This window comes from Acidobacteriota bacterium (assembly GCA_034211275.1).
In the GTDB taxonomy this organism is placed as follows: domain Bacteria; phylum Acidobacteriota; class Thermoanaerobaculia; order Multivoradales; family JAHZIX01; genus JAGQSE01.
On the sequence record JAXHTF010000013.1, the window covers coordinates 1 to 57,671 of the forward strand.

At 66.4% G+C, this 57,671-nt stretch carries 49 protein-coding genes (1 of these 49 running past the window's edge); 18 read left to right on the plus strand and 31 right to left on the minus strand.

The genetic code is table 11. The annotated features are described in order from the left end of the window. The 3 genes from SX243_04255 to SX243_04265 all read left to right on the plus strand — a co-directional run. Window positions 1-492, plus strand: a 492-nt coding sequence (locus tag SX243_04255) for an alanine dehydrogenase (GenBank protein ID MDY7092166.1), incomplete at its 5' end; no start/stop codon positions are given. Beyond that, complete coding sequence (locus tag SX243_04260; GenBank protein MDY7092167.1) at window positions 489-1,787, plus strand: acetyl-CoA hydrolase/transferase C-terminal domain-containing protein; 1,299 nt, start codon at window positions 489-491, stop codon at window positions 1,785-1,787. The genes SX243_04255 and SX243_04260, both read left to right, overlap by 4 nt. A gap of 43 nt (window positions 1,788-1,830) precedes the next feature. Next, complete coding sequence (locus SX243_04265) at window positions 1,831-2,793, plus strand: cation diffusion facilitator family transporter (protein ID MDY7092168.1); 963 nt, start codon at window positions 1,831-1,833, stop codon at window positions 2,791-2,793. Here the strand turns inward: SX243_04265 and SX243_04270 are convergent. Next, entirely contained in the window at window positions 2,776-4,725 is a 1,950-nt protein-coding gene (locus tag SX243_04270) for a heavy metal translocating P-type ATPase (protein MDY7092169.1), read from the minus strand. The genes SX243_04265 and SX243_04270 overlap by 18 nt on opposite strands. 198 nt (window positions 4,726-4,923) lie before the next feature. Here SX243_04270 and SX243_04275 point away from each other — a divergent pair, with 198 nt between their 5' ends. The 6 genes from SX243_04275 to SX243_04300 all read left to right on the plus strand — a co-directional run bounded on the left by SX243_04275 (window position 4,924) and on the right by SX243_04300 (window position 11,371). After that, the gene (locus SX243_04275) at window positions 4,924-5,313 is read left to right on the plus strand and encodes a hypothetical protein (protein ID MDY7092170.1); all 390 of its coding nucleotides are present in this window, start codon (window positions 4,924-4,926) and stop codon (window positions 5,311-5,313) included. 229 nt (window positions 5,314-5,542) lie between these two features. Next, window positions 5,543-6,106 (plus strand): matrixin family metalloprotease, encoded by a 564-nt coding sequence (locus SX243_04280; GenBank protein ID MDY7092171.1) that lies wholly within the window; start codon window positions 5,543-5,545, stop codon window positions 6,104-6,106. Window positions 6,107-6,178: 72 nt separating this feature from the next. Beyond that, on the plus strand, window positions 6,179-6,847 hold the full coding sequence (locus SX243_04285) for a hypothetical protein (protein MDY7092172.1): 669 nt from the start codon (window positions 6,179-6,181) through the stop codon (window positions 6,845-6,847). A gap of 228 nt (window positions 6,848-7,075) precedes the next feature. Then, window positions 7,076-9,988 (plus strand): hypothetical protein, encoded by a 2,913-nt coding sequence (locus SX243_04290; GenBank protein ID MDY7092173.1) that lies wholly within the window; start codon window positions 7,076-7,078, stop codon window positions 9,986-9,988. A 25-nt stretch (window positions 9,989-10,013) separates the two neighbouring features. Then, window positions 10,014-10,712 (plus strand): DUF6794 domain-containing protein, encoded by a 699-nt coding sequence (locus SX243_04295; protein MDY7092174.1) that lies wholly within the window; start codon window positions 10,014-10,016, stop codon window positions 10,710-10,712. Window positions 10,713-11,041: 329 nt separating this feature from the next. Continuing rightward, entirely contained in the window at window positions 11,042-11,371 is a 330-nt protein-coding gene (locus SX243_04300; protein MDY7092175.1) for a toxin-antitoxin system HicB family antitoxin, read from the plus strand. Window positions 11,372-11,484: 113 nt separating this feature from the next. Here SX243_04300 and SX243_04305 read toward each other — a convergent pair whose 3' ends face one another. Next, the gene (locus SX243_04305) at window positions 11,485-14,328 is read right to left on the minus strand and encodes an HAD-IC family P-type ATPase (GenBank protein ID MDY7092176.1); all 2,844 of its coding nucleotides are present in this window, start codon (window positions 14,326-14,328) and stop codon (window positions 11,485-11,487) included. A 193-nt stretch (window positions 14,329-14,521) separates the two neighbouring features. Further along, a complete protein-coding gene (locus SX243_04310) occupies window positions 14,522-14,800 on the minus strand; it encodes a hypothetical protein (GenBank protein MDY7092177.1) in 279 nt (92 codons plus the stop codon). Window positions 14,801-15,151: 351 nt separating this feature from the next. Here SX243_04310 and SX243_04315 point away from each other — a divergent pair, with 351 nt between their 5' ends. Continuing rightward, window positions 15,152-17,158, plus strand: a complete 2,007-nt coding sequence (locus SX243_04315) for a protein-L-isoaspartate(D-aspartate) O-methyltransferase (protein MDY7092178.1) — start codon at window positions 15,152-15,154, stop codon at window positions 17,156-17,158. 60 nt (window positions 17,159-17,218) lie between these two features. On the opposite strand, the gene SX243_04320 is transcribed toward SX243_04315, so the two are convergent. After that, a complete protein-coding gene (locus SX243_04320; protein ID MDY7092179.1) occupies window positions 17,219-19,180 on the minus strand; it encodes a M36 family metallopeptidase in 1,962 nt (653 codons plus the stop codon). A gap of 419 nt (window positions 19,181-19,599) precedes the next feature. Next, complete coding sequence (locus SX243_04325; GenBank protein ID MDY7092180.1) at window positions 19,600-20,085, minus strand: hypothetical protein; 486 nt, start codon at window positions 20,083-20,085, stop codon at window positions 19,600-19,602. A 132-nt stretch (window positions 20,086-20,217) separates the two neighbouring features. On the opposite strand from SX243_04325, the gene SX243_04330 reads away from it, so the two are divergent. Beyond that, the gene (locus SX243_04330) at window positions 20,218-21,708 is read left to right on the plus strand and encodes an aminotransferase class I/II-fold pyridoxal phosphate-dependent enzyme (GenBank protein ID MDY7092181.1); all 1,491 of its coding nucleotides are present in this window, start codon (window positions 20,218-20,220) and stop codon (window positions 21,706-21,708) included. 178 nt (window positions 21,709-21,886) lie between these two features. Next, window positions 21,887-22,072, plus strand: a complete 186-nt coding sequence (locus tag SX243_04335) for a twin-arginine translocase TatA/TatE family subunit (GenBank protein ID MDY7092182.1) — start codon at window positions 21,887-21,889, stop codon at window positions 22,070-22,072. Window positions 22,073-22,393: 321 nt separating this feature from the next. Here SX243_04335 and SX243_04340 read toward each other — a convergent pair whose 3' ends face one another. From SX243_04340 to SX243_04395, 12 genes are all read right to left on the minus strand, one after another. Beyond that, window positions 22,394-23,116, minus strand: a complete 723-nt coding sequence (locus tag SX243_04340) for a lytic transglycosylase domain-containing protein (GenBank protein MDY7092183.1) — start codon at window positions 23,114-23,116, stop codon at window positions 22,394-22,396. A 334-nt stretch (window positions 23,117-23,450) separates the two neighbouring features. Further along, entirely contained in the window at window positions 23,451-23,705 is a 255-nt protein-coding gene (locus tag SX243_04345; GenBank protein MDY7092184.1) for a helix-turn-helix domain-containing protein, read from the minus strand. A 119-nt stretch (window positions 23,706-23,824) separates the two neighbouring features. Further along, window positions 23,825-25,063, minus strand: coding sequence for a LysM peptidoglycan-binding domain-containing protein (locus SX243_04350; GenBank protein ID MDY7092185.1), 1,239 nt, complete (start codon window positions 25,061-25,063; stop codon window positions 23,825-23,827). A 221-nt stretch (window positions 25,064-25,284) separates the two neighbouring features. Next, window positions 25,285-26,187, minus strand: a complete 903-nt coding sequence (gene ybgF / locus SX243_04355) for a tol-pal system protein YbgF (GenBank protein MDY7092186.1) — start codon at window positions 26,185-26,187, stop codon at window positions 25,285-25,287. Next, complete coding sequence (gene bamD, locus SX243_04360) at window positions 26,184-27,062, minus strand: outer membrane protein assembly factor BamD (protein ID MDY7092187.1); 879 nt, start codon at window positions 27,060-27,062, stop codon at window positions 26,184-26,186. Before bamD ends, ybgF begins: the two co-directional genes overlap by 4 nt. A gap of 34 nt (window positions 27,063-27,096) precedes the next feature. Further along, the gene (rpe, locus tag SX243_04365; protein ID MDY7092188.1) at window positions 27,097-27,747 is read right to left on the minus strand and encodes a ribulose-phosphate 3-epimerase; all 651 of its coding nucleotides are present in this window, start codon (window positions 27,745-27,747) and stop codon (window positions 27,097-27,099) included. A gap of 10 nt (window positions 27,748-27,757) precedes the next feature. Next, window positions 27,758-28,588, minus strand: a complete 831-nt coding sequence (locus tag SX243_04370) for a PASTA domain-containing protein (protein ID MDY7092189.1) — start codon at window positions 28,586-28,588, stop codon at window positions 27,758-27,760. A 113-nt stretch (window positions 28,589-28,701) separates the two neighbouring features. Then, a complete protein-coding gene (rseP, locus tag SX243_04375; GenBank protein ID MDY7092190.1) occupies window positions 28,702-30,033 on the minus strand; it encodes an RIP metalloprotease RseP in 1,332 nt (443 codons plus the stop codon). A gap of 246 nt (window positions 30,034-30,279) precedes the next feature. After that, window positions 30,280-31,098, minus strand: a complete 819-nt coding sequence (locus tag SX243_04380) for a phosphatidate cytidylyltransferase (protein ID MDY7092191.1) — start codon at window positions 31,096-31,098, stop codon at window positions 30,280-30,282. Between the two features lie 5 nt (window positions 31,099-31,103). Then, window positions 31,104-31,853 (minus strand): isoprenyl transferase, encoded by a 750-nt coding sequence (locus SX243_04385; GenBank protein ID MDY7092192.1) that lies wholly within the window; start codon window positions 31,851-31,853, stop codon window positions 31,104-31,106. Window positions 31,854-32,014: 161 nt separating this feature from the next. Continuing rightward, window positions 32,015-32,767 carry a tRNA pseudouridine(38-40) synthase TruA gene (gene truA / locus SX243_04390; protein ID MDY7092193.1) on the minus strand — a complete coding sequence of 251 codons (753 nt, stop codon included), beginning with the start codon at window positions 32,765-32,767 and terminating at the stop codon, window positions 32,015-32,017. Further along, entirely contained in the window at window positions 32,752-34,143 is a 1,392-nt protein-coding gene (locus SX243_04395) for a hypothetical protein (GenBank protein MDY7092194.1), read from the minus strand. Before SX243_04395 ends, truA begins: the two co-directional genes overlap by 16 nt. Window positions 34,144-34,166: 23 nt before the next feature. Here SX243_04395 and SX243_04400 point away from each other — a divergent pair, with 23 nt between their 5' ends. Next, window positions 34,167-35,669: a cellulose synthase family protein gene (locus tag SX243_04400; GenBank protein ID MDY7092195.1), complete on the plus strand. Its 1,503-nt coding sequence runs from the start codon at window positions 34,167-34,169 to the stop codon at window positions 35,667-35,669. 397 nt (window positions 35,670-36,066) lie between these two features. Here the strand turns inward: SX243_04400 and SX243_04405 are convergent, their stop codons facing one another. Continuing rightward, on the minus strand, window positions 36,067-36,210 hold the full coding sequence (locus SX243_04405; protein MDY7092196.1) for a hypothetical protein: 144 nt from the start codon (window positions 36,208-36,210) through the stop codon (window positions 36,067-36,069). An 84-nt stretch (window positions 36,211-36,294) separates the two neighbouring features. Next, window positions 36,295-37,350: a hypothetical protein gene (locus SX243_04410; GenBank protein MDY7092197.1), complete on the minus strand. Its 1,056-nt coding sequence runs from the start codon at window positions 37,348-37,350 to the stop codon at window positions 36,295-36,297. Between the two features lie 222 nt (window positions 37,351-37,572). On the opposite strand from SX243_04410, the gene SX243_04415 reads away from it, so the two are divergent. After that, window positions 37,573-39,957, plus strand: a complete 2,385-nt coding sequence (locus SX243_04415) for a DNA polymerase II (GenBank protein MDY7092198.1) — start codon at window positions 37,573-37,575, stop codon at window positions 39,955-39,957. Between the two features lie 36 nt (window positions 39,958-39,993). Here the strand turns inward: SX243_04415 and SX243_04420 are convergent, their stop codons facing one another. From SX243_04420 to SX243_04450, 7 genes are all read right to left on the minus strand, one after another. After that, complete coding sequence (locus tag SX243_04420; GenBank protein MDY7092199.1) at window positions 39,994-40,992, minus strand: carbamate kinase; 999 nt, start codon at window positions 40,990-40,992, stop codon at window positions 39,994-39,996. A gap of 91 nt (window positions 40,993-41,083) precedes the next feature. Further along, window positions 41,084-42,487: an AbgT family transporter gene (locus tag SX243_04425; protein ID MDY7092200.1), complete on the minus strand. Its 1,404-nt coding sequence runs from the start codon at window positions 42,485-42,487 to the stop codon at window positions 41,084-41,086. A gap of 82 nt (window positions 42,488-42,569) precedes the next feature. Next, window positions 42,570-43,685, minus strand: coding sequence for a Gfo/Idh/MocA family oxidoreductase (locus SX243_04430; GenBank protein MDY7092201.1), 1,116 nt, complete (start codon window positions 43,683-43,685; stop codon window positions 42,570-42,572). Window positions 43,686-43,731: 46 nt separating this feature from the next. Further along, a complete protein-coding gene (locus SX243_04435; GenBank protein ID MDY7092202.1) occupies window positions 43,732-44,247 on the minus strand; it encodes a hypothetical protein in 516 nt (171 codons plus the stop codon). Further along, window positions 44,204-44,869, minus strand: a complete 666-nt coding sequence (locus SX243_04440) for a DUF433 domain-containing protein (protein ID MDY7092203.1) — start codon at window positions 44,867-44,869, stop codon at window positions 44,204-44,206. The genes SX243_04435 and SX243_04440 overlap by 44 nt, the downstream gene beginning before the upstream one ends. A 105-nt stretch (window positions 44,870-44,974) precedes the next feature. Beyond that, on the minus strand, window positions 44,975-45,151 hold the full coding sequence (locus tag SX243_04445; GenBank protein MDY7092204.1) for a hypothetical protein: 177 nt from the start codon (window positions 45,149-45,151) through the stop codon (window positions 44,975-44,977). 3 nt (window positions 45,152-45,154) lie between these two features. Then, window positions 45,155-45,580, minus strand: a complete 426-nt coding sequence (locus SX243_04450) for an HIT family protein (GenBank protein MDY7092205.1) — start codon at window positions 45,578-45,580, stop codon at window positions 45,155-45,157. Window positions 45,581-46,058: 478 nt separating this feature from the next. Here SX243_04450 and SX243_04455 point away from each other — a divergent pair, with 478 nt between their 5' ends. Beyond that, on the plus strand, window positions 46,059-47,324 hold the full coding sequence (locus SX243_04455) for a hypothetical protein (GenBank protein MDY7092206.1): 1,266 nt from the start codon (window positions 46,059-46,061) through the stop codon (window positions 47,322-47,324). A gap of 54 nt (window positions 47,325-47,378) precedes the next feature. Here the strand turns inward: SX243_04455 and SX243_04460 are convergent, their stop codons facing one another. The 5 genes from SX243_04460 to SX243_04480 all read right to left on the minus strand — a co-directional run bounded on the left by SX243_04460 (window position 47,379) and on the right by SX243_04480 (window position 55,224). Continuing rightward, window positions 47,379-47,969 carry a PDZ domain-containing protein gene (locus tag SX243_04460; GenBank protein ID MDY7092207.1) on the minus strand — a complete coding sequence of 197 codons (591 nt, stop codon included), beginning with the start codon at window positions 47,967-47,969 and terminating at the stop codon, window positions 47,379-47,381. Beyond that, window positions 47,966-49,747, minus strand: coding sequence for a carboxypeptidase-like regulatory domain-containing protein (locus SX243_04465; protein MDY7092208.1), 1,782 nt, complete (start codon window positions 49,745-49,747; stop codon window positions 47,966-47,968). Before SX243_04465 ends, SX243_04460 begins: the two co-directional genes overlap by 4 nt. A gap of 804 nt (window positions 49,748-50,551) precedes the next feature. Further along, the gene (locus SX243_04470; GenBank protein MDY7092209.1) at window positions 50,552-52,180 is read right to left on the minus strand and encodes a transglutaminase-like domain-containing protein; all 1,629 of its coding nucleotides are present in this window, start codon (window positions 52,178-52,180) and stop codon (window positions 50,552-50,554) included. Between the two features lie 66 nt (window positions 52,181-52,246). Then, window positions 52,247-54,328 (minus strand): hypothetical protein, encoded by a 2,082-nt coding sequence (locus SX243_04475; protein MDY7092210.1) that lies wholly within the window; start codon window positions 54,326-54,328, stop codon window positions 52,247-52,249. Between the two features lie 26 nt (window positions 54,329-54,354). Then, window positions 54,355-55,224 (minus strand): AAA family ATPase, encoded by an 870-nt coding sequence (locus SX243_04480; GenBank protein ID MDY7092211.1) that lies wholly within the window; start codon window positions 55,222-55,224, stop codon window positions 54,355-54,357. 343 nt (window positions 55,225-55,567) lie between these two features. On the opposite strand from SX243_04480, the gene SX243_04485 reads away from it, so the two are divergent. The 3 genes from SX243_04485 to SX243_04495 form a co-directional block, all read left to right on the plus strand. After that, a complete protein-coding gene (locus tag SX243_04485) occupies window positions 55,568-56,293 on the plus strand; it encodes a sigma-70 family RNA polymerase sigma factor (GenBank protein MDY7092212.1) in 726 nt (241 codons plus the stop codon). Further along, the gene (locus SX243_04490; protein MDY7092213.1) at window positions 56,290-56,982 is read left to right on the plus strand and encodes a hypothetical protein; all 693 of its coding nucleotides are present in this window, start codon (window positions 56,290-56,292) and stop codon (window positions 56,980-56,982) included. Before SX243_04485 ends, SX243_04490 begins: the two co-directional genes overlap by 4 nt. 98 nt (window positions 56,983-57,080) lie before the next feature. After that, window positions 57,081-57,671: the 5' portion of a PDZ domain-containing protein gene (locus SX243_04495; GenBank protein MDY7092214.1), read on the plus strand. It continues 318 nt past the right edge of the window; the window shows 591 of its 909 coding nt (coding positions 1-591); its start codon is at window positions 57,081-57,083; the stop codon falls past the right edge of the window.

Below are 57,671 nucleotides of genomic sequence, written 5' to 3' on the forward strand. Positions count from 1 at the left end.
CGGGTGGTGACCAAGCTAGCGGGCATGGGGCGTCTGGAGCGCTACACTGCCTTCGCCGATTTGGTGGTGGGGGCGGTGCTCAATCCCGGCGGCCGCACCGAGGTGGTGGTCACCGAGGATATGGTGCGCACCATGAAGGCCGGCACGGTGATCGTCGACCTCTCCATCGACCAGGGCGGCTGCGTCGCTACCAGCCGGCCCACCACTCTGGCAGATCCCACTTTCGAGCTCTACGACGTGATCCACTACTGCGTTCCCAACATGACCTCCACCGTCGCCCGCACCGCCTCCCGGGCGTTGGGCAACGCCTGCCTGCCCTACCTGCTGGCTCTGGCCCAAAAGGGGGTTCCCGAGGCTCTGAGCGCTGACTCGGGCTTGGCTCAGGGGGTTTACGTCTACCGCGGGCAGCTGGTGCATCGGCTGGTAGCGGAAATTCAGGGACTGGTGGCGGCGGATCTCGACGCCCTCCTCGCCGCGGAGGCCGCAGGATGAGCTGGCTCGATGATTACCGCGCGCGGTTGGAGACCCCGGAGCAGGCGGTGCACCGCATCAAGAGCGGGGACCGGGTGTATTACGGCGGCAACGCCGCCATTCCCCAGGCGCTGGTGCGCGCCCTCGCCGGCCGCCGGGAGGAGCTCGAGGACGTGCAGCTCAACCACGTCCTGCTGCTCGGCGACGACCCCCTCTCGGTGCCCGGTACCGAAGGGCATTTCCGCCACAATTCCCTCTTCGTCGGCCCTTCGGACCGCAAGGCGGTGAACGAGGGGCGGGCGGATTATGTGCCCATCTTTCTCCATCTCATTCCCCGGCTCTTTCGTAGCGGCACCGTGCCCCTGGACGTCGCCATGGTGCAGGTTTCGCCGCCGGATCAGCACGGCTTCATGAGTCTCGGAGTGGAGGTGCTGGCTTCGAAGGCCGCGTGCGAGACGGCGCGCACGGTGATCGTGCAGGTGAACGAGAAGATGCCGCGGGTGCTGGGGGATTCCTTCCTCCACGTCAGCCGCGTCGATTCGGTGGTGGAGGTCACGGAGCCGCTGCCGGAGCTCGTTCCCAAGCCGCCGTCGGAGCTGGAGCGGGCCATCGGTGCCCACGTGGTGGCCCTCATCGAGCCCGGCTCGACGGTTCAGATGGGCATCGGCGGCATCCCCGACTCGGTCTACGCCACGGTGGAGGGGAACCTGGACCTGGGCATCCACACCGAGATGCTCTCCGACGGCGCCATGCGCGCCATCGAGCGCGGGGTGGTCACCGGCAATCGCAAGAATCTCCATCCGGGCAAGGCGGTGGTCACCTTCGCCCTGGGCAGTGCCGAGCTCTACGACTACCTCAACAACAACCCGTTCATCGAAGGCCATCCGGTGGATTACGTCAACGATCCGGTGGTGGCGAGCCAGAACGAGAAGCTGGTGGCGGTGAATTCGGCGTTGGAGGTGGATCTCACCGGGCAGGTGTGCTCGGACTCCATCGGCTCCTACATCTACTCGGGCTTCGGCGGCCAGGTGGATTTCATCCGCGCCGCCGCCCGTTCCAAGGGCGGCAAGCCCATCATCGCCCTGCCGTCCACCGCCCGCCGCGGGGAGATGTCGCGCATCGTGCCGATGCTCAAGCCGGGAGCGGGAGTGGTCACCAGCCGCGCCGACGTCCACTATGTGGTCACCGAGCACGGGGTGGCCAATCTCTTCGGCCTCAATCTCCGCCAGCGGGCCGAGGCCCTCATCGCCATCGCCCATCCGGACTTCCGGGACGAGTTGGAGCGCGCCGCCAAAGAGCGCAAGCTTCTTCCCTGAACTCCATCGCGGTTCTCCACGCCCCCCAACCACCAAGCAAGGCATGAGCCGAGACTCCTCTTCCAGCCTGCGTTCCATTCGCGTCATCCTGGCGGTGGTGTTGGTGCTCAACTTGGGGGTGGCCCTGGCCAAGCTCGTGGTGGGGGCGCTGATCCAAAGCATCAGCATGGTGGCGGACGGATTCCACTCCCTGACCGACGGTGCGTCCAACGTGGTCGGGCTCATCGGCATCTCTCTGGCCGCCCGGCCTCCCGACGAGGACCATCCCTACGGTCATTGGAAGTTCGAGACTCTGGCGGCGCTGCTCATCGGCGGTCTGCTGGCGATGACCGCTTGGGAGGTGTTGCGCAGCTGTTTCGAGCGTCTGCGGGACGACTCCGTGCCGGAGGTGTCGGCATTGGCGTTGGTGGTGATGGTGGTGACCATGGTGGTCAACCTCGGCGTCTCCTACTACGAGCGTCGCCGCGGGGAGGAGTTGCGTAGCGATCTGCTCACCGCCGACGCGGCCCACACCCGCAGCGATTTCTTCGTCTCCCTGGCGGTGCTGGCGAGCCTGGGGGCGGCCCACTTCGGCTATCCCCAGGTCGACGTGGTGGTCGCCTTGGTGATCACCGGTGCCATCGCCCACGCAGCCCTGTCCATCGTTCGGCGGAGCGCCGAGCGCCTGACCGACACAGCGGTGCTGCCGCCCCACGAGGTGCGGGAAGTGGCGTTGCGGGTACCGGGGGTCGAGGGAGTGCACAAGGTGCGCACCCGAACCGGCGCGGGGGGCAACCACGCCGACCTTCACGTCCAGGTGCGGGCCGACCTACGGCTGGACGAAGCCCACGTCATCGGCCACATGGTGGCGGACAAGCTCAAGGACGAGCTGGACCTCGATGACATCGTGACCCACGTGGAGCCCCCGGTAGGGCACGAAACGGACTGGCGCCCGTGGCATGAAGAAGATTCGGAGGAGTCTGCCGCCAGCGGCGAAGCCGATCCTCGTTCACCGCAGCGGCCGTAGCACCCGCAATCCGTTGAGCACCACCAGCAGGGTGCTGCCTTCGTGCCCCACCACTCCCAGCGGCAGGGGGACGCCATGGACCAGCGTCACCACCACCAGGATGGCGATGACGCCGCAGGCGAAGGCCAGATTCTGGCGCACGATGCGCAGCGACCGCCGCGCCAGCCGTGAGGCGTAGGCGAGGAGCTGGAGCTCGTCCCGCACCAACACCAGATCGGCAGTTTCGAGGGCGGCGTCGGTGCCGGCGATGCCCATGGCGATGCCGACGGTGGCGGTGGCCAGGGCCGGCGCGTCGTTGACCCCGTCCCCCACCATGGCCACCCGGGTGCCGGCTTCGGTGAGCTCGCGCAACGCCGCCACCTTGTCTTCCGGCATCAGGCCGGCCCGCCACTCGTCCACCCCCAGCTCCTTGGCGACCCGCTCGGCCACTTGCTCGTTGTCGCCGGTGAGCAGCAGGGTGCGGCGCACGCCCTGGCGCTTGAGCTCCGCCAGCGCCGCGGCGGCTTCCGGGCGTACTTGATCCTCGATGGCGATGGCTCCGGCGATGGTGGCGGTGGCGGCGCCGGGATGGGTTGAATCAGTGCCGGCGACGAAGACCACCGTCTTGCCGCCGGCTTCGAGCTCCTCGATCTTCTGCAGGTCTTCCGCCGAGGGGCGGAATCCGGCGGTGTCGAAGGCGAAGTCCTGGCGGCCCACCGCCACGTGCCGCCCCTCGACCTCCGCCACCGCTCCCTGGCCGCGGTGGTTGCGCAGGTTGCGGGCCGCCGGGGTGGCGATCTGCCGAGCCGCCGCGTGCTCCACGATGGCCTGTGCCAGGTGGTGCTCGGAAAGGTGCTCTACCGCCGCCGCCAGGGCCAGCACGCGCTGCTCGTCGCCGCCCGCCAGCGGTACCACCGAGGTCACCGCCGGCCGGCCGCGGGTGAGGGTGCCGGTCTTGTCGAAGGCCACCACCTCCAGATGGGCGAATTCCTCCATGGGTGCTCCGCCCTTGAAGAGCAGGCCGCGGCGGGCGGCGTGGGCGAGGGCGGCGAGGATCGTGGCGGGGGTGGAGATCACCACAGCACAGGGAGAGGCCACCACCAGCAGGGTCATGGCGCGATAGAAGGTGGGCTCGAAGGCCTGACCGAAGGCCAGCGGCGCCAGCACCGCCACCGTCGCGGCGAAGAGCACCGTGGCGGTGTAGCCTTGCTCGAAGCGGTCGATGAAGCGCTGGGTCGGAGCCTTGGCTTCCCGTGCTTCCTGCACCAAGTGGATCATTCGCGACAGGGCCGACTCCGACTCCAGCTTTTCGACCGTCACAGACACCGTGCCGCCGACGTTGATGGAGCCGGCGAGGACTGGCTCACCGGCGGACCGGCTCACCGGCATGGACTCGCCGGTCAGAGCGGCCTGGTCGACGGCGGTGTGGCCGGCCTCGACGCTGCCGTCCACCGGGATCCGTTCGCCGGGGCGCACCCGGACCCTCTCCCCGAGGCTCAGCTCGGCCACCGGGACTCGTTCTTCCTCGTCGCTCTCGGTGAGCCGAATCGCCTCCTCCGGGCGCAGATCCATCAGCGCCTCGATGGCTCGGGCGGTGCGCTGCAGGGCTCTGGATTCGAGAGCGTTGGAGAGGGAGAAGAGGAAGAGCAGCATGGCGCCCTCCGCCAGTTCGCCGATGGCGGCGGCGCCCGCTGCTGAAACCAGCATCAGTAGGTCGACGTCGAGCTTGCGCTGGGCCAGGCTACGCACGGTCCGCACCAGGCTGTAGGCGCCGCCGGCGGCGTAGGAGCCGGCCCAGGCCAGGGCCTGGAGAGGCCAGCCCCAGCCGGCTTGAGCACCGAACCACGCGGTCAGGCCCAGACCCAGACAGACCACCGGAGTCCAGCGTGGCTCGCGGCCTTCCAGGAGGTCGTGGACCCAGGTGGGGAGGGAGTTGCGGAACTCTTGGCTCATCGAGGGATTCTCCCGGAGGCGGTGCGGTTCGACGGTTACCCGCGGAGTCTCTCTGCGCAGCTTATCGAAGATCGAGAGCGGGATCGGGGACGGGCCGGAAGCTTCGAGGAGTCTCTTGACAGCCTTCCGGCGCGATTCGACAATGTTGAAAAGAAGACCTGAATATCATTGACGTCCAATGACGAGAAGGAGGTTTCCATGAACCCTCGTGCAACTCTTGGCCTGGTCGCCGGGGCGCTGTCGGTGGTCACCAGTGCTGCCCATGCTTGGGCCGGCTGGCCCCCCTTCCACCACGCTCTCCACGATAGCGGTGTTGCCGGTGACGTCATCGCCGGCCTGCGGGTCGCCTGGTATCTTGGCTCGGTGGCGATGCTCACCTTCGGGATCCTGACCCTGCTGGCGGCGATCCGGGTTCTCCGGGATCAGCCGATCACCTTCGAAGCCGTGCAGGTCGTGGGCGTAGCCTACTTCCTCTTCGGCATGGTGGCTCTCCTCACCCAAACCCTCAACATCCACTTCCTGCTCTTCATCGTCACCGGTCTGCTGACCGGGGCCTTCGGCTTCTGGCACTTTCTGCTCGGGCGCTGAGGGAGTCGCGCTGCCTCCAACGGTGTGGGCCACGGATCCCTAAACAAGATGTTGACCAATTTAGGGACTGCCGGTATTATTCGCGCGTCTTGCCGATGAATTGTTGATTCCAGGGGTCTTGCCGGCTGCAGCCGGAGCGCTCTGCTTTGGCTCCCGGTACCGTTGGAGGCCGCCGCTCCCTTCCGGAGCTGGCGACACGTTTCATTCTTTTTGTGAGGAGCCTTCCATTATGCATCGGACCACTCTCGTCACCTCCCGCCGGCTGTTCGCCGTCGCCCTGATCTGCGCCGTCGGCTTTGCCACCGGTGTGGCCGCCAACTACTTGGGCAGCGGTACGCATCCCTCCAGCACCTTGGGCTGGGCCTACTCCGGCTACACCTCCGGTGGCGGTGGCAGCTACACCACCCCGGCCGTCAACGCAATGTCCACCTGGTCCAACCAGACCGATCTGTATCTCTACTACACCACCAGCAGCTGGGACGTCGTCTTCATCACCGACTTCTTCTCCGGTGGCTGGGCCGGCCTGGCGGTTTGCTACAACAACTCCGGTCAGAGCTGGCTGAGCAATCCGGCGGTGTTCAATCAGTCCCTCGCCTACTGCTACGCCTACAACGACCGCAACGACATGGACGGTGCCAGCCAGAGCCGGCGCCAGAACCTCTTCACGCACGAAGCGGGACATTGCTTCTCCCTCGCTCACCGGAGCAGCACCTCGAGCATCATGTACCCCTACGTGCAGTCCAAGACCACCCTCGATACGCAGGACCGGAACAACATCAACGCGCGGTACTGATCCCCGCGTCCTGATGGAAGAACTGTGGTTTAAGACATTCGAATGACTTTTCGAGAAAGAGGTTCATCAACCATGCGTCATGTCAAAGTACTCCTCGGTATCGCCTTGCTCTTCGCCGCTTCCGCGGCTCTCGGCTACTTCACCCAGCTCGGAACCCCTGATGCGGTCCTTCAGGGGGCCGGCGTGCACTCTCCGGCCATCTGGAATTCCGACGCCCTGACCCCGGCGGAGCTGGTGGATGAGGCGGACATCGTGGTTCGTGCCCAGGTGCTGGAGCAGACCGACACCTTCCTCTACACCCCGCAGCCGTACCAGAGTCCGGAAGCCGCCGCCCGCCTGACCTCCCAGGGCTATCAGGTTCCCCAGTTGCCCTTCACCGCGTCCCTGATCGAGGTTCTGGAGGTCTACTCCGGTGACGTCTCCGTCGGCGACCGCATCAAGGTCGGTCAGACTGCTGGCTTCATCGACGGTCAGAAGGCCGAGCTCCTCGACGATCCGCTCTACGAGATCGGCACCGAGCACGTGCTCTTCCTGCGCGACGTCAGCTCTGAGAAGAACAACTCCGGCTTCGCCACCGTCAACCCCGCGGGCCGTTACCGCGTGCTCGGCGACCAGCTGGAGATCCAGACCTCCTTCTTCGAGGTCGATCCCACCGCCGCTCCTCTCGATCTGCCGAGCCTCGAGGCCGCCATCCGCGCCGCCGTCGACGCGCCGAGCGGGCCGAGCCTGAGCCGCCACTAAGGCCTTCCGAGGCTGTTGGTCAAGGGCCGAGAGTCCTCTCCGCGAGGGCTTTCGGCCCTTTTCTCGTTCTGCCCGACTTCTTCCCTGCCAGCTTCTCCCCTGTCTCCTCCTGTGGATCCAGCCAGGCTTTCAACGATGCGATAAACTGGCCGGTACGACCATTCATGTTGCATCGCCCTGGCGAGCTACACCCCCAGCTGCAAGGGAGCACGAGGAGGCTGTTGGACTATGTATCGATCCGTTTTTCGCCCTGCCCTGTTTCTCTTGCTTATCCTCTTCGGCGCCGAGCTCGCTTCGCAAGCTCAAGCCCAGGGCATCGTCCGGGTTCCCCAGGACATCCCGACGCTGCAACAGGCGCTGGACCAACGGCGAACTGTGGGCGGCATCATCGAGTTGGCGCAGGGGACCTACGCGGCGCCGGGCAACGGTTTCCGGCTGCGCAATCCCCAGGCTGAGCTGACGGTGCGGGCGGCGGCCGGGGCGACGGTGGTGCTTGACGGCGGGGGTAGCTCCATCATCTTCGACCTGGAGGTCACCAACCTCTCCAACCGGCCGCGGATCTTCTTTCAGGATCTGATCTTCCGCAACGGTTTCTCCGATCGGGAGAAGAAGGGCGGGGCGGTGAGCGTGGTGGCGGGGCGGGCCTCCTTCGTCTCCTGCCGTTTCGAAGACAGCCGCTCCGAGGCGCCGTCCACCGGCGGCGGTGCGGTGCTCATCTTCGACGATGCCGACGTCGTCTTCATCGATTCTGAATTCTCCGGAAATTCCGCCCAAAACCGTGGCGGCGCGGTGTCGGTGGTGTTCTCCACCGCGGAGATCCACGACAGTGTCTTCACCGGCAACCGCACCAATTTGGCGGGCCATGCCAATACCGCTCCGGGCGGCGCTCTCTACATCCTCGACTCCAAGGTGCGGGTGGCGACCACTCATTTCGAGAACAACCAGGCCGGTTGGGTCGGCGGCGCCATCTACGTCTTCGGTGATTGGCGAGAGCCGTTGGCGAACCCGGCGGCGGAGGTGCAAATCTTCGATTCCAACTTCGTCGGAAATCGCGCTGCCAACCACCCCTGCTGCGTGCCCCCGGGGGCCACCGCCGGCGGTGCCGTGCACGTGGAAGACCATGCTACGGTGCGCATCTACCGCTCCGAGCTGATGGGCAATCGTGCCGAATCCGGTGGCGCTTTGGACGCTTACCGGGCAGAAGTGGAGATCTTTGACTCGGTGCTCGAGGGCAACTTCACCGAACCGCAGAATCGGCCCCAGACCTTCGGTGGAGCGATCTTCCTGGCTTCCTCCGATTTCAACGACGCGAGCACTCAATTCGGCCTGTTCAATCGGCGGCCGGCGAGTCTGCGGCTGGACGGCTCGCTGGTGGATGGCTCGCTCGCCAGCGGCGAGGCGGCGTCCCAGAACGGTGGCTGCATTGCCGCTGTGGGCGACCTCAACCGCCGCTTCGGTACCACCGCTGTCGATCCGGACGGCACTGTCGAGGAGAATCGCGCCCGGATCACCGCCCGGGGGACGATCTTTTCCAACTGCGAGAGCGAGGGCTTGAACCAGGGCGGCGACGGCCTGGGTGGCGCCGTCAATCTGCGCCTCACCGCTTTCACCGCGCGGGACTCTCTTTTCCTAGACTCCCAGTGCCGTACCGACAATTGCGGCGGCGGTGCGATGGCCGCCTCCAACGAGTCGCTGGTGGATATCGCCGGTAGCTCCTTTGCCGGCAACGCGGCTCATCGCGGGGGCGCCATCTTTCTCGGCGGCTCAACCATCCAGCTGCGCGATACCTTGTTCTCGGACAATCGCATTCTCACTCCCGGCGGCACCTCCGACATCCGCGACAGCCGGGGAGCGGCGCTCTTTGCCATCCCGGGCTTTTCGCCGACCCTGCCGGAGCGGGAGTCCGACGCCGACGGCGTGGTCCAGGATTGCACCTTCGCCAACAATCAGGGGGTGCCCCTCTTCGACGTCGATGTGGACGACGGACCCCACAACAACGTGCGCTACAACAACAACCGCTTCGGCCCAACGGGCTTCGGTAACAAGGTCTATGTCAATCGGTTGATCCGCGCTTCCGGCGAGTCGGTGGCGGAGCTCAACGCCCTGGTGGTGAACCGCACCGACGGCACTTCCGTGGACAAGAGCTCGGGAGGGAATCAAAGTCTTGGCAGTGCTCCTGTGGAAGGGCAGCTGGTGGCGGCGCCGCCGGCCCTCAGCCCGGAAGTCCCCGGCGGTACCATCGGCCGCACTCATCTCGGCTTCGCCTGGAGCGGCTCCAATGCTCGTCTGGGCAGCCAGAACCTGGCGCAGCGTAGTGGCGTGCAAGCGAGTACCGTTGCCGGCCGCACCGAGCTGCGCTCCGGCGCGACCCTTCTCGACGCCGCCACCCTGGCCGCCGCCCCGTGCTCCGTCGGGCCGCTGCTCTGCCTCAACCAGGACCGCTTCAAGCTCGGGGTCGACTGGCAGACTCCGAGGAATGAGTTCGGCCCGGGCTTGGCGGTGCCGTTGACCAACGACACGGGCTATTTCTTCTTCTTCAACGAGAGCAATGTGGAGCTGGTGGTGAAGATGCTCCGCGGCTGCGGCGTCAACCAGCATTTCTGGGCCTTCGCCGGCGGTTTGACCAACGTCAAGACCCAGCTGCGGGTCGTCGACTCCTTCTCCGGCCGGGTGCAGATCTACGACAACCCCCAGCGTACGGCCTTCCAGCCGATCCAGGACACCGGCGCCTTCCGCTCCTGCACCGCCAACGACCCCACCGCCCTCCTGGCGCTAGCCGAGCTCCTGCCCCTGCCGGAGCCCATGGGCACCTCCTTGACCCTCAACGAGGATCGCTTCGAGGTCCAGGTCTCCTTCCGCACGCCCCAGGGCCAGGAGGGGAACGGCCAGGCCATCAAGCTCACCTCCGACACCGGCTATTTCTTTTTCTTCGAGGAGGACAACGTGGAGCTGGTGGTCAAGGTGCTCCGTGGCTGCGGCGTCAACAATCACTATTGGGTCTTCGCCGGCGGTCTGACCAACGTCGAGGTGGACCTCACCATCACCGACACCCAGACCGGCGACACTCAGACTTACTCCAACCCCCTGCGCACGCCCTTCCAGCCGATCCAGGATACGGAGGCCTTTGCGACGTGTCCTTGAGGGGCGGGATCGTAAGGAGGCACCAATGCGCTTCTTGGAGCCGCTGCTTCTGGTCGGGGTAGTGCTCTTGGCCTGCCTCGCCTGCGCCACTCAAGGGCCCAATCCGGAGTGTGTCGGGGTGACGGTGCCCTACGAAGGGAAGATGGAGCTGGACCGCACGCCGGACCCGGGCCAGGAAGAAGGTCTTCTGATTCCAGCCAGCGTCGAGGAGGCCCTCGCCGAGATGGATCGGATGCTCTCGGAGGATTTCAAGCGGTCCCTGGCCTGCGGTACCGCCAAGGACGCCAAGTGGTACCACCTCAGCCTCGGCCGATGGATGCGCAACAACTGGGGCCTGTGGGGCGGTGGTCCCTTGGCGGAACATTTCAACGAGCTTGGCATCTTCCATCCGGACGACATGTCCGGGATTCTCGTCGCCTCCTACTATCGGCGCCTGCGGGGCGAGCCCATCCGGCTCGAAGAACAGATCCGCTACTACCAGGAGTTTTGGGCGGCGCACCTCCCGCCGGAGGAGGAATTCGTCTGTCCGGGGGATGACGAGCCGGCAGAAGAAGTTGGGTCCTGGGAAGCTCAACGGCCGCCGGAGCCGTGGATCGTCTACCACGTCTTCGAATGCGAGGATGGTCGCCTTTGGGAGTACGAGCACAACCAAGGCTGGAGCCCGGCCTCGGAGGAGACGCTACGCCAATTTGGTGAAGAGGTAGAGGCTCCGGGGGACGGCTGAAGCTTGGAGGACCGCTTCACCCGAGGTTCGCCGCGAGTAGGTCTAGAAGATACCAATGATGTCAATAGTGATACTATGAGCCCGAAAGCTAGAGTTGCGGATCTCGTGGAAGCGATGCGCCGCAACCCCAAGGACGTTCGCTTTCGGGACCTGTGTAGGGTGTGCGATGAATTCTTCGGTGAAGCTCGCCAGAGTAAGGGTAGCCATCGTATTTACAAAACGCCCTGGCCTGGAGATCCTCGAGTGAATATTCAGAATCACAAGGGTCGTGCCAAGGCCTACCAGGTACGACAGGTTCTTCGAGCCATCAGGAAGTTGGAGCGTGAACAATGAGTACCAGCTCGGATCACTACACCTATAGGGTGACCTGGTCGGAGGAGGACGAGGAGCACCTCGGGCTCTGCGCCGAGTTCCCCAGCTTGAGCTGGCTGGCGGAATCGCCGGAGGAGGCGCTCACCGGTATCCGCAGCCTGGTTTCCGACGTCGTCAAGGATCTTGAAGCCTCGAGAGAGTCTGTCCCGGAGCCCCTCGCCCTCAAGCGGTTCAGCGGTCGGTTCATGATTCGAGTTCCACCCGACACTCACCGCAGGCTCGCAATCGAGGCAGCAGAAGCCGGGGTGAGCCTCAACCGACTAGCCAGCGCCAAGCTCAACCGATAGTCGACTCACGCGGGTCAGGTCGAGCGCTACGAGGGACTCGACCCGGCCGTAGCCGGCCTGGTTCGCCTGAAGAGAATCTACTGGCCGGTGGGCTGAAGAAGCCGTTCAGCTCTTCAGTCTGACCGCCGCCGCAGCCCCTTCGCCCCCTGTCCGAGAATCAACGGCAACAAGGAAGCGATGAGGACCAAGGCCCATTCCTGGGGCCCTAAGGGAGTGGTGTCGAAGATCTGGCGCAGGGGAGGAAGGTAGAGGACGGCGAGCTGGAGGCCGATGGTGAGGGCGATGGCGCCCCAGGCCCAGGGGTTCTGGAACAGCCGGCGATTGAACAGCACCGCGCGGGGGCTGCGGGCGTTGAAGACGTGGAAGAGTTGGGTCAGGGCGAGGGTCATGAACGCGATGGTGCGGGCATGGGCCAGCTCCAGGCTCCAGATGTGGAGGGCCCACTGGAAGGTGATCAGGGGTACGGCGGTGAGCAGCAGGCCGTAGGTCAAAACCTGGAGCAGGAAGCGGCGGGAAAGAATCTCCGCTTGGGGATCTCGGGGCGGGCGGCCCATGACGTCGGGCTCTGCTGGTTCCAGGCCGAGGGCGAGGGCCGGGAAGACGTCGGTGACCAGGTTGAGCCAGAGGATTTGCAGCGGCAGCAGCGGGAGGGGTAGACCGCCGAGGACGCTGAGCAGCAGCACCAGGACCTCCGCCAGGTTGCAGGAGAAGAGGTAGAAGATGAATTTGCGGATGTTGTCGAAGATCACCCGGCCCTCTTCCACCGCCGCCGCGATGGTTTGAAAGCGGTCGTCGGCGAGGACTACCGAGGCGGCGTCCTTGGCGGCATCGGTGCCGCGACCGCCCATGGCGACGCCGATATCCGCTTTCTTGAGCGCGGGAGCGTCGTTGACCCCGTCGCCGAGCATGGCGACGATTTCTCCCCGTTCGTGGAAGGCGTCGACGATGCTCAGCTTGTCCGCCGGGCTGACCCGGCTGAAGGCCCCGATCCTCGGTAAGCGGCGGGCGAGCTCGGCGGCGGAGAGGCCGGTGAGATCGGAGCCGCCCAAGAGCTCGTCGTCCGGCCCCAGCAGTCCCAGCTGCTCGGCGACGGCGGTGGCGGTGGCTCGCTGGTCGCCGGTGAGCATGACGGTGCGGACACCGGCTTCGTGGAGCAGGCGGATGGTGTCGGCGACGCCGTCGGCGGGCGGGTCGCTGATCGCCGCCAGGGCCAGGAATGTGAGGTCTTGGAGAACTTCCTTCTCAACCGCTGCGTCGTGGACCGGTTGGCTCGGGGGCGGCGAGCCCGCCGGCAAACGGCGCTGGGCCAGGGCCAGGACTCGCAGTCCTTCGGTGGCCAGGGCCTCGTTGGCGTCCAGGAGTCGTTGCCTTTCCTCGGGCTCGAGGAGCTGCTCGCCGGCGGCGGTGAGCTGACGGCCACAGAGATCGAGCACCCGACCGGGGGCTCCCTTCACACACACCAGCGTTCTGGCCTCCTGGGCCTCCTGGGCCTCCTGGGCCCCCTGGGCCTCCTGGGCTTCCCGGTGGTGGAAGGTGGCCATGAGCATGCGCTCGCTGGAGAACGGGAGCTCTCCGGTTTCCGGGAATATAGACAACAGGTCAGCCCGGTCCACACCGGCCTTTCTCGCGGCGATCAGCAGCGCCGCTTCCGTGGGGTCTCCATGCACCACCCCCTCTGCATCCACCCGGGCGCGGTTGGCCAGGACCGCCGCGCACAATGCCTCTTCCAAGCCCGGTACCGTCGTCGGGTCTTCCAGCGCCTGGCCGTTTCGCTGCAGCTCTCCCGCCGCAGCGTAGCCCGCGCCGGTGATCTCGACCTCGTCCTCGGCGGTGACCAGACGGGTGACGGTCATTTCCCCGGCGGTGAGGGTGCCGGTCTTGTCGGTGCAGACGACGGTGGCTGAGCCCAGGGTCTCGACGGCGGGAAGCCTGCGCACCAGCGCCCGGCGACGGGCCATGCGGTGCATGCCGACGGCGAGGGTGATGGTGGCCACCACCGGCAGACCCTCGGGGACGGCAGCGATGGCCAGAGCGAGGCCGGTCTCCACCATCAACCACCAGCTGCCTCCCCGCGCGATGCCGACCACGGCTACCACCGCCGCCAGGGAAAGGGTCAGCCAGATCATGCGCCGGCCCAGGGCGTCGAGTCGCTGTTCCAGCGGAGTCTTTTCCACCTCGGTCTTGCGCACCAGGTCCGTGATGGTCCCGACCTCGGTGGCGGCACCAGTGCCGGTGACCACTGCCAGCCCGTGGCCGCGGGCCACCAACGTTCCCTGATAGACCATGGAGGTGCGATCGGCGAGGAGGGTGGCGGCTTCCACGGCCTCAGCTTGCTTGCTCACCGGATACGGTTCGCCGGTGAGAGGAGCTTCCAGAGTGCGCAGGTCGGCGGCCTGCAGTAGTCGGGCGTCCGCCGCTACGGCGGCTCCTTCCTCCAGCACCAGCAGGTCGCCGGGGACCAGCTCCGCCGCCGGCACCGTCAGCTCCTGGCCGTCCCGCCGCACCCGGGCCGTGGGCACCTGCAGCTTGCGCAGGCCTTCCATGGCTTGCCGGGCGCCGAGCTCGGTGAAGAAGCCCAGGGCCACGTTGACCAGCAGCACCACGAAGATGGACACGCTCTCCACGATGTCCCCGGCCGCCAGGGCGAGGACGGCGGCGCCGAAGAGCAGGCCCACCACCAGGCTCTTGGTTTGGGCGACGAGAATCTTCCATGGGGAGATCGGTGGAGCGATGGCGAGGGTGTTGGGGCCCCAGCGCTGAAGGCGGCGAGCGGCTTCCTCGGCGCTCAGCCCGGCTTCCGACGATTCGAGCCGCTGCACGACCTCCGGGGCCGGCAGTGCGTGCCAGGGTTCCTGAGCTTCGACACCTGCTGGCTCCGCCGGCCGGCCGCGGTGGCGCCGAAGCCGGGGGTCGGGTTCTGGCCGGCCGAGGGGCTGGGGCTGGTTCTGGAGGGGCATCACACGCGGGGCGGTCCGGAGGTTGTGAAGAATCCGGAGCAGCCGCCCGCGGAATGGAGGAAGCCCTCACCGGTGCCTACGGTTGCTGCCGAAGGCGCCGACGAGGGCTGGCGGGGCGGATAGCGCGCCGGAGAGTCTTAGGAGATTCTATCCTCGGTTCCGGCGCGCGGCTGGAGGTCAGAAGGCGATGGGTTCAGAGCGTCTTGCGCAGCTTCTCGTAGCCTTCGCGCAGGGTCTTGCCGAGCTGCTTGACCTCGGTCCAGACTTGTTCTGCAACCTCTTCACCTTCGTCCTGCACAGTCTTGGCCTTGGCCTCGAAATGGGACCACTTGCCTTCCAGCTCGTTCCATTCGTCCCGAGCGTCCATGCTGGCCAGGTGCATCTTGAGCTTCAGCTCATCGCGCATCTGGGCGACCTTTTGGCGCGCGGTTTCCAGATCGGAGACCTTGTTCTTCATGGTGGCGGTGGTCATGGTTTAGCCCTCCTTCGAATCTATGGGGCTTGGCCTTTTGCCTTGGGGCACTGCCGGGCTTGTTCTTGCCGGATTGGCTTTCCCGGCGTCTCAGTGCCCCGCCCAACTTCAGAGTACGGCAGATGCCACGCTCCGTGCCACGACTCTCGGGGTAGGGGGCTCCGCTTTGCGGGGTGGGTTGAGGGGCCGCCCTTTCAGACGGCGGCGGGCAGCCCGCTGGTGGTTTGTCGGTTCCCCCGGGGATTCACTATCTTGATAGATGGAAGAAAAGAGTTGGGTTCGCGGGAAGGCAGTCTTCGCTGCCGGACTGCCGGTGGTCGGAAGCTCCTGCCCGTGGCCGGGAGGTAGATCATGACCCGAGCAATAGAATCCAAGGCGGAGTTGCGGCAGCGAATGGTCCGGGAGCAGATCGCCGCCCGCGGCGTGCGCGACCCCCGAGTTCTCGAGGCGATGGAGAGAGTGCCGCGGGAGCTCTTCCTGCGGGAAGGGCTGGAGGAATTTGCCTACCAGGACACTCCCCTGCCCATCGAGTCCGACCAGACCATTTCCCAACCCTTCATCGTCGCCTACATGGCCCAGTGCCTGGAGCTCGAGCCCGAAGATCGGGTGCTGGAGATCGGTACGGGTTCGGGCTATGCCGCCGCGGTGCTGGCAGAGATCGCCAGCGAGGTCTACACGGTGGAGCGCTACGCCAACCTGGCCGAAAGCGCCACCGAGCGGCTGTGGCGCCTGGGCTATCGCAACATCCATGTGCTGCACGGGGACGGCAGTCGGGGTTGGCCGGAGCACGCTCCCTACCAAGGCATCGTGGTCGCCGCCGGAGGGCCGGAAGTGCCCCGGTCTTTGCGCCAGCAGCTCGCCGTCGGCGGGCGGTTGGTGATCCCCGTGGGGCCGACACCGCGGGCTCAACAATTGGTCTGCGTGACCCGCCTCAGCGAAGATCACTACCGTGAGGAAGAGCTTCTGCCGGTAGGATTCGTGCCGCTGGTAGGGGCCGAGGGATGGGGAGAGGGCGGCGAGCGCCCCGCTCGCGAGGCGGCGGAGACTGCTCCGGCGGGGCCCGAGGCCATCCCCCTGCCGCAGCTGGTGGCGCGTCACGGAGAGCCCTTCGGCGAGATCGCCGAAGCCGATCTGGACGCGTTGCTCGAGCGCATCGGCGATGCCCGGCTGGTGCTGCTGGGGGAGGCCAGCCACGGTACCAGCGAGTTCTACCGCCTGCGCGCCCGCATTACCCGCGAGCTGGTGGAGAAGAAGGGCTTCACCATCGTGGCGGCGGAGGCGGATTGGCCCGACGCCGCGCGCATTGATCACTACGTCCGCGACCTGGAACATTCGCCGCCGGATTGGATCGCCTTCACCCGCTTCCCCACCTGGATGTGGCGCAACCACGAATTCCGGGAGCTGGTGGATTGGCTGCGGCAGCACAACGCCGAGGTTCCCCGGGAGCGGCGGGTGGGCTTTTACGGCCTGGACCTCTATAGCCTGCACACTTCCATTGGAGCGGTGCTGGGGTATCTGGACGAAGTGGATCCGGAGGTCGCCGCCATCGCCCGTCGGCGCTACGGCTGCCTGACGCCCTGGGAGTCGGATCCGTCGACCTATGGCTACGCGACCTTGACCCACAGCTACCGCTCCTGCGAGCAGGAGGTGGTGACCATGCTCCAAACGCTTCTGGGGCAGCGCCTGCGCTACATCCCGGAGGACGGCGAGCGCTACCTCGATGCGGTGCAGAATGCGCACCTCATCGCCAACGCCGAGCGCTACTACCGGATCATGTACTACGGCGGGCCGAAGTCCTGGAATTTGCGGGACAGCCACATGATGGAAACCCTGGAGCGCGTCCTGGAAGCTCGCGGGCCGGATGCGAAGGCGGTGGTCTGGGCCCACAATTCGCACCTGGGCGACGCCCGGGCGACGGAGATGGGAGTGCGCGGCGAGCACAACCTCGGGCAACTCTGCCGGCAGCGCTTCGGTGCCGAGGTCTACAACGTTGGCTTCGGCACCCACCAGGGGACGGTGGCGGCGGCCAGTGACTGGGGAGGCGAATTGGAGATCAAGCAGGTGCAGCCGTCCCTGGAGCGCAGCTACGAACGGCTGTGCCACGACTCCGGCGTCCCCCGCTTCCTGCTCCCCCTGCGGCCCGAGGGAGAGCTGCGCCGGCGGCTGATGGAGCCTCTCCTGGAACGCGCCATCGGCGTCATCTACCGGCCGGAGACCGAGCTGGCAAGCCACTACTTCGCCGCTCACCTGCCGCGCCAGTTCGACGAATACGTCTGGTTCGACGAGACCCAAGCCCTCCGCCCGCTGGAAAGCCACGAGGTGGCGGGCCTGCCGGACACCTACCCCTTCGGTCTCTAAGAAAAGGGGCTCCCCCCAGCCGGGAGGAGCCCCTTCGAGACTTCCGCGAAGAGCGGAGCCTTACTTGCAGGTCTTGCGGCCCGACGGGCCCTTGCACTTCAGCGAGCAGCAGTCGTCGTCCACGCTGCAGGAGGCGCCCACGGGAGAGCAGGTGCCGCCACCGCAGTCGCTGTCGGCGCCGTCGATGAAGCCGTCGCAGTCGTTGTCGATGCCGTCATCACAGGTTGCCTCGGTGGGCTCCGTGATGGTGCAGCTGGAGCACTCCGGCGGCAGGGTGAAGGACTCGGTGACGGTGACGCTGCCACCGCCGAAGGGACCGCCGCCGCCGCTCACCGTGGCCGCAGCTCCATCACCAATACCGCTCGCAGCGAAGGATTCCCAGATCAGGCATTCGTCGCCGCTGCCGCTGGCGGCCTGCAGGATGCCGTCGCGCATGTCTTCCATGGCCGGGCCGGAAGGCGTGAAGTTCATGCCGCCGACCACGTAATCCCACAGGGTGTCGATGCTGCGGCCGTTGTTCTGGAAGTTCTCGATCATCCGCCAGCAGGCGGAGGCGTAGATCTCGCCATCGAAGTGCACCGAGCCGCCGTCGAAGTCGCCATAAGTGCGGCTGTAGCTGTCGTAGGGCTCGGAACGGATGCCGTTGGGGTTGTTGTAGGAGTACTCGCCGACCACCGGGTTGAGGTTGGTGAGCAGCGAGCAGCAATCGCTCATGCCCTCACCGATGGCGCCGGACATGGGACCGCTCATGTTGCCGATCATGCGCCAGGTCAGACCATGGCAGTACTCGTGCCAGACGATGTCCGAGTCCAGGTCGCCGTCGCGGTTGGGGCTCGAGAAGGTCCAAAGGTACATCTGCATGCGGCCCGGAGAGCCGTCAGACGGGGTGGAGAAGTTGGCGTTGTTGGTGCCGCCGCCGTCTTGAGCCTCGGCGTTGACGGCATCGCCGCCGCTGCCGCCGTTGCCGAAGTTGTCGTTCTGGAAGTTGCCCACGCCCTCGACGAAGCCGTGGCTGTAGAGCTTGTCGTGGATGACGTTGTTGAGGAAGAAGAGGTTCTGCACCGCCACCGCCTTGTTGGTGTTGGTGGAGGGGCTCTGGCTGAGGTTGGCGGAGGTCAGGAAGTTGCCGTCCGTGACCGCGCTACCGCCCGCATCCGGGGAACCGCTGTTGTTGGTGTCGAGGTAGGCGTGAACGTTGTTGCCGGAGATGTTGACGGTGGTCTGGCTGCCGGAGAGCCAGCCGTTGGGCGACTCGGTGTTGCCGGCGCCGGGGCCGGACATCACGGTCTGGCTGCTGTTGCCCGGGTGATCCGGAAAGACGTTGTAGGAGTCGGTGTTGGTGCGCAGCTCCGAGCCTACGACCCGGCCCTGGCCGTTGACCAGGGTGTGGTGCAGGAGATTGTCCGCGTTGGACCAGGTCTCCACCAGGAAGCCCTCGACCATGCGGTCGTTGGTCATGGGCACGGCCACCCGGGTGACCTTCGGCGAGCTGAAGAAGTAGTCGCCGCCGGAGAAGACGATGGTGTTGCCGAAGCTCTCGGTCTCGGCGAGCTTGCTCTCGAAGGCGGGGTGGTGTTCCGCCAGGGCCGAGTTGAGGGCATCCTGAGCGGTGATGCGGGCGGGCTGTACGCCCTCCACAGGCGGCGCCACCAAGTTCTCGATCAGGTGTACCAGCTCACCCTGGGCCCCTACCGTGGCCTTGAAGTAGCTGCCGAAGACCTCCAGGCCGCCGTAGTGCTGGACGCCCCGCAGGTGGGTGAGGCCGGACTTCTCGGCCCGGGCCTCGCTGGCCACCACGAGGGTGCTGACGGTGGTGTCTTCGTGCAGGGCGGAGCGCAGGAAGTCGGCGACCACCGTTGCGGCAGCGGCCTGAGACGGCGCGGTGAGGGACTCACCGGGGGCCGAGCGGTAGACGCGGGGGTGGTCCACCCGCACATCGCCAGCGCTGCTGCTGAGTGGGCCCGCGGCCACCGGCAGGGCGACGAGGGCAATGGCTAGAAAAGAAAGAGTCCGTCGAATCATGGTCGATCCTCCCAAAACGGGTTCACTAAGGACGGCTCGCAGGTTGAAGCGCAGGATGGATTCTCGGCCACGAGAGTTTCCGAGCGCAGCGTCCGGCAAGCCCAAAGAACAGGGGTCTGCGGACCTTGGAATAGCAGCCGCTGCCGAGCACGGCGCAGGTGCTCACGGCGGCAAAAGCTCAATCAAGTGAATGAGACCGATCTGCAAGATAGCAGTGTTCTAGTGAGGGTGCAATGCATCCAGGGGCATTTTCCGAGAGGTGTAAGCATCTCTCGATGAGTATTTTAGTGCCTTGTCAGCAAGAATCAGTGTCTCGCGGAAGTTGCGTTCTGCTTCTCGATGAGTGGGCTGGGCGATCAGCCGCCATCGGGGGAGGGTGAAGAAGCCATGGGGCCTGGTTTGGAGGCTGGAGGGAAGTCTCAGAGCGCTCGGACCAGCCAGTCAAAGGCATCCTCCGCCACTCGGCCAACCTGGTGGCCATGCTCCCGAAGCCTCTCGGAGGCGATCCACGACGGGTGAGGGTTGCGGAAGAGCCAGACGTGGTGGGCGCCGAGGCAGGCGTCGGACCCTGGAGGAAGCAGGTCGGGGCCCTGGAGGCGCCGTAGGATCACCGTGCGGGGGCCGCCGAGACCATCGATGCGAACATGAAGATCCTCCCCCTCGGTCCAGGTTGCCAGAAGAGCAGCGCCGCCAGGACGCATCCGGAAGTCGGCGCTCAAGCTTCCCTCGTCGGTGCGCCGGATCTGCATCTCCAACGATCCACCCGGCGCATACCAGTTGCCCACGAGCTCGTTGCCACCTTCTCCACCCAGGATCAGGCGCTGGAACCTGGGCGACTCGCCCGCGCAGCCGGCGAGGAGGCTGCTGGTGAGCAGGAGGGTGGTGAGCGCTGAGAGGGTCCTCATATCTTCTTTAGACTCCGGAAAGCCGCCGCCGGTTCCGGCCGCCGGCTCGCTGTGTCCTCTAGAATGCTTCACGCCGGGACGAAGAGGGGCTTTGGATACCACGGGCCCAGCGGTTCTCGGCCGAGGAGCAGCATGGGCGAGAACGATTCACAAGCCAGAGCGTCGGCCACCGGCCAGCGGCGGTATCCGCTGGAGCCTTCGGGAGACGAGATTCGGCGGCTGCTGGCGGTGGTGGGAGAGAGCATCGCCGAGCATCTCGACAGCCTCGGCGAGCAGCCTTCGGTGGATCTCGAGGGGAGCGCCGAGCTGGCGGAGTCGGTGCGGGAGGGCTGGCCGCCGGAGGTCGAGCCGTTGGAGCAGATTCTCCATCGGCTCTTTCATCGCCTGGCGCCCAAGAGCTTCAATACCGCAGGACCGGGTTTCCTGGCCTACGTGCCCGGCGGCGGTCTCTTCTTCACCGCTCTGGCGGATCTCATCGCCGACTCCATCAACCGGTACACCACGGTGTGGAGCGCGGCGCCGGGGCTGGTGCAGTTGGAGATCAATGTCATCCGGTGGTTCTGTGCCATGGTCGGCTATCCCGCCACCGCCGGCGGTTTTCTTTCCTCCGGTGGTTCCATCGCCAGTCTGAGCGCGGTGGTGGCGGCTCGGCACAAACATCTCCCGGAGAATTTCCTGCGCGGTACCGCCTATGGATCGGATCAAACCCATCACTGCATCCACAAGGCCCTGCGCCTGGCCGGATTCCCGCCGCAGAATTTCCGCTCCATCCCGGTGGATGATGAGCAACGCATCCGTCTCGACGCCCTGGAGGAGCAGCTCGCCGCCGACCGGGCGGAGGGCTACCAGCCGTTCCTGCTGGTGGGCAACGCCGGCACCACCAACACCGGCGCCGTCGATCCGCTGCCGAGGCTGGCGGAAATCGCGCGCCACCACGGCCTGTGGCTGCACGCCGACGCCGCCTACGGAGGGTTCTTCGCCCTCACCGACCGTGGCCGGCGGGCGCTGGCGGGGCTGGAGCGGGCCGATTCCATCACCCTCGATCCCCACAAGGGTCTATTCCTCCCCTACGGCACCGGCTGCTTGTTGGTCCGCGATCTGGGCGCCCTCCATCGTTCCCACGCCGCCAGTGCGGACTACATGCCGGCGCTGCAGGAGGATCCCAACCGCATCGACTTTTCAGCGGTGTCGCCGGAGCTGTCCCGGGAGTTCCGCGGACTACGGGTTTGGCTGCCGATGAAGCTCCTGGGAGTCGAGCCGTTTCGCACCGCTCTCGACGAGAAGCTCGACCTGGCCCACTGGACTTGTGGTGAGCTGGCGAGGATCGAAGGGATCCGCATCGCCGCTCCGCCCCAGCTCTCGCTCCTGGCGTTCCGGTTGATCTTGGCTGGTGCCGAGGGGGAGCCACTGGCGGAGGACCTCCTCGACGCCGCCAATCGAGAGCTTCTGGATCGCATCAACCGTCGGGGCAGAGTGATGCTCACCGGCACCCGCCTCCACGGCCGCTTCGTGCTGCGCATCTGCATCCTGAGCTTCCGCACCCATCAGCGGAATCTGGAGCATCTCATCGAGGATTTACGGGCGGAGGTGGCGGAGCTCCGGCTCGAAGCGCGAGAGGGATGAGCGAGGCACAGCTCGACGCCCCGTCGAGGCTACAAATTTGGGACGCCGGTCTGGGCTGAGAGGCAATGCCCGGATGGGCGGCGTTGGACCTGCTTCGGGGCGCTCTAGCCTCCTAACAAGTCTGCTAGACTGCCTTCTGGTGCCCGCTCATCGGGCCCGTTGAGAGAGGAGAAACCTTATGCCGAGCTTAGGCGTTCCAGAGCTGATCGTCATCTTCCTGATCATCGTCGTGCTCTTTGGTGCCAGCCGCCTGCCCCAGATCGGCCGTGGGCTGGGCGAGGGCATCCGCAACTTCAAGCGCAGCGTGAATTCCGACGACGACAAGCTCGAGGACAGCGACAACTCCAAGCAGCGCTCGTCCTGAACCTTCCCCCCCGGGGCATCCCGCGCCTTCCCGCCGCTCCTGGCCGCTGAGTCCCGGGTCTTCCCGCGAGCGGCCGCCCCACATTTCTGCCCCTCTTTCTCGACTCCGAACGATCGCTTCGGTCGGCTCTTCGCCCAGCCGAAGAGTGGAGCGTGTCAGAACGGCCTCGAGTGCCAGGCGGGCACCGGGTTTCCGCGATCCGCAGGAACCCCCAAGGCAGGCGACCCCCGTACGCAAAGAAGCCCCTTACGCAAAGAACCCCGAGATGAGCGATGAGCTCATCTCGGGGTTCGTCTCCATCCGGAGAGGCCGGTCGTGTGGTCAGTGGACCAACAAGTCGCTGGCGGCGGACCCCTGCCAAAGATCCCGGTAGTGGCCGACGTAGATGGCGAGCACCTTGTCGACATAGCGCCGGGTTTCCCGGTAGGGCGGAATGCCGGCGAAGCGCTTCACCGCGTAGGGTCCGGCGTTGTAGGCCGCCAGGGCGAGCTCCAAATCCCCGCCAAAACGGTCCAGCTGGGCTCTCAGGTAGGTGGCCCCCTGTTCCAGGTTGAGGGTCGGGTTGTGCAGCTCCGCGACGGCATAGCCGGCGGTGGAGGGCAGAACCTGGGTCAGGCCGACGGCGCCCTTGGAGGACATGGCCCGGGGAGAGAAGTTGGACTCCACCTCGACCAGCGAGGCCAGCAGCAGAGGATCGACCCCGTGGGTCTTGGCCGCCTTGTAGATGTCGGTGCCGAAAGGCACGAACTTCAGCTGGTCTTCGAGAGCACCGTCACCGTTGAAGGCGCGCAGCAGCTCGAAGCTTTCCGAGCGCCGCTTGATGGCCTTGCGTAGGTCCTGGGAGAGGCGTAGGGAGGTGCCGCTGGCGGCTTCCTCGGCCTGGCCCAGCCAGCTGGAAAGTTCTTCCAGCGCAGCGATGTGGCGCTCGTCCGGCGGCGTGGGCCGCCAGGAGCTGTCGGAGGAGGAGGAGTATCCGCTCCCCGGAAGCAGAATCAGCCCCAGGGCTAGAGCGCCGGTGCAGATCTTCCAGAGTCGTGGAAACATTTCAGACACACTCCAAAGTGGTTTCTGACGCCAGTCTCGCAGAACTGGCGGTTGTTTGAAAATTGGCGGATCGTCGCGGCGGAGCATGGGGAGTATCGAGCTTGGATGGTGCGCCGGACGATCCACAAAGCCCTGGGTAGATACACCGAGGGCAGTAGTACTCGAAGGTCAGTTGATGCTAGATCTGTGCCAAAAAGGAGAGGGGAGGGCGGCAACGAGGCGTGAAATTCGGCTGTCGGGAGGGCGGTGAGTCCCCGGATGCGTGGGGCAGGTCTGGAAGCGAAGGCTGGAAGTGTTGATAGGGCCAGAACTTAGGCCCACATCCTACGGGGGGTCAGGCGTCGGTGGAACGGTTGCTCCGGCGGCGGGAACGCTTGGGGCTGGCGGAGAGATACTCGTCCGCTTCGATGCCGAGGTTGGAGACTTTGTTGCGCAGAGTGTTGCGGTGGATCCCCAGGGACTTGGCCGAGCGCCCGACACTGCCATCATGGCATTTCAGGGAGGCGACGATGAACTGCCGCTCGAACTCTTTCCTGGCTTGTTCCAACGTCAGGCCGCGGCGTACCAGCTCATGGACGAGCGCGCCCATCCGGCCGTTCAGACTCTGCTCCTTCACGCCTACCTCGCTTTCTCGAAAGACTCTTACAGTAGCACAGTCTTGTCTATCGTTGTAGGCCGAAGGAAGGCGCAGATGAGTCGGAAGGGGCGCTATTTCAGCTCGAGGCGATCGCCGACGAAAATCGGGAAACGGGTCTCCAGCACGCGGGCCACCGCGGAGTGGCGGCTGACCGACAGAACCGCGAGCTCGCCGAGGATCAGAGGCGGCAAGCCGGGCTTGTTGATGCGGTACACGGTAAACAGGTCGCCCTGTACGACATCGTCTTCGGAGCCGCGGTCGATGTGCACGATGTGGTCCGACCCGATGCTGATGACGCTGTCGTCGGAGTGCAGAATCACCGGTGCATCTTCCAAGGCCTCGGCGGGGCTGGGGTAGTTGAGCGGCCGGACCAGCCCGCGGCGGCCCAGAGGCACCGGTTCGGGCTCGAAGCGGCGCAGCTTGGAGCCGACGGTGATGCGCCCGCAGACCTCGCCGGTAATCTCAGCGATGGCGGAGCTTTCTTGCACGGAGAGCACTCGGATGCGTCCTAGCTGCTGGTAGTAACGGCCGAAGGTCTCGCCGGTGATGGGGTGCAATACCTTCTCCCCGGCTTCCACCGCCGTGAACAGCTGGCCCGCGGACAGCCCGGCTTCCCGGCCTCCGTTGAGGTACACCACATCGCCGGTGGAAACTCCGTAGCGGAGGGTGTCCAGCGATCCACCGTAGATGCTGGTATCGCGAATCTTGTCTTCTTTGTATTCGTTCAGCCCGCCGGAGAGCTGAGGATTCAGGGCGTCGTATTCGGTGCCGACGATGGAATAGCCGAAGTCTTCGTCCAGGTCGCCGATGAAGCCGCTGCAGTAGATATCGCTGGAGGAGCCCAAAGCCTCCGGTGGTCCCAGCGCTTCCTCGAGGCTGAGGACGCCGACGACCTCCGAGGCTTCCACCGGCTCCTCCACGCTTTCCTCATCGCCGGTGGCGAAGGGATCGTCGGAGGCGTCACCGTCCGCCAACTCGTCCGGCGTCACCACCTTCATGCCTACCACCAGCGGGTCACCGGGGTAAATCCAGTGGGCGTCCAGAATGTACTGGTTGGCTTCCCAGATCTGTGGCCAAAGGTAGGGGTTGGCGTAGAAGCGGTTGGCGAGGTCCCAGAGGGTGTCGCCGGAGCGGATGGTGTAGATCTGCGCGCCGTCCGGGAATTCCGCTGGCGGATGCCAAGCGGTCCAGTGATCTCCTTCCAGATGAAGGTCTTGGGGCGGCAGGCTGGCGGCTTGAGCGCCGGTACACAGTCCTGCGAACCCGACCAGGAAGGCGGTGCAATAGAGAACGATTCGCCTGTTGACCATCCTACGGCTCCCGAGCTCGATTCAGGTGGGGTCGATGCATGCGCATTGTACGCTACTCGCCGATCATAGCGCGGAACTCTAGCGTATAGCGAGATTTCTATGCCAAAAATATCGCTTTTCCCCGCTCCAGTCAAGGTTTAGACGGCGAAGCTTCAAGTGATGCATGAGGGATTTCCCTCGATGAATCCCAAAGTGCACCGCGGCGGGCGGGGGAGGCGGGGTCAGCGGAGCTCTTCGAGGTACTCGGCGGCGGCGACGGCGGCGACCGAGTTGGGGAAGCGCTCCATCACCTCGCGATAGGTGTCGCGGGCGGCGCTGCGGTCGCCGACCTTCTCGAAGCACTGGCCGGCCTTGATCATGGCGTCCGGGACCTTGTTGCCGTCGGGGAAGCGCTGCACCGTTTCGCGGAATGCTGACAGAGCACCCTGGAAGTCCTTGCGCGCGTAGCGGCTCTCGCCGATCCAATATTGGGCGTTGTCCGCCAGGTCGGTGTTGGAGTAGCTCTGGAGAAAGCGGCGGAAGGTGGATTCGGCGTCGATGAAGCGCCCTTCGTGGTAGCGCGTGTAGCCCTGATCGTAGAGGGCTTGGGCTTCCGGGGGCACCGGGTCGGCGTTGTTCTGCGGAGTCGGTGTCGGCTCCGGGGTTTGGCCCGGGGGCGGTACCGCCCGCACCGCCGCGCTGGGGGTTCCGGCTCCGGCTTCGCCCTGCCCGTTGCTTCGACGGCTTCCGGTGTTCGAGTCCAAGGGCGGCTCGACGGGCTGGCCGAAGGCTTCCTCGTCGAGGTTCGATTCATCGATGCGCGGCTGTCGGGGCGGCGGTGGCGGAGTCTCCTCGATCACTCGCCGGGGTGGCGGTGTGCGCCGGGTGGCGGCGAGTCGTTCTGCGGGCTGGTTGTCGCCGGTGCTGCCGCGGCGGTTGGCGGCGGGACCCTCCAGGGCGGCCAGGCGCTGGCGCAGGCGATCGATTTCCAGCTCGTGCACCGTGCTCTGCTTTTGCAGCTCTAAGACCCGGCGCTTGAGCTCCTCGATCTCGGAAGCGGAGTCGGTGGCGCGCTGCGGGCTCAGGGCGGCGCTACAGCCGGTAGTCAGGAGAACGACGAGGATCAGCGGCGTCCAATGCTTCATGACTGACTCTCCTCTACGGTCTCGAAATCTGGGTCCTGGTCGCTTCCGCCGCCGGTGGCCTCGCCCTCTTCGTCGCGGGCGGCTTCCGCAGCGATGGCGGCGGCGAGCTCGTCAGGATCGATCTTGGGGATGTCTTTGGTGTACTCGCTGTCGGGGAACTCGCGCCGCAGCTTGCTGAAGTATTTGTCCGCCTCGACCAGCGCTCGACCCTCGAAATAGGCCTTGCCCAGGTAGAAGTAGATCTTGTCTTTTTGGTCGTAGTCGGGGAAGTCCTCCAGCAGGCCGAGGAAGCGATTCACCGCCGACAGGGCGAGGCCGTAGCGCAGATAGAAGTTGCCGACGCCGAACTCGTGCTCCGCCAGCTGATGGCGCACCTTGACGATGGATTCCCGGGCCTCGGCGCCGTAGTCACTGGTGGGGTACAGGCGTAGCACTTCCTGGTAGGCGACGAGAGCTTGCTCCGCGGCGGTCTGGTCCCGGTCCGGACGGTCGATGCGGCGGGCCAGGGAGTTGGCGATCTGCAGCTGGACATAGGGAGCGCGATCGCTGGTGGGATAGCGGTTGAGGAAGTCTCGGTACTTGGCCTCCGCCTGGATCAGGTTGGCCTCTCCGCCCTGCTGGAAGAAGGTGTCGGCGGCCAGCAGCAGGGCCTCGCGGCCGAGGCTGGTGTTGGGCGCCACCTCGAAGGCATGAGTGAAGTGACGCCGCGCCTTGTAGTACTTCTCCTTCGCCAGCCATTGCTGGCCCATCTCCAGCGACTCCTCCGCCGACAGGGCGAGGATGGGATCGTCCTTCTTGCCGCAGGCCGTGGCGAGCAGCAACGCCGGTAGGATCAGCATCGGAACTAGCAGGCGGATGGCGGGGAATCGCTTCATACAGTCTCCTCGGTGGCCACTTTGGAGGCCCAATCTAGGTGGCCAGGCGTCGCAGCTCGGCCATGGCGGCCAAGGGGTCCGGAGCTCCGAAGACGGCGGAACCGGCGACGCAGGTGTCGACTCCCGCCTCTACCGCCTGGCGGATGGTCCGGGGGCCCAGCCCGCCGTCCATCTCCACCTCCACGGAGGCTCCCGTCTCGGCAATCCAGCGCCGCAGCCGCCGCGCTTTGTCCAAAGTGTAGGGCAGGAAGGGCTGGCCGCTGAAGCCGGGGTTCACCGACATCAGGAGCACGAAGTCCAGGCGCTCCGCCAGGTCGAAAATGCTCTCCACCGGCGTCGCCGGGTTGAGGGCGACGCCGGCCAGGGCGCCGCCTTCACGGATGCGGGCCAGGGTGCGGTCCAGATGCACTGCGGCTTCCCAATGCACCGCCACCCGCGCCGCGCCGGCCTCGAGATAGCCGTCCAGCAGCCGATCCGGGTCCTCCACCATCAGGTGGACGTCCACCGGCAGCTGGGCGCGTCGGCATAGGGCCGCCAGGACCGGGATGCCAAAGGTCAGATTGGGGACGAAATGGCCGTCCATGACGTCGAAGTGGATCAGGTCTGCACCGCCGTCGGCGCATTGTTGGGCGGCGGTGGCCAGATCGGCCAGGTCGGCGGACAGAATGGACGGGGCTAGCTTCATGGGAAGAGCTTCATGGAGTGATGGTGCCGTCGGCGGTTTGGGAGACCACCAAGGACACCGTGTCCTGGCGATGCAGGGGATGCCCCGCCAACGGGAACTGCCGGAGGATAACACCCTCGGAGATGCCCTCGTAGACTTCGTATTTGATGCTTCCCAGGCGGAATCCCCGTTGCGTGAAGAAGCGCCGGACCTCCTCGAAGTCTCGATACACCAGGTCGGGCATGATGTAGACCGCTTCGCGGCTACCCCGGCTGACCAGCAGGTCCACCGGCTGGCCGGGGGCTACTTCCTGTTCCGGCGCCGGATTCTGTTCCACCACCGTGCCGGTGGCGGCGTCGCGGGTGTAGACGTCCAGCCGGCGGCCCGCGGCGAGACCCGAGGCGGCGAGGGCGACCTGCGCCGCTTGGGCGGTCTGCCCCGTCAGGTCCTGGACCTCCAGTACCTGGGGCCCCAGGGAGAGGGCGATCTCGATCTCGCTACCGCGCTTGACCAGGGTGCGGGCGCCAGGGGTCTGGCGCAATACCTTGCCTGCCGGCACCTCGGGGTCGAAGTCGTCCTCCGTGGCCTCGTGGCGCAAGGACAGGCCCTGGTCCGCCACCACGCCGGTAGCCTCCTCCAGGGTCATGCCCTGAACCGGTGGCACGCGGGTGACGCCGCTGCGCACGAAGAGGCTGAAGGCGGTGTAGGCGGTGAGGCCACAGACCAGGATGAGGGCGCCGACGTAGGCCAGGCGTAGCCCCCAGCGCAAGAGCCAGGCGAGCCAGGGAGGCATGGAGCGCTCTCCGGCCGCGTTCTTGCCGCCGCGGGGGGAATCCGGGGGCTGGTCGAAGGTCAGGCGCAAGGTGGGGGCTCCATGCCGTAGATTCTAGCGCCGGGCATTCCAGTGCCGGCGATCCTAATGCTGGGCATTTTACCTTCCCCAGCCCCGCAGTTCAGGCTCCTTGGCGTAGCAGCTCAAGGCAGAAGATTCTTCTTCAGGTCGAAGAAGATCACCGTCAGCATGATCAGCAGGATGAGCACGAAACCGACGTTGTTGATCAGGTTCTTGACGCCCTCCGGCAAATCTCGCCGGATCACTCCCTCCACCGTCAGCAGGACCATCTGGCCGCCGTCGAGAACCGGGATGGGGAGCAGGTTGAGGACGCCGATGCTGATGCTGATGAGGCCCATGGTGTAGATCAGGTAGCGCAGGCCCACCCGCGCCGCGCCACCGCTGATGCGGGCGATCTCGATGGGGCCGGAGAGGGCGCTCTCGGCGGAGATGCGGCGGGTGAAGATATTTTTCAGCACGAAGCCGGTCTGGCTGATGATCTGGATGTTGTGGCGCACGCTCTCCACCAGCGCCTGGCCGGGACCGTAGCGCTGGTAGAGGCCAACGCCGACGCCGATCTTGCCGGCACCGCCGACATCCTTGGGGGTGACCGGCAGGGTCATCTCCTGGCCGTCCCGCAGGATGGCGATGGCGACCTCCTGCCCCGGGCGCTCGCTGATGTAGCTGATGAACTCCTCCGCCGAGGTCACCGGTCGGCCGTCCACCGCTTCCAATCGGTCACCGGCCTGGAAGCCCGCCCCCTCCGCCGGGTCGCCGGCCACCACCTGGGTGACGCTGAGCAGCTCCTCCGGCAGGATGCCGGCGGTGTCGTTGAGGGACATCTCGGGGATGGGTTGGGGCGTCACCGCTGCCTCGAAGCGCTCTCCGTCGCGCTCCAGGAGCAGGTTGACGGAGCGGTCCGTGGCGGTCATCAGGAGCACCTGCACCCGGTCCCACTTCTCCACCGGCTCGCCGTCCACCTCCAGGATCCGGTCGCCGGGAGCGATGCCCGCCTGGGCGGCGGAGGAGTCTTCCTGCACGAAGCCGACCCGCGCCGGGATGTCCGGCAGCGCCGGTACCGCGATGCCCCACATGAAGACCAGGGCGATGAGCAGCACCGCCAGTACGGCGTTCATGGCCGGGCCGGCCAGATAGATCAGAAAGCGCTGCCAGCGTGGCTTGTTGTTGAAGTCGGCCTCGTCTCCCTCGCCCTCGCCGGGAAGCTCGCCGCTCATCTTGACGTAGCCCCCGAGGGGGATGAGGGAGACCCGGTAATCGGTCTCACCGCGTTTGAAGCCCCACAGGCGCTTGCCGAAGCCGAGGGAGAAGGTCTCCACCCGGACGCCGAAGAGCTTGGCCACCACCATGTGGCCGGCCTCGTGGACGAAGATGACGACGCCCAGGACCACCACCAGGGCGAGTCCGTTGGAGGCGAAGGCGGTGATGCCGGAGACGATCTGGTTCAGAAGCTCCATGGGGCTGACCTCGAAGGAGTGGGAAGAGTTCGGGAAGCTCGAGGGTCCGGGCGGCTGGAATCGATGCCGCGAATTTCCGGAGGTTCTATCTCTCCGGGGATTCGAGCTGGCTCCGGGAGGATGGCTCTCCGGAGTGAGCAGTGAGCCCAGAGCATACTGGATCGGGCTCAGCCCGTCACGGCCGGCTCAGGCATCTCCCGGCCTGGGCATTTCTCGGCCTAGGGTCTCTCCGGTGCTCACCAACGATCAAAAGGGCGCATGGAAGTCGATCCACAGCAGGCCGAGGAGCATAACCGGCGCCCCGAAGAGCAACGCGTCGATGCGGTCGTACATTCCGCCATGGCCCGGTAGCAGGTGTCCGGAGTCCTTGATGCCGGCGCCACGCTTGTACAGGGACTCCACCAAGTCGCCGAGCTGGGCCGCGACAGCGGTGGCGGCGCCGATGGCGATGAGGGCGGGGTCGACGCGGTGCAGGATCGCCCAGCTCCACACCGCCACCACCACCAGCCCGGCGACCAGGCCGGCGACCGCTCCCTCCCAGCTCTTGTTGGGGCTGACCACCGGCGCCAGCTTGTGGCGCCCGAAACTGCGGCCGATGTAGAGGGCCGCCACGTCGCCGGCCCAGATCACCGCCAGGGTGAGGGCCAGGACCCAGGTGCTGAGGCGCTGCAGCTGAACCAGAGCCGCCAGCGGGAGGGCGAAGTAAAGGGTGCCGAGGACCAACAGGCCGGCGGCGCTGAGGCTTTGGCTGACCGGCGTGCGGCCCAGGAGCACCGCCAGCCCGGCACCCATGCCCAATCCCAGGCCGAGGCCCAAGACGGTCACGAAGAGGCGGTGCTCGGGCACCGCTGGCAGCCAGGCCAGGGCGTAGCCGTAGACGGGGACCGAGATCACCAGCAGCCCCAGGGGAGCGGCAGGGGCCCATTGCCGGCCGATGCGGTTGAACTCGCGGATGGCCATGATCATCACCAGGGCACAGCCGAGGAAAAACCACAGCCCGTCGAGGTAGAAGGCGGCGGCCAATCCCAGGCTGACGCCTACGATCCCGGTGAGAACGCGTTTCATGTCGGTTATGAGGTCCGGCGCCGGCGAGCCTGTCCGGACGAGGCGAGGCCGCCGAAGCGGCGCTCCCGATGCTGGAAGTCCAGCACCGCTTGGAAAAAGTCGATCTTGCGGAAATCTGGCCACAGCTTGTCCGTCACCCAGATCTCCGAGTACGCCACCTGCCAGAGCAGAAAATTGGACAGGCGCATCTCGCCGGAGGTGCGGATCACCAGGTCCGGGTCCGGCTGATCGGCGGTGTGCAGGTACCGGCCGATGGTCTGCTCGTCGATGTCCGCGCCCTTGCCCGCCGCCCAGTCGGTGACGATGCGCCGGCAGGCGTCGACGATCTCGCTGCGGCCGGAGTAGTTGAGGGCGACGTTGAGGGTCATGCCGTCGCAGTGGGCGGTGGCCTCCAGGCCCCGTTCGAGGGCTTCCACCACCGAACGGTCGAGCTCCCGCCAGCGGCCGATGACCCGCAGCCGCACCCGCGCTTCCACCAGCCGCTCCAGCTCGCGGGTGATGTACTCCTTGAGCAGGTTCATCAACGTCCACACTTCGGAGCGTGGTCGTTTGCGGTTCTCCACCGAGAAGGCGTAGAGGGTGAGCACGTCGAGCTCCAGCCCCGCCGCCGCTTCGATGGTTTCCCGCACCGCTTCAACGCCGGCCCGATGACCTTCCACCCGCGGCAATCCGCGGCCGGTGGCCCAGCGGCCGTTGCCGTCCATGATCACCGCGATGTGGCGGGGGAGGTGCTCCCGGTCGAGGCGCCGGAGCACGAGCTCTTCCGGCGAACCGGGTTGCGCAAGCTTGGAGGGATCTACCATGATCTGGGGGGCAAAGTTACCACATTCGATCAGGCCGAGCGGTGCTGGCGGCGCGATGGGTGTCGTCCTGGTTTGAATCTCGCGAAGACTCCCAGGCGAACCGCAAGGGTTGGTCAGTCCCGGTTCCAGGGCGGTGGGTAGAAGACTTCCTGCAGCACCAGGCCTTGGGCGGGAGCCGTGGGTCCCGCCTCCGGCCGGGTGGCGCCGCCGAGGAGGCGCTGCAGATCCTCCAGGCTGCGGCGGCCGGAGCCCACCTCCAGGAGGGTCCCCACCAGGCAGCGCACCATCCCCCGGAGGAAACCGTCTCCCCGGATGCGCAACTCCAGCTGCCTTCCGCGGCGGTACCAGACCGCCGCCGTGACCCGCCGCCAGGGATGCTTGTGGGAGCTTCCCGACAGGGCGAAGGCGCTGAAGTCATGGTGCCCGACGATGTGCCGGGTGGCCTGGGCCAGCAGCTCGAAGTCCACCGGGTAGAGCCAGGGAGCGGTGAACAGGCTTTCCAGCGGCGAGGTGAACTCGGCCAGGCAGACCCGGTAGCGGTACTCCTTGCCTTGGGCACAGGCCAGGGAGTGAAAGCCGTCATCCATCCGATGGGCCGCCATCAACCGTATGTCTTCGGGAAGCCGGTGATTGACGGCGTGCACCAGACCGCGTTCCGGAAACGGCCGCGGCAGGTACACGTGGGCGCTTTGCCCCCGAGCGTGGACCCCGGCGTCGGTGCGGCTTGCGGCGACCACCCGCAGCAGCTCACCGAAGAGATCTTCCAGGGCCTCCTCCACCACCTGTTGCACTGCCAGGGCGTTGTCCTGACGCTGCCAGCCGGCGAAGCGAGTCCCGCGATAAGAAAGGGTCAGTCGATAGACCATCGGCGATACCGAAGATGAACGGCGGCGAAGGGCAGCCAGATGAGCAGAAAAATCCCCGGGAAGAGCGGCAGCTCGGTTCCCTGGGCCAGGTACGACAAGGGCATCAGCGCCGACAGCAACAGCCACGCGGGCTGGCGGCAGAGGGCGGCCCACGGCAGCACCCAGAGCAAATACCAGGGATAGAGAGTAGCGGAGAAGAGCAGCATGCCGCCGAACAATCGACCGGTGCCGGCGACCAGGTCCCGGGAGCGCCAGCAGAGCAGCAACCAGATGCCCAGGCCAGCGGCGAGGAGGAGCTTGGCGTGGAGCTGAGGATAGTTGAACGGGTACAGGCGGTTGACGGCCTCGTGCTTGCCGGTGGCTTGCTTGAGGGCGTCGAGGCGGCCCTCCGCCCAGCGGTCCGACCCGACGGCATCGAGGCCGCGCCACAGAGGTTCGTAGACTGGGCCGTTGAATTCCCAGGAGACCCCGTAGCGCACCAGCCCCGGTGGTACGCCACCAGTCGCCACCAGCACCGGCAGGACCAGCGTCAGCCCTGCCAGGGCGCCGGCGATGAAGCGCCAGCGGTGGCGGGCCAAGCGCAGCCACAGGGGCATGGCCAGCAGCGGCACGATCTTCACCAAGGCTCCGCCGGCGGCGGCCAGTCCAGCTGTCAGTGCCTTTCCGGCCTTGTGCAGCGGCAGCAGGCAGACCGCCGCCACCACCCACGGCACGCCCAGGGCGTCGATATGGCCCATGCCCGCAACCTCCAGGACCACCAGCGGGTTCCAGGCGTACCAGGCAACTCGTTCGGTGGACAAACTATGGCGTCCAGCGAGATACACTAGGCCGGCGCAAGCCGCCAGGTCACCGAGGATGAAGAGGATCTTGAGCAGGAAGATTTGTACCCCCGGGGGCACCGGAACGGAGGCCGCCAAGGTGAAGGCCGCCATCGCCACCGGCGGATATACGGTGGGAACGTCACGGTGATGCAGGCCGTCCCAAAGCTCGTCCCGCAGGGGCTCGAGGGCTGGTGCCTCCGGCGGCAGCAGATACGGATTGTGGCCGGCAGCGACCACCCGGCCGTCCCAGATGTAGCGCAGAATGTCGTTGGATAGGGTTGGCGCCAGAGGTAGTAGGAGCAGTCGGAGCAGCAGAGCTACAGACAGCAACCAGACCGCCGGCAGGGCTCGTCCCCGCAGCCGGTGGAGGGCCCGCCACAGGGCGGCGAAGCCCAGCATGAGGAAGACGAGAGTCAGCCCCCGGTGGGCTGCCAGATCGTTGAGGACTAGGAGACCGAGATGAGCCGCGACCAACACCACAACCGAACCCCGAGCCGGCCCCAGGGCTCCTCGGAGGCCGAAGGCTCCGGAGCGGGAGGCCTGGGGGTTGAACACCCCGGGCCTGGAAGAGGGCGGTGATGGATCTGAACGCTCTGCCTCTGGATGTCCCATTGTTGGCGCTGTACTACTCGGTGCTAGCGGTCCTGGCCCTCTACGGCCTGCACCGGTCCTTTTTGGTCTGGGTGTATCTGCGCAACCTGCGCCGGGTGCCGGAACCGCCGCCGCCGGAAGATTGGCCCGGGGTGACGGTGCAGCTGCCACTGTACAACGAGCGCTATGTGGCCCAGCGTCTCATCGACGCGGTGTGCGCCCTCGATTATCCCCGGGAGCGGCTGGAAATCCAGGTGCTCGATGATTCCACGGACGATACGCGGAGTCTGGTGGCCGGGGCGGTGGAGCACTACCGAAGTCAGGGAGTGAATATTCACCACCTGCACCGCACCGATCGCGAGGGCTACAAGGCCGGAGCGCTGGAGGCGGGACTGCACCAGTGTGCCACCGACCTGGTGGCGGTCTTCGACGCCGATTTCATCCCTCCGCCGCATTTCCTCAGGAAGGCCGTGCCGCATTTCCAGGATCCCCGCATCGGCATGGTTCAGGCGTGTTGGGAGCACCTCAATCGGCGCTTCTCGTGGCTAACCCGGGTGCAAGCGGTGCTCCTCGACGGTCACTTCCTCATCGAGCATGCCGCCCGCAACCGCAGCGGCTGCTTCTTCAACTTCAACGGCACCGCCGGCGTCTGGCGCCGGGGAGCCATCGAGGAGGCCGGGGGCTGGCAGCACGACACCCTCACCGAGGATCTGGATCTGTCCTACCGCGCCCAGCTGGAAGGCTGGAAGTTCCTCTATCTTCCGGAGCTCAAGGCACCCTCAGAGCTGCCGGTGGACATTCATGGCTTCAAGAGCCAGCAGCATCGGTGGGCCAAGGGCTCGATCCAGACCGGGCGCAAGCTTCTGGGGCGGTTGCTGCGGGCTCGGCTACCGTTGAGGGTCAAGGCGGAGGCCTTTGTCCATCTGACCAACAACGTCTCCTATGTGCTGATGTTCTTGCTCTCCTTGCTGGTCTTCCCGGCCATGGTGGCGCGCAAGGAGCATCTCTCGAACACCCTGCTGTGGATCGACCTCCCCCTCTTCGCCGCCGCCAGCGGATCGGTATTGGTCTTCTACGTCGCCAGTCAGGTGGCCCGCGGCGGTGGCTGGTATCGGCAGCTGCTGGTGCTGCCGGCGCTCATGGGGCTGGGGATCGGTCTGTCGGTGAACAATGCCCGGGCGGTTCTCGGGGGGTTGATCCATCGCGGCGGCGTCTTCCATCGGACACCGAAGTACAGTATTGGAGAGGGCGGCGGGGAGTGGCGTTCGAAGATCTATCGGGCTGGTCGTAGTGCCGCGGTGATCCTCGAAGGGCTGCTGGCGGTATATCTCGGCGTTTGTTTGGTCATCGCCATTCGCTGGGAGATGTGGCTTTCACTGCCGTTTCTTTATCTTTTCTTTCACGGCTACGCATACATCTTCCTGCTTTCCGTGATCGGTGTCGGGCCGCGCAATCCTCGTCCGGTAGCCGCCGTCGATCTCGGCGGCTGAGGCTTTCGATAGAACATTCTCACGGGTCGAATCGTGCTTGCCGTTTGGGCTAGCGTGGGTTGTCGTATGCGGTATAGGCGGAAGTGCAACGCGTACGCGCATATTAAAGTTTCTTACTTCGGTAATAACATTGATCACGCTACCCCCCTTGCGTACACTCCCGGGGGTGCTAGATTTTTCGCAAATTGGTAAGGCCTTGCGGAGGCTGCGGCAACGCCGAAATCTGAGGCAAGCAGATCTGGCGGAGGCGGCGGAAATCACCGCCCCTATGCTCAGTGCCTACGAGACCGGCCGACAGCGTCCCAGCTTTGCAACCATCGACAAAATTCTCGCCGCACTGGAGTGCGACGCGGCGGATCTCGTGGCCGCGCTTCAAGCGGTGGATCATCACGAGAATCTAGCCGAGCCGCAGCGGCGGAGGGAAGAAGCCGGCGTCGCCCGGATCGACCCGAGGCAAGCCTTTCTGCGGGAACTCCCCTCCTTCCGAGACGACCCCGGCTTGGATGGACTCGGCCATCTGACCGACGCCGAGCAGTCTCACCTCGCGCTCCTACTCCCGGAATTGTTGGGAGTGCTCCGCAAGCTTAAGCTCTAGTACTAGCTGCCCCCGGATCTCGGGGCGGTCTCAATGCGAGCTGAAGGTCCCGGTGACGGAGATCGCTGTCTCGTTGGTGAGGGCGGCGAGAATCCCTGAGAGCACGGCGTGGCGGATGGTCTTCTGATTCTCTGAGCAAGTCTGTTGCACGGTGGCATCGCCGTAGAGCACGGACCGGCGGGAGCCACGGCCGAACCAGGTGCCGGTGGAAGTCCAGGTGAAGTCCGCGCAGCGTTCGTCGAGGAGAAACGGCAGGAAGAACCACAGATGGCAGTCGCCGGCGGCAAATCCGACCTGCTGCTCCGCCAGCGCCAGGTTGAGCGTCCTCATATCTTCCTGGGATGCTTGAGCACGGCCGAATAGGAACCAGTTGCCGTTGTCTTCCACCAGCCTCAGCACCAGGCCGTCTCGGAACAACAGGGTGCGCTCTGAAAAGCCCCAGCTCTCGCAGACTTCCGGGGTCAACATCCAGCTGTCGAGGTCGAAGAGCAGCGAGGTCCAGAAGACCTGTTCTTCTTCGGCGCGGGACAAAATGCTCCGGCTGAATTCCAGCACGGTGACCGCCAGTTGCTCCATGGCAGAATGACAGCGGGAGCTGAAAATCTCCTCTGACGGTGAGACCTCCATGTGGCGCGACCGCCGTCCGTCTCGGCCGAACCAGCTGATCAAAGCATGGTGGTCGAGATCCCGGAGGTTGAGCGTGAAGCTGGGAATCAGATCCTGAACCTGACAGCGAGCCGTTTGGGTGCCCACGCGATGTTCCGCCAGCGCAAGGTTCAACGAGCTCATCTCTTGGGCCGATGCATGGCCTCGGATGACCTCGCGGGCGCCGTCGGGAAGCTGCCGCAGGCCGATGGTGAGTCCGTCCCGGAAGACTAGAATCTCGTCGCTGGCGACCGGCTCTCCTGCCAAACTATGGCTCTCGAGGATGCGCAGAAGCGGGCTCGCTGCCCTGGGCATCGGGTCTTGCGCCAACGCCGGTAGGGCGGCGAGCATCGGCAGACTGGTGAGCAGGCAAACGAAGCCTGCTTTGAGCAGGCGACCTGTTGTGGCCAGCGTGGCGGGGGGGTGGAGAAAAGACATCATGCTCGTATTTCGGCCATTCCGAAGGTCATTTATGCTACTGGAACATTGCAGGGTGGTCAAATCGAGCCAGCTATCGAAAGCTCCGACACTCCAGGGCCGGCGGTGGTTCTCCGCGACGGCTGCTCCGAGCCTGCATCGAGAATCCAGCCCTTGGCTCCACCCATCTCTTTCGGAATGCGCCGCCAGACTGCCATGAATGAGCCCCCACGGCAAGGAAATCCGGTGCCGGCCAGGGTTCGGGGATTCCTCCTACAGCCCACGTACCGCCTCCAAAGGGGGCGAGCGGTGGTCCATCTGGCGGGGCGGCTGGAGAGCGGTGAGAGCTTCCTGATCCGCGATGACCGGCTGCAGCCGCACTTCTACATTCGCCAGCGGGACCGAGAGCTGGCGGAGCAGTTGGGGGCCCGGCGCCTGGAAGCCTGCCGGCGAGCCACCCTGCGCGACCAAGAGCCGGTGCTGCGGGTGCTGGTTCCCAAGCCCGGCGATACACCGGATCTGCGCGAGCGGCTGCACCGCGCCGGCGTTCCCACCTACGAAGCGGATGTGCGCTTCGCCCGCCGGTATCTCATCGATCATGGGGTACGCACCGCGCTGGAGATCGAGGGCCGCGGTCTGGCTTCCGGGGAGCCCGGGGCGGTGCCAGGCTTTGACCGCACCTTCCACAACCCTCGTCTCTATCCGGCGCGCTGGAGCTTGCGGCCGTCGGTGCTCTCCCTGGACATCGAGACCGATCCGCGAGCTCGCCGTCTGTTTTCGGTGGCGCTTTGGGGCTGTGGTGCCAGCGAGGTTCTGCTGTGGGCTCCACCGGACCTGCCCGGGGCCGAGGTCGTGCCCGACGGCGCCCGGTGCTTTCCGTCCGAAGGCGCTCTTCTGAAGGCTTTGGTGCACCGCTTCGCCGAGCTCGATCCGGACATCCTCACCGGGTGGAACCTGGTGGATTTCGATTTGCGGGTGCTGGCGGAGGTCGCCTCCCGCTGCCGGGTGAGCTTGGATCTGGGGCGGGGGTTGCGGCCTTTGCGGCTGAGGCCCCAGCGCGGTGGCCGCGCCAATCTGGAGGCGATGATCCCTGGCCGCGTGGTGCTCGACGGTCTGGAGCTTCTGCGCAGCTCCTTCGTTCGCATGGAGGAGCATTCCCTCGACTTCGTCGCCCGTGAGGTCCTCGGGGAGGGCAAGTTGATGAGCGGCGGCGACCGCGGCCAGGAGATCCTCCAAGCCTTCCGGAAGGATCGCCAGCACCTGGTCGACTACAACCTGCTGGATGCTCGGTTGGTCCTCGACATTCTCGATCGGCTGGGGTTGGTGGAGCTGGCGGTGGAGCGCAGCCTGCTCACCGGCCTGCCCTTGGACCGAGTGTCCAGCTCCGTCGCGGCCTTCGATTTTCTCTACCTCACCGAGCTCGGCCGCCGCGGTCTGGTGGCCCCCAGCGTCGGTGCTCCCGGTGGTGGGGATGGCCCCGCCGCCCTCGGCGGCCACGTGCTGGAGCCGGTGCCGGGGCTCTACCGCAACGTTCTGGTCTTCGACTTCAAGAGTCTGTACCCGAGCCTCATCCGCACCTTTGGCATCGATCCGCTGGGCTACGTGCCGTCGCCGGAGCCCGACGAGGATCTGGTGGTGGCTCCCAACGGCGCCGCCTTCCGCCGCCAGCAGGGCATCCTGCCGGCGATGCTGGACGAGCTCTTCCCGCGCCGGGCGGCGGCCCAGCGGGAGAACAACAAGATCGCCAGCCAGGCCATCAAGATCCTGATGAACTCCTTCTACGGCGTCCTCGGCACTTCCGCCTGCCGCTTTTACGAGCCGGCCCTGGCCGCGGCTATCACCAGCTTTGGCCGCGAGCTCCTCCAGTGGAGCCAGGGGCAGCTGGAAGCTTGGGGGCACCGGGTGCTCTACGGCGACACCGACAGTCTCTTTGTGCAGCTCGAGGGCCAACGGGACGACGAGGCGCAGCAGCCGCCGGCGGACGAGGTGATGGCGCGCGGGGCCGAGCTGACGGCTCGCATCAACCGGGCTTTGGAGGAGCATCTGAAGACCACCTGGGGCGTGGAGAGCCGGCTGGAAATGGAGCTCGAGAAGCTCTTTCTTCGCCTCATGCTGCCGCCCATGCGCCACTCCACCGCCGGTGCCCGCAAGCGCTACGCCGGGTTGGTGGAAGGCCGGGACGGACCGAAGGTGGAGTTCACCGGCATGGAGGTGGTGCGGCGGGATTGGACCGATCTCGCCCGCCAGCTTCAGCGTGAGCTCTACCAACGGTTGTTCTTCGATCAGCCGGTGGACGAGTATCTGAATCGGCAGGTGAAGCAGCTGCGCGCCGGGGAGCTCGATGAGCTGCTGGTCTACCGCAAGGCTTTGCGCAAGAGCCTGGGGGCCTACACCAGCACCTCGCCGCCCCACGTGGTGGCGGCGCGCAAGCTCAAAGCCCGGCGGGGGGACCTGATCCACTACGTGATCACCGAGCGGGGGCCGGAGCCGGTGGAACAGCCCCACGCGCCGCTGGATCACGAGCACTACGTCAGCAAACAGGTGCAGCCGGTGGCGGAGCCGGTGCTCCAGCTCCTGGGATTGGAGTTCGCCAAGGTGATCGGCGACGATCGCCAGCTGCAGCTGTTCTGAGAGCCTGCTCTCGTGTTCCTGCGGGCCGTCGTGGCTCTACATGGAGCCGGTCACCAGAGGCTCGTTGGGTACGATCCAGGTGCCCGGGCCCCCCTTTCCGTCTCCATCCACCGCCGCCACCAGGGATTCGGCGTCGGTGATCAGCGCCCGCTTACCGCCGGCTTCGACGAATCGGCAGGCCGCTTCGATCTTCGGACCCATGGAGCCGGCGGGGAAATGTCCTTGTTCGAGGAAGCGACGGGCTTCACCGGCGGTGATGCGTTCCAGCTTGCGCTCCTCGGGCTCGCCGTAGAACACGGAGACCTGCTGTACGCCGGTGAGAATGTAGAGCTCGGTGGCGCCGATCTCCAGGCCGAGAATGGTGGAGGCCAGATCCTTGTCCACCACTCCGCCCACCGCCGATAGCTCACCATTCTGCTCTCGGGTGACCGGCACGCCGCCACCCCCGGCGGTGATCACCAGGGCGTCGCTAGCCACCAGCAACTCGATGCTCTCCCGCTCGACGATGGAGATGGGTTCCGGCGACGGCACCACCCGCCGCCAGCCGCGCCCTCGGTCCTCCTTGACCGCCCAACCCTCTTTCTCCTGGCGCTCCAAGGCTTGCTCGCGGGTCATCATGGGACCGACGAATTTGCTCGGCTCGTTCATCGCCGGGTCGTCCGGCGCCACCTCCACCAGGGTCACGATGCAGCACACTTGGCGCTTCAGGCCGCGGCGCCTCAGCTGGTTGCGCAGCGTCTGCTCCATCATGTAGCCGAGACCGCCCTGGATGTCCGCCACCATCACCGAGAGTGGCAGATCCGGCGCCTCGCCGAGGGCCCGTTCGACCCGAATCATCTGGTTACCCACCTGCGGGCCGTTGCCGTGGGTCAGGGTCAGGCGGTAGCCGCGCTCCACCAGGGTGACGATGCCCGCCAGGCTCTGCTCCAGGCCGGCGTAGTCCTCCTCCACGCTGCCGCTGCCGCCGGGCAGAGTAATGGCGTTGCCGCCCAGGGCGACGACCACCCGGGGCACTGCTTCGATGGCTGGTCTCATGGACCCTCCCAAAACATGAGCTCCCGGCGCAGAGGGCGCCGGGAGCGACGATGATAGTGGAGTCGGGTATCGGGGCCCAACCGGGGCTAGCTCAGAGCCCCGTCCAGCCGATGGCCACCGCCACTCCTAGAGCGACGCTGCCCAGGATCCACACCATGACCATGAACGGCAGAATGAAGCGCAGCCAGCGGTCATAGGGGATGCGGGCGATAGCCAAGATGCCCACCAAGACCGCGTTGGTGGGGACCAGAATGTTGGTGAAGCCGTCGCCGAACTGATAGGCCAGCACGGCGATCTGACGGTGCACTCCCACCAAATCCCCCAGCGGTGCCATCAGCGGCATGGTGACGTAGGCCTGGCCGCTGCCCGAGGGAATGAATAGGTTGCACAGGCTCTGCACCGCGAACATCCCCGCCGCGGCCAGCGCCGGCGGCAGCCCCTGGAGCGGCTGGGCCATGCCGTAGATGATGGTGTCCACCACCTGACCTTCGTCGAGCACCACCTGGATGGCGCGGGCGAAGCCGATGAGCAGGGCGGTGGTGGTGAGCTCCGCGGCGCCCTCGCAAAAGTCCTTCGCCGCCCGGTCCGGACTCCGGCGGCCGAGAATGGCCAGCACGATCCCCAGCCCGGCGAAGAGCGCCCCCATTTCCACCAGATACCAATGCCAGAACTTCAGACCCCAAACCAGCACGCCGATGGTGGCGGCGATGGCGATGAGGATCAGCACGTGGCGGGTGGTGAGCTTGGGGTGCTTCTGGCCGGCGAGAGCAGGATCCGGAGTGACATCCGCTACTAGGCTGGCGGAGGGATCCGCCCGCACTTTGGCGGCGTAGCGCCAAACATAAGCGACGCCGACGATGAGGAAGATCACCAACAGGGCGGAGCGGAAGCCCAATCCCGACCCCTGGGGGACATCCGCCACTTCCTGGGCGATGAAGACGGTGAAGGGGTTGATCAGGGCGGTGCCGTAGCCGATACCGTAGCCGACGCACATCACCGCGACGCCGGTCACCGCATCCATCTTGAGGGCGATGGCCAGTGCCACCAGCATGGGTACGAAGGGTAAATACTCCTCCGCCATGCCAATGGAGCTGGAGCCGACGGCGAAGAGCACCATGCCGCCGATGACGAAGAGCCACGGACGTTCCCCGAAGACTCCCAGGAGAGCTCCGATGAGGGCATCGGCGGCGCCGGTAGCGCGGAAGATGCCGAAGGCGCCGCCGATGATGAAGACGAAGAAGATGATCTCCGCCGCCGCCCCGAAGCCCTCGGGGATGGCGAGGAAGATGCTCTGAGGCATCAGGCGCTCGGCGTCCTCGACGGTTTGGTAGCTGCCCGGCACCACCTGCTCTCGGCCGTGGGTGTTCTCCACCCGCTCGAAGCTTCCCTGAGGCAGCACCAGGGTGAGGATGTAGGCGGCCACGATCATGCCGAAGAGCAGCACGAGGGTGTGAGGAACTTTGAATCCAGCCTTGGTCTTGGGGGCTTCGGTCATCGTGGCTCTCCTTCTGCTTAAAAACATCGAAAGAATCGTCCGAGGGGCCCCGTCGAAGCGCCAGTCCGATTCAAGATCTGAGTTACGTCCATCTCGGTACGTCGATCCAGCGTCGTTGAGTGACGGAATCCCGGGCGGCGTCGAGCACCCGCTGTACCGCCAGCCCCGAGGTGAAATCCGCCGCCGGCGCCAGCCGCCCCCGCTTTTCCATGGTCGGCGGACCGTCGGCAAAGGCCCGCCGCAGCTCCCGGGCGAAGACCAGGGTAGCGGCCTCCCAGGGTCTTGGGCGCAGCTCCCCGGAGAGCTTCTCAGGTAGCTCCGCAAGAATCTCTCTTGGCCTATCGTCGAGAATCACTTGGCTTTCGTCGCCGGCCTGCTCCTCGAGGAGTCCGTCCTGCCAGGACAGGCTTCCCGCACTGCCGTGAAGGCGCACCGAGAGCCCCGAGGAGCCGGCGCTCAGGGTGCTCAGCTCCACCACTCCCCGGCAACCGCCTGCGAAGCGCAGCAGCAGGGCGCCGTAGTCGTCGGCGGTGACAGTCTGGGTTTCTTCTGAATGCGCGATCCGGCGCTGCCTCCAGCCGGGGCGCAGATCCGCCACCACCGACTCCACCGAGAGGCCGGTGAGCCAGGTCAGCAGATCCACCAGATGGCTGCCGATGGCTCCCAGCAGCCCGCCGCCGCGGCTCGCGTCGGACCACCAATTCCACGGCGCCGACGGGTCGAGGCGTCCGCCGTCGAGGAAGAGGCCCTGGAGGTGGAAGAGCTCCCCCAGCTCTCCGGCCTGCACCCGGCGGCGCAGCTCCTGGAGGCTGGGGAGGAAGCGCAGCTCGTGATCGAGGAAGGCCAGCTGCCGCGGTCCCGCCGCCTCCGCAGCGGCCACCATGGCGGCGGATTCAACGGCGTCGAGGGCCATGGGCTTCTCGCACAGGACGTGCTTGCCCGCCGCCAGCGCCTGCCCGGTCATCTCCCGATGCTGGGCCGGTGGCGTGGTGAGGCTCACCAGATCGACGTGGCCCTCTTCCAGCAGCTGAGCGTAATCGGTGGTGACCATGGGCACGGCGAGCTCGATGCTCAGGTCCCGGGCCTTCTCTTCCGAATGCGCCCACAGGGCCGCCACCTCCAGCCCCGCCGCGCGGAAGCACGGCACCTGGACGCGGGCACCCCAACCCGTTCCCACAACCCCGATTCGACAGGTCATGGGCGGGATCTTGTCACGAGCGCGGGGTGGGTTCCAGGGGAGATGCCTATCGCTGGCGGCGGCGCTTCCGCTTCTGGGTTCGCCAGGCCTCGCGGTCTGCCCAGCGAAGCACCTCTACGGCCTGGCGTCCGCCCTTGCGACTCATCCGGCGGATTCTACCGATGAAGGGATCTTGCCGACGCCGGTGTTTGCGCACCATCCTCTCGACTTTGCCCTGGCCTTCGAGAAACATCTCGGCCAGTTGTTGAGTGGGTATGCCGCCTTTGAGAATGAACAGAGCTCCGCTGGGGTCCCAATCCCGGAACACCTCGTCCAAGGTGTCCTCCTCTTTGCGAGTCGCGGAGTCGTGGGTGAGGCTCACCCAGCCACGTTGGCAGGCGGTGCGAATCCACTCTCGGTCGGGGATCGTGGGGTCGTCCGGGAAGACTTGTCGGTAGGGGACTACGGACAGTCCCGCTTCCCGCAGGATGGCGGGGAATTTCTTCGCCAGGTCCCGATCAGTGAAGTAGGTGAGGGGTTCAGGCGGCGTGCGGGAAGCCTTGCTGGCGGATCGCCTCTTCAACGTCTTCCTTCGTCAGGTCATAGTCGTCCGCCAGGTCCTCGATCGATTCACCGGCGCTGAAGCGGTCGTAGATCACCGCAGAGGAGATCAAGTGCTCCCGGGTGACCGGTCGGCCAAAGCCCACGTCGGGCAGGATCACGATGCGCCGCGGCCCCGCAGGGTCGTTGGTCCTGGTCACTGGATAGAGGCGAACCGGAAGGCCATTCTCGTGATCGATACGACTCAAGTACTGCTCTACCGCTTCGGGGATCTCCAGCTGACCACCACGGCCTACGTTTTCGTATTCCCCGAGGATCTTGAAGATCAGCTCTCCCTCGCGAGCGCGTAGCTGATCGCTGAGCAGCGGCCTCTCGAGTCCATACTTCTTGCGCACGTGCTCAATGCCTCGTCGGATGGTCTGGAGAGGGACCTTGAGCTCTTGGCGCAGGGCATGGATCACATAGATCTCGATCAGATTGTTGTACGACAGACGAGAGTCTCCCGACACCGGCCGGTGGATGATTGGCGGTTGTTGGTCGCGGCCTCGCACCCAGGTTCCTAGGGTGTTCTGGCTCATCCGCACATACGCTGCGACTTCCGGCAGCTGATAGCGGGGCATGTCTCGGGCGGGATTCTCGTTCACGGTAGGCGCCTCCCAACGTCAGTATAGCTTAGCCCTAGCCATCCACAGGGGTGGCTTGAGTCGAGCTAACTGCTGATGAACAGATGGATCTCGCGCCGTCGCCGACTACTCGGGAGCTCTCTCGGATGCCTGCTCCAACCGCTCCAGCCGGCGCTCGATCTGGGCCAGCTTATGGAGGATCAGGATGTGGGTCTTCTTGGCGTCGATGCCTACGGGACTGTCGTCGCTGTGGATTTCCCGCTCCAGTGCGGCGTACTCCTCCGGCGAGATGGAGTCGCTCATCGCTTAGCTCTCGTCCAGGGCGGTACGGATCTGTTCCGCCAGGGCCTGGCCTTCCGAGGCCTCCAGACTGCCCGCCGGCCACAGAATGCCCAGGCCGCCGGCTTCCATCTTGGGAATGATGTGGAAGTGCACGTGCATCACCGCCTGGTGGGCGGCGGCGCCGTTGTTCTGCAGCACGTTGTAGGCGGTGGCGCCGGTAACCTTCAGCACCGCCCGGGCGATGCGCGGCAGCACCCGCCCCACGGCCGCGGCGGAGTCGTCGCTGAGCTCGTGGAGCTGAGCCTTCCGCTCCTTGGGAATGACCAGGGCGTGGCCGCGGCTCAGGGGGCCGATATCCAGGAAGGAGAAGACGTGCTCGTCCTCGTAGATCTTGTGGCTGGGGATCTCTCCGGAGAGGATCTTGTCGAAAATCGTCGTCGGATTGCTCATGCTGTTGATCATAGCGCTTGCGCGAGCTTTGGAGAGGGGGCTTCTGGAGGGATCCCGCTGCCGCGGTGGAAAACCCCCGGGGCCGAGGGGCTCCCGCTGGGGAAGATCAGGCCGCGAGGGCTTGTTATCTTCAATGTCCGCAGCGCTGGCCCAACTCCCTCGCTCCAAGCCACTCCGAGGACTTCGAATGATGACCGACCACCGCCGCCCCAACCTCCGATTCCTCCGCTCCCGACTTTCGACGCCGCCCCAGAGGGCGTGGCGCACGCTACTTTGGGGGACGCCATTTTGGGGGACGATGGCGACCGGCCTAGCAGCCTGTGGCGAAAGTCGAGCCGCGCTACGAACGGCCCTTTTCCGCCGAATCTTCGTTCGAAAACCTCGCCGATACCTGCATCGCCTGCGGTTTTCCGGCCTTGATTCGGCGGAAAACTGCTCGCTCTCGCTGGCGTCTGACTTTTGCCACAGGCTGCTAGCGGTGGCCCTGCTTCTCCTCCCGGTGGCCGAGCCAGCGGCAGCCTTGCCTCAGGATCCTGAGCCGGAACGCGCCGTGACGGTCGAGTCTCCTGCCTCTCCGGAGGACGAGTCTTCGAGGGACGGGGAGGAGGCGGAGGAAGCCGGTGAGGCTCTGGAAGACGAGGATGCAGAGGACGAGGCCTTGCCACGCACCGACGCCCTGATTCCCAAGCCACCGGGCAACACGATGGTGCGCAGCACTCGTCTTTTGGTGCCCGGTGGCGGGCGCTTGGACTGGTCCGTGCAGGGGGATTGGATCGCCTACGACCGTCGGGACGCCGACGACCTCTACGACCTCTACAAGACCTCCCCCCAAGGAGCCGGTACGGTTTGTCTCACCTGTCCGCTGCTCGAATTCCGCAATGCCCACGCCCTCAACCCTTCGTGGCACCCCTCCGGCCGGCTGCTGGTTTTCCAGGTGCAGATGCGCGCCCGCCGGCTCGACGTGACCACCACCGCCCTGACCACCCCGGAGCGCGGCCTGCACACCGAGCTGTGGACCATCTCTGCCGACGGCAAGACCTTCTTCCAGCTCACCCGCGGCGAGCAGACCGGCGCCGGCGTCCTCGATCCCCACTTCTCCCACGAGGGCAATCGGCTGGTGTGGAGCGAGCGAGTCGCCAATCGCTCTGGCCTGTGGGGAGATTGGGTGGTGCGGGTGGCAGAGTTCGCCGAGCGCGGCGGCGTGCCGCGTCTCGGCAAGGTGCGGACCTACCGCCCGGGCAACGGCCGCGGCTTCCTGGTGGCCCACGGCTTCACTCCCGATGACCGCCAGCTGGTGCTCTCCGGCAACCTGGAGCCGGGGCAGGCCGGCACCGGTCTCGATCTCTATCTCTTCGATCTCACCACCCAAGAGCTCACCCGCCTCACCCGCACCCTCGGCGACTACGACGACCAGATGCACTACTCCCCCGCCGGGGATTGGTTCGCCTGGGCTTCGGACCGCAACGTCCCCCCCATCCTCCGAGGCACCGGCCGCTCCGCCGCCCGCCCCATCCCCCGGGACGTCTGGCTGATGAACGCCGATGGCAGCGGCGAGCAGCGCCTGACCTATTTCAACCCCCGCAACAGCCGCAACCCCGCCGACGGCGCCGTGGTCTCCGACCTAGCCTGGAGCCCCCGCGGCGACCAACTCGCCGTCCACGTCGTCCGCGACTTCCAAGCCCCCCGGGAAGAGATCTACCTCATCGACCTCGACCCGGGGCTGGGGCGGGGGTTTGGGGAGTAGGGATAGCGCTGGTGGAGTTGGGCCGGTTTGCCCAATTCCCATAGACGACGCTCGTCAGGGCTGATCGTGACTTCCCGGCGGTAGCTCGAGAAACGGACCTGTGCTGGCGCGGTAGCGGCGGGCTTCCTCGGGGCCGAAGAGCACCGCCAGATGGTTGTAGATATTGCTGCGGATCACCGCTTCCGGGGGCTCGATGGCCTTCATTTCGACGACCTCTTCGACGCCATCGCGGAGCATCGTGAAGGCTACCGTATCTCCGATCTCCAGCATGGGTAGGAGTCTCTCCAGAACCCGTCCCGGGTTCGGGGCAAGGCGCTCCCCGTCGATGGCGACGACCTCCTCTCCCGTCCGTAGACCGGCCCGATCCGCTGGCCCGCCGGGGATCACCCCCACCAAAATCGCCCGCCGGACAGGATTCGGATCGTCTCGGTCGAAGGCTACGTGAATGCCGGCGGCGATGGAGCCTCTTTGGGAGCGCAGCTCCCGGAGCGCTGCGATGCACGGCTCGACGCCCTGCGAGCAGGCCTCGGGTCTTTCGATATAGGGCCTGGTCTGCGCGCTCGAGGTGCCAGGGGCACTAGCCAGCAGAAGACCCAGGACCAGAATCATGAGAAGGGGGAGGAGGCGGAGGCGGTAAGGACTCATCGAAGCTCCTGAGAAGAGGCGTTGAGGGTGGGTGAAGAGATAGTGGAGTGTTGCGCAGCAGCTTGCTCGGGCAGCGCCAGCTCCAAGAGCAGCTGGCCCCCGGGGGCCAGCACACCCCGAGCGCAGGTTGCCGGGCCGGTGGCGCAGAGAGCGTACTCTCCCGGCTGCGCCTGAGGGATGGAGAGACGCAGCTCTCTATCGAGAGGCAGCTGGAGATCGCGCACCAGCACCAGGAACGAGACTTGCGCGCCGCGGTGGAGCAGGGTCAGCTGGTTCCATTCGAGGTCGCCGGAAAGGGCGGCGGCGGGAGCCAAGACCAGCTCACCGGAGGCGGTGCTCAGGTCCAGCTCGAGCGGCTCGGTGGATTCGGTCGAGGGGCTGTGACGGAGCAGCCGGAGAGGATGGCCCGGTGCCCAGACCAGAAGGCTGAGGGGGCGTGCCGGCACTTGCAGCCGGAAGCCTCCGCCCGCGGCGCTCACCGCCCGGCGCTGGCTGGCGGACAAGCCCTGATGAGGATCCGGTTGGGCGAGCACCAGAGCGCCCGCCAGGCCACGACCCTGGGCAACGACCCGGCCGCTGATCTCCGCTTCCCGCTCCACCACCAGCCGAAGCGAGCCGGGATCGAGGCCTTCCTGGAGGCTGATCTGCCGCCAGGGGCTCTTGCCGTTTTCGTGAGCTGCCCGGATCAGCACATCCCCTGGGGTTAGGCCCTCGATCTCGAAGCGGCCTTCGTCGTCGGCCTGGTCCAGAGCTTCCCGGCGCTTTTGCTCCGGTCGCAGTCCGATGAGGGTGAGGTGTGCGTTGGCTAGAGCTTCGCCGTCCTCGTCTACCACCTCGCCATAAAGGAGCGTGTCCGGCAGCTCGATGTCCAGCTCCGCTATCAGCTCACCTTGCGGCACCTCGACCTCCACCGGCTCGAGGGTTCGAACCCCTCGGCCACCGGGCGGCCGCAGCTCCAGCGGCCAGGTACCTTCCCGAGGGAGATAGCCTTCGAACCGCCCGTCCTCATCGAGGGGAAAGTTCAGCCGCTCCTTGCCTTGGGTCGTACCGAAAATGAGCTCCCCGGTTACGGGGTCGCCTCCTCGCCGGACGGCCCCCACCACCTCGATCACCGGAATCTCGATCCACTCCTCTTGCTCGCCGCCCCGCACCTCGACGGGGTGGTTCCACCAGGTGGCGCCGGTCTCGTCGAAGACGCGGAGTTGGTAAGTGCCGGGTTCCAGCGCGGTCGAGGTCCAGCCTTGCGCCGAGGAAGTGGCTTCAGCGACGGTTTCCAGGTAGTGGGCGGAAGGGTGAGCCCGCAGCAGGCGCAGCTGCCAGGGGCGTCCCCACGGGTCGGCCTCTGGTTCGACCTGCACCGTGAGCCGCGTGGGCTTGGGCACCACGAGGGCGGATGGTAGCCGGGTTTCCTCCCGGGTCTGGACCAGCAGGCTGGGGACCCGGGCGGTGGACAGACCGGGGAACGTTGCGCTGAGCTCGTATTCGCCGGCCTCGACGCCTTGGAGCTGGAAGAAGCCGTTCGGTTGTGCCTGGACCTTGTGTGCCTTGGCCGCGAGGCCAGAGCCTGCCGCCGTGGTCCCTTGGGCGACGGGGGTCAGCCTGACCGTGGCCGTCGCTGCTTCTTGGCCCGCAGCTGTCGGCACCGGCTCCGCGTCGGCCGTCACCCAACCCGAAACCGATGCTCCCCAGGTCATCTGCAGGTTGCCGAGGTTGACGCTCCGACGGGGTTCCTTCTGGTCAGGCTCCAGATCGACGCTCCACAGGTAGAGGGGGATCAATCCGTCGACGGAGAGGCGAAGATCGACGGTCGTGGCGGGAAGTGCGCAGCGGAATCGGTAACCAGCCCGTCCCTCCAAAGGAACGAGCGGACATGGCTCGGCGACGGCTACCTCGGGCTCCGTACGCCCGTCGGCCCCTGCGGCCGGCCACCGGATCCCGACTCGCAATGCCTCCGCTTGGGCTCCTGCGGGCAGAGTGACTTCTCCCGAGACGAGGACCGCTGGAAAGAGCCGCACCACGATGGGGGTGGAGGTAGCTCGGCGTACCTCCACCCGCTCACACCAATACCCGGGGCTGGAGCAATGAACCACAAACGGTCGATCCTCGGGCAGCGGGATCTCGAGGCGTCCTGGAGCGGTGAACTGTAGAGAGGGTAGATCTGGACGCGCCAGTTCCCCGTCGTCCCGGTGGCGGCTCGGGAGGAGACGGACTGTCACCGGAAGAGGCTCCGCGGGGGTAGGGCCCTCGACCACCACCTGGAGCCCGACCGTCTCCTGCTTTCGGGGCTCCTGCTCCGATTTCCCGTTCTCTGCGGCGGTCAGCGGGCCGAAGAGGAGTTGGGGGCTGAGCACGCAGATCGTGCTCACGATGGCGAGACGCAGGCGAGTTGAGATGGGGGTCAAAAGTGTTTCTTGAAAAGATTTCAAGCTGGATGGGCGTCGTCAGGGCTCTTTCCTGGAATCTCTTCAGGTTTTAGCCTAGCGTTAGTTTTGCCTTGCTGCAATATCTGGTGGATCCTGGGTGGGTTCCAGCGGAGGTGGGAGATTGGCAGGGCTGCTCTGGTGGAGTGAGGGGAAGCCTCCTCACCTTTCCCCCGCCCACACCAAGTCAAACCTTCCCAACCCTCGCAGCAGTGGGGCGGTGGTGTCGAGGAGGGAGCCTTCTTCGCCGCCGGCGGATTTGGCCATGGCTAGGTGGGTGGCGTCGACGCGGGGGGCGGGGAGGGCGGAGTCGTAGGCGACCCAGGTGCCGTGGATCCAGGTCTCGACCCAGGCGTGGGGGACCAGCCGGCCGGTGGGTTGACGCGCGCCCTCCGGGCGAGCGCTGCCGGTGTAGACCAGGCCCACTACGATCCGGGACGGTAGGTCGGCGGCGCGCAGCAGGGCGGCGAGGAGGAAGGCGTTTTCGGTGCAGTCGCCGTCCCGAGAGTCGAAGGTCTGACGGGCGGTGGCGAGACCGACGCCGGAGCCTCGGAAGCGGATGTTCTTGGAAACCCAGGACTGCAGATTGTGGGCGCGGCGCAGAGGGTCGTCGACGCCGTCGGTGAGCCGTTTCGCCAAGGCGCGGAGGGTCGGGTCGTCGCTCTCGAGGAGGCCCGTGGCGTCGAGATAGGTGCGCCGTTGGCCCGGGGGAGTGGCCGGGGCGGTGGGGTTGGGGCGGGGCTCCGGCGGCACTCGCACGACGAGGGTAGGTCCTTCGGGACGCTCCTCGACCCGCTGGCGTTGGTCGCTGGGGAAGAGCTCGGTCAGGGATGGGGAGCCATCATCCCTTGGTGCTAGACGATAGGCGGCGCGGCGCAGGTCCCGAGAATCGTCGAGGATGTGATCGAGGCTGACGGAGATGCGTTCGAAGGCGGAGAGGCTCTGCTCCAGCGGCGCCAGAGCTTCTTTGCGGGTCGTGCGCCGCAAGGTCACCGGTCCCAGTTGTTGCTCCATCAGCTCACCGGCGGCGTCGTAGACCTCGCGGGACTCGATCTTCAGGTCCCCAAGGGTCTGGGCGATCACCGTGGAGCCGTCCTCGCGAGTTTCGAGCCGCCGCGCCTCGATCTCCAGCAGGCGATTGCCGGCCTCGATGCTGAAGGTGGTGAAGCGGACGCTGCGGCGCTCACCGGAGAGCAGCGGCGCGATCTCCCGCTGGGCGCCGTAGGAGCCTCGGATGGCCGAATTCCACGGTACCTGCAGATCCCGCCGGCCGGCGGCGCCGCGCTGGCGCAGGCGAGCGGTGGAGCCCTGCACCTCGAGGGTGGTGACGACCTCGCCACCGCCCTGGTCGAGAGTGCTTTGGAGGGACAACGGGTTGCCCTGCAAGTTCTCGACCCACACCGTGTCGGAGCGCACCAACACCGACTCCGTCAACCCGCCGTTGAGCCGGGCGACCTCCTGCCGTAGCTCCTCGCGGGTGCGGACGGCGGGGCGGCCTGCGTGTTCCACCGGCTGGACCTCGGTGTGCAGGTAGCCGGCACGCTGACCCAGCAGCTCCACCAGGTACCAGCGCTCTTGGACCTCGACCGGCGAATCTTCAGGGCTCCCGGTCGTTGACTCTGTAGGATTTGGTGGTGCGGTCTCGCGGCTCGTGGTCGACCCTGTCTGCGCCGGATGCGCCGTCGAGATCGCGGGCATCACCCAGTTCCAGATCAAGAGCAGCGAGGTGGCGAGGCCGAAGACGAGGAAGAGCAGGCGGGGCAGGAGCGAGGGTTGGAGGTTGGAGCGCATGGTGTGAGTCTTTCGGAGCGGTTGTCAGGAGAGGTTCTCGGCAGATGGGGTGCTTGGCAAGCCTTCTTACCAGATGTATTGGGACGCCAGATCGCGTTTCTCGCGGCCGGCGAGGAGGTGCATGACCCGCACCTTCTTGAGGGTCTGGGGCGAGAGGGTGGCGAGGGGGATGTGCACCAAGCGTTTGCTTTGGAGGGCGGCGTAGCGCTTCATGGCCTCGCTGGGAGGGCGGGCGGCGACGTGAGCGATGAGCTTCTCGTGGCTGTAGTCCACCGCAGCCATGATCAACACTTCCGCTTTCTCCCCCGCCCCGAAATAGTCCGGATCTTCCCACACGTCCCCCAGCGAACCCGGTGGATAAGTCATCACGAAGCCGCCGTAGGTGGCCCGGAGGATTCCTGGTCCCACCACCTGTTCCCCCGGGTCGGTGGAGTAGAAGGCCATGTCCGACTCCTGATCGTGCTCGCCGTGCCAGGTCATCAGATGCGGGTAGCGGTCCGCCTCCAGGTCGCGGTCGAAGATCACCACCACCGCTCCCGCCGCCGCCGGAGTACGACCCTCGACCTTGACGTGGATCTCCCGCTGCTCCAGATGCCGCAGGGTCTCCCGCAGGTCGATGCCGTCCATCAGGCTGGTGGAGAAAGGCTCGGTGCGGCGGTTCTCGGCGGAGAGGATGGAGGCGGCTTTGTGCCGCAGGAAGCGACCGTAGTCTTCCACCACCAGATCCTCCGGCGGGTAGGAGCAGATGCCGGTGCCGTAGAAGCCGGCGAGCCACTCGGAGGGGTCGTCGGGAGCTTCCCGCCGGCGCACCGGCACCCGCAACGGGCGCCGCTTGACCCGGAAGAAGCGCCGGCGGAAGCGCACCTTGCGGGTGCCCAGGTCGAGCATGTCGCCGTCGATGCGGGCGGTGGGAAGGTCGTCGGCGGAGTCCTGCCAGGGGTAGGTGCGGGCGGCGTCGAAGATCTCCCAGGCCAGGTTGTCGTCGGCCACCCCGCGGGCCGCCACCACCCACTCGTAGAGGCCGGGCACCAGCTGCCCCTGGATGCGGGCGTAGCGGCGGCTGAAGTCGAAGAAAGTGCGCCGCTGCCACGGTGCCAAGGCGTCCTGAGTTTGCTCGCGGTAGGAGGCCGCGGCCATCTGCCAGAGAGCGCCGGTGAGGCGCCGGCGGTCGATTCCCGAGACCTCGGAGGGATGCTCCGGCACCAGCGCCCGGCGGGCCTGGTGAGCGCAGTAGAGCGGCAGGGTCCGGCGCCGCTCCCGGGCCTCGTCGCTGCCCTCGCCGGTGATCAGGCGCAGGCCGTGGCGCCGGATGGAGACCCGGGGAGCGGCGGTGGCGGCGAGATCCGGCACCGGGGGGAGGTCGCCGCTACGCAGATGCTCGTAGGCGGCGTGGGCGAGGGGCGGATCCACCATCAGGGCGGTGAGGCTTTCCGGTGCCAGGTGTCGCAGCTCCACCGAGGAGCGCCGAGTACGGGCCAGAGGTTGGGCGTTGGGGCGTTGGAGCCGCGCTGCCAGAGCGTGGACGTGAGCCGCTCCCACCACCGCCACCACCGACTCACCATCGGCTGCTGCTTGTTGGATCGCCCAGGCCATGCCCGCTTCCCGCTGGGCGTCGGCGGTGCTGGCCGAGGTCAGGCTTCCAGCCGGGCTGTCAGCAGAACCTGCGAGGCCTCCGGCCAGTAGCTCGAGATAACGGGCGGGGCCCAGAGTCCAGAGGGAGTAGGGATCCGGTACCGCTTCGCGATGCTGCTCGCGGTAGCGTAAATCCGGGTCGATGAAGAGGGCTCGGCGGTGGTGCTCCAGGGCCCAGCGCAGGGCTTCGACGACGGGGTCCCCCGGGGTCACCACCCAGATCAGCGGCTCCTCACTGGTTTTCCCGTCGGGCTCCTCGGAGGTCACCGCGGTGATTTTGGGCAGCCGCTGGATGGCGCGCCGGGCCGCTGCCTCGAGAGTCGGGGGCAGTTCGACCGCCACGATCGAAGGCTGTACCGCTTCCAGCACTGCCCGCACCACCGGCGCCAGGTCGACCCGCTCGTGAACGATGGGCAGCAGGCGCACACCGGGGAGCGCCTCCGGTGCCCATTCGGCAGGGTCACCGAAGGGATGGGCCTGGGAGGGGGACGGGGGAGCCGTTGAAGAGGGAGCCATGGCGGAGTCGTCTCGGTGCCGCCGGGTCAGGACAGGTCGAAGATCTCGCTCTCCTCGGGCCCCAGGGCCAGCTCCAGAGCCGAGCTCACCGCATCCTCAGGACTTTGAGAGCTGTCGCGGCGGAGGATCTTCATGGCGTAGCGGGCGACGTTGATTCCGTCGCGCACGGTGTAGCGTAGATCCGCGTCGTGGGCGGTGCGCAGGAAGGCGAGAACATAGTCGAGCACCTCGTCCTCGGCGAAGGGCACCTGGGACGCGAGGATCTCCCGCTCCTCGTCCTCCTCCGGGAAGTCGAGGAAAAGCTGGGGCATGAGCCGGGAGTGGATGTACTCCGGCACCTCGTAGGTGGAGGCGTCCTCGTTCATGGTGGTGACGAAGCGGAACTCCGGGTGGGCCGAAATCTTGATCCCCGCCACCGCGCTCTCGACATATCGGCGGTGATCGAGGAGCGGGGCCAGGCTGGCCCAGGATTTCTCGCTCATGCGGTTGCCCTCGTCGAGCACCGCTACGCCGCCGTGGATCATGGCGCTCACCAGCGGCGAGGCCATATAGCGAATCCCGCCGCCGGGGGCCAGCACCGGCGCCACCAGCAGGTCTTCCGGCCGGGTGTCCATGGTCGCTTGGAGGATGTAGGTCGGCAGCTCCAGGCGCAACGCGGCGGCGCAGGCGAGGCTGGTTTTGCCCACCCCCGGCTTGCCCAGCAGCCGTGGGTTCAACGGGCGATCCTCGGGATCGATGCGCGCCCAGGAGGCGAGGAGCTGTTCGAGCACCGCGCCCTGCCCGACCCACGGCGGTGTTTCCGTCACCGGGGCCGCCAGGTGCAGTTCCACGCCGTCGACCTCGACGCGGCGAGGCAGGTCGTGCCCGCGGGGAGACGTGTCGTTGGGTTGGGTCATGGGCGCTCTCCAGAGGCTGGCGGCGGTGGTTCTTCGAATCCACCGAACGGCGGTCCGGCGGCGAGGCGAAGCTTCATCCTGCCATCGCCGGCGGGGCATCGCAAGCTTGGTTGGCGTCCCGGTCCGCGTTTTGGAGAGTGGTTCCCGAATTCCTCGCGGTCAGCGCTCCCGATTCAGAAAAAGTCGTCCTCGGCCGGGAACTCTCCCGGAGGTGGAGCGTTTAGAGTGGTTGAAGGCGCCGGAAATCTGATCATTAGAAAATTCCATCAGCCGGCGCCCACTCTCGATTCGTCATCTCATGAAGCCCGTGGACGCCAGCAAGCCCATGCATTCCAGAACGCCAATGAGCTCCAGTACCCAAGCCCTCGACCTCGCCGTCCTGGACACGTCGTCCGGCCTCTCCTCCGCCGAGCGTCGCATGCAAGAGGCGGGGACCGATGGCTTGTTGATGGAGCGTACCGCCGCCGGCGACCGTGGGGCCTTCGCTGAGCTGGTGGATCGCTACAAGGATCCGCTGGTGGGCTACCTGACCCGCTTGTCGGGCAGCCGGGACCGGGCGGAGGATCTGGCCCAGGAGACCTTCCTACGTCTTTACCAGGCGGCGGATAGCTACCGCCATCAGGGCCAGCTGAAGAGTTACCTCTACCGCATCGCTACAAACCTGCTGCGTTCCCAGCAACGGCGGGAGCGTCGCTGGCGTTGGCTGCAGCCGGTGCTGCGCCCGACTCTGGAGGTGACCGCGGACGATAGCCAGACGCGGCCCCAGGCGGGCGTGCTGGCGGAGGAAGCACAGCATGAGGTCGCCCGGGCTCTAGCTCGGCTGCCGCTCAACTTTCGCGCTCCGCTGGTGCTCTTCGAGCTCGAAGGCTGGTCCTATCAGCGCATCGCCGAGCTGCTGGGATGCCAGGAGGGGACGGTGAAGTCCCGCATCCACCGGGGGCGGCGCAAGCTCAAGCAGGAGCTGACCCCGTATTGGCGAGAGTCCCGGGGAGTGCAGTCCCGGGGAGTCGGGGTAGAAGACGAGGATCCGAAGAACACGGCTTCCAGGAAGAAGGGAGGCGCACCATGAACGACCGAGAATTGCGTCAGGCTCTCTCCGAGCTGCCCCAAGAGCGCGCCGGGGAGGATTTCACCGCTCGGGTGCTGCAGCGCCTGGATTCGCTGGAAGCGCCGGAGTCCAAGTCATCTCCCGGCTGGTTCTCCAATCCTTGGGCGATGCCCGCGGCAGCGGCCCTGGGGACGGTGCTGGTGGTCGGCCTTCTGGTGGCCGTGCTCAGCGCCTGGCCGGGCGGCCTCTTCGACGATGGTGCCGACTCGATGGCCTCGGTTGGCGAAGAAGCCGCGGGGCCGAGGGATGCGGTGGCCGAGGGAGCGGCCGCCCAGATCCCGGATTCCCGAGCGGCCTTGCCGGTGGCGGTAGCGAATCCCGAGGTGGCCGAGGGGTCGGAGCCCAGGAACCCGGGGGAAGCCTCGTCAAGGTCTCTGCGGGCGCAGCAGCTGAGGGCGGAGCAGCGCCGGCTGGCCCAGGAGCTGGTGGAGCTGCGCCGCCAGATGAATCGGGAACCGGCGGTCTTGATGGGCGGAGCGGGCGGCGAGCGGCTGCTGGTGCCGCTGGTGCCGGAAGGGCGTCGGGCGGGTGGCTTGCGGACCGAGGCGCCGGCACGGTTGGCCAGCTTCGATGGGAATTCGCCCTCTGCGGGCAGGGGCTATTCGAATCGGCCGGTGCGGGTGGTGCCCGCCTCGGTGACGACGTTCTAACAGAAGACTCTCGACCTTTGATTTCGGAGCTATTGCGACATTCCACGGTCTCCCGTCGGCGGGAGGCATAGGACAACACTCTCTGTAGGAGACGGATAATGACCTCGAAGCGACCCATTCATCGGCCCGTTCATCGACCTGTTCAGCGATCCTTAGCCTCGTACCGGCTGCTCTCCGGCTTCCTCGCTTTGGCCTTCGCCCTGGGGCTGCTGCTGGGGCCCGCGGCCTCCGCCGGGGCGGCGGACCATGACTCCGAGCACGACCAGGCCGGTGACCACGAAGACCACCGCATGGTCTACGCCTACAAAATCGCCGGTCTCAGCGGCGGCTTCCTGGGGATTCAGCCCATCGACCTGACGCCGGAGCTGCGGCGCCACTACGGCGTGTCGGAAGACGCCGGCGTGCTGGTGGGCAAGGTGGTGCCGGACAGCCCCGCCTTCGCCGCCGGCCTGCAGGTGGGAGACATCGTGACCTCCGTCGGTGGCGAGGTGGTGGACAGCCCCGGTGACGTGCGGCGCCTGCTGGGCGACCACGAGGCCGGCGACACCGTGACTGTGCAGGTCTGGCGTAACGGCTCGCCGCTGGATCTCACCGCCACCCTCACCGAGCGCGAAGGGCTGGACATCGGCCCCCATGTCTTCGACTTCAAGGGGCTCGAATCTCTGGAGGGTTTGGAGGGCTTCGAAGGC

Excerpts from the sequence above, each read along its gene's own strand:
- SX243_04260 (MDY7092167.1), top strand. The coding sequence starts at position 489 with ATGAGCTGGCTCGATGATTACCGCGCGCGGTTGGAGACCCCGGAGCAG.
- SX243_04265 (MDY7092168.1), top strand. The coding sequence starts at position 1,831 with ATGAGCCGAGACTCCTCTTCCAGCCTGCGTTCCATTCGCGTCATCCTG.
- SX243_04270 (MDY7092169.1), bottom strand. The coding sequence starts at position 4,725 with ATGAGCCAAGAGTTCCGCAACTCCCTCCCCACCTGGGTCCACGACCTC.
- SX243_04275 (MDY7092170.1), top strand. The coding sequence starts at position 4,924 with ATGAACCCTCGTGCAACTCTTGGCCTGGTCGCCGGGGCGCTGTCGGTG.
- SX243_04280 (MDY7092171.1), top strand. The coding sequence starts at position 5,543 with ATGCATCGGACCACTCTCGTCACCTCCCGCCGGCTGTTCGCCGTCGCC.
- SX243_04285 (MDY7092172.1), top strand. The coding sequence starts at position 6,179 with ATGCGTCATGTCAAAGTACTCCTCGGTATCGCCTTGCTCTTCGCCGCT.
- SX243_04290 (MDY7092173.1), top strand. The coding sequence starts at position 7,076 with ATGTATCGATCCGTTTTTCGCCCTGCCCTGTTTCTCTTGCTTATCCTC.
- SX243_04295 (MDY7092174.1), top strand. The coding sequence starts at position 10,014 with ATGCGCTTCTTGGAGCCGCTGCTTCTGGTCGGGGTAGTGCTCTTGGCC.
- SX243_04300 (MDY7092175.1), top strand. The coding sequence starts at position 11,042 with ATGAGTACCAGCTCGGATCACTACACCTATAGGGTGACCTGGTCGGAG.
- SX243_04305 (MDY7092176.1), bottom strand. The coding sequence starts at position 14,328 with ATGCCCCTCCAGAACCAGCCCCAGCCCCTCGGCCGGCCAGAACCCGAC.
- SX243_04310 (MDY7092177.1), bottom strand. The coding sequence starts at position 14,800 with ATGACCACCGCCACCATGAAGAACAAGGTCTCCGATCTGGAAACCGCG.
- SX243_04315 (MDY7092178.1), top strand. The coding sequence starts at position 15,152 with ATGACCCGAGCAATAGAATCCAAGGCGGAGTTGCGGCAGCGAATGGTC.
- SX243_04320 (MDY7092179.1), bottom strand. The coding sequence starts at position 19,180 with ATGATTCGACGGACTCTTTCTTTTCTAGCCATTGCCCTCGTCGCCCTG.
- SX243_04325 (MDY7092180.1), bottom strand. The coding sequence starts at position 20,085 with ATGAGGACCCTCTCAGCGCTCACCACCCTCCTGCTCACCAGCAGCCTC.
- SX243_04330 (MDY7092181.1), top strand. The coding sequence starts at position 20,218 with ATGGGCGAGAACGATTCACAAGCCAGAGCGTCGGCCACCGGCCAGCGG.
- SX243_04335 (MDY7092182.1), top strand. The coding sequence starts at position 21,887 with ATGCCGAGCTTAGGCGTTCCAGAGCTGATCGTCATCTTCCTGATCATC.
- SX243_04340 (MDY7092183.1), bottom strand. The coding sequence starts at position 23,116 with ATGTTTCCACGACTCTGGAAGATCTGCACCGGCGCTCTAGCCCTGGGG.
- SX243_04345 (MDY7092184.1), bottom strand. The coding sequence starts at position 23,705 with ATGGGCGCGCTCGTCCATGAGCTGGTACGCCGCGGCCTGACGTTGGAA.
- SX243_04350 (MDY7092185.1), bottom strand. The coding sequence starts at position 25,063 with ATGGTCAACAGGCGAATCGTTCTCTATTGCACCGCCTTCCTGGTCGGG.
- ybgF (MDY7092186.1), bottom strand. The coding sequence starts at position 26,187 with ATGAAGCATTGGACGCCGCTGATCCTCGTCGTTCTCCTGACTACCGGC.
- bamD (MDY7092187.1), bottom strand. The coding sequence starts at position 27,062 with ATGAAGCGATTCCCCGCCATCCGCCTGCTAGTTCCGATGCTGATCCTA.
- rpe (MDY7092188.1), bottom strand. The coding sequence starts at position 27,747 with ATGAAGCTAGCCCCGTCCATTCTGTCCGCCGACCTGGCCGATCTGGCC.
- rseP (MDY7092190.1), bottom strand. The coding sequence starts at position 30,033 with ATGGAGCTTCTGAACCAGATCGTCTCCGGCATCACCGCCTTCGCCTCC.
- SX243_04380 (MDY7092191.1), bottom strand. The coding sequence starts at position 31,098 with ATGAAACGCGTTCTCACCGGGATCGTAGGCGTCAGCCTGGGATTGGCC.
- truA (MDY7092193.1), bottom strand. The coding sequence starts at position 32,767 with ATGGTCTATCGACTGACCCTTTCTTATCGCGGGACTCGCTTCGCCGGC.
- SX243_04400 (MDY7092195.1), top strand. The coding sequence starts at position 34,167 with ATGGATCTGAACGCTCTGCCTCTGGATGTCCCATTGTTGGCGCTGTAC.
- SX243_04410 (MDY7092197.1), bottom strand. The coding sequence starts at position 37,350 with ATGATGTCTTTTCTCCACCCCCCCGCCACGCTGGCCACAACAGGTCGC.
- SX243_04420 (MDY7092199.1), bottom strand. The coding sequence starts at position 40,992 with ATGAGACCAGCCATCGAAGCAGTGCCCCGGGTGGTCGTCGCCCTGGGC.
- SX243_04425 (MDY7092200.1), bottom strand. The coding sequence starts at position 42,487 with ATGACCGAAGCCCCCAAGACCAAGGCTGGATTCAAAGTTCCTCACACC.
- SX243_04430 (MDY7092201.1), bottom strand. The coding sequence starts at position 43,685 with ATGACCTGTCGAATCGGGGTTGTGGGAACGGGTTGGGGTGCCCGCGTC.
- SX243_04445 (MDY7092204.1), bottom strand. The coding sequence starts at position 45,151 with ATGAGCGACTCCATCTCGCCGGAGGAGTACGCCGCACTGGAGCGGGAA.
- SX243_04450 (MDY7092205.1), bottom strand. The coding sequence starts at position 45,580 with ATGAGCAATCCGACGACGATTTTCGACAAGATCCTCTCCGGAGAGATC.
- SX243_04460 (MDY7092207.1), bottom strand. The coding sequence starts at position 47,969 with ATGAGTCCTTACCGCCTCCGCCTCCTCCCCCTTCTCATGATTCTGGTC.
- SX243_04470 (MDY7092209.1), bottom strand. The coding sequence starts at position 52,180 with ATGCGCTCCAACCTCCAACCCTCGCTCCTGCCCCGCCTGCTCTTCCTC.
- SX243_04475 (MDY7092210.1), bottom strand. The coding sequence starts at position 54,328 with ATGGCTCCCTCTTCAACGGCTCCCCCGTCCCCCTCCCAGGCCCATCCC.
- SX243_04480 (MDY7092211.1), bottom strand. The coding sequence starts at position 55,224 with ATGACCCAACCCAACGACACGTCTCCCCGCGGGCACGACCTGCCTCGC.
- SX243_04485 (MDY7092212.1), top strand. The coding sequence starts at position 55,568 with ATGAGCTCCAGTACCCAAGCCCTCGACCTCGCCGTCCTGGACACGTCG.
- SX243_04490 (MDY7092213.1), top strand. The coding sequence starts at position 56,290 with ATGAACGACCGAGAATTGCGTCAGGCTCTCTCCGAGCTGCCCCAAGAG.